The following is a 55947-nucleotide window of genomic DNA, read 5'->3' as shown; positions in this document are numbered from 1 at the left end:
TGCCCACCTCGATGGCGACCGGTCCGCCCATGGTCTTGCCGTGGCGCACACCGCCGATCATGGTGACCGCGTCGGCCTCGAACTTCATGCGCGCGCCGCGGCCGTAGCCGAGTCGGCGGCGCGCCAGCTGCGCGGCAATGTCGGCGGAGGTCACCTCGACACCGGCCACCATTCCCTCGAGAATGGTGACAAGAGCGGGACCATGGGATTCTCCGGCAGTTATCCAGCGCAACACGGCTCCTATCTTTCCATGCGAATACGGTCGCTCCGACACGCAGGTCCGGCGCAGCCCGACGCCAGCGTGTCCGCGTCAGCGCCAGCACACTGTGAAGGTCAGGGCCAGCACACTGGCCAGGCACATCGCCGGACCGTGCGCGACGGTCCGGCCCGCGTCCGGTCGCGTCGGCGAATCCCGAGGTCGCGGCGTTTGCGCGAGTATTGCCGCCACACCCGCGAGGGCCGTCGCGACGGGTGCCAGCACCGCCGCCCACACCCACGCCTGCGCCCCGCCGAGGGCGGTCGCCGCACCCAGCCCGATGGCGAGTTTCACATCCCCGGCCCCGAGCGCCGCCGGTGCGATCAGATGAATCACCAGATACGGCAGCACAAGTAGGAGCGCCCCGACCAGCGCCACCGTCAACCGCCCCGACAGCGCGCCGTAACCCAGCACCAGCCCGGCGCCGGGCAGCGTCAAGGCGTTCGGTAACCGTCGGCGGCGCAGGTCGATTCCGCTGAGCACCGCACACCAGATCGTGAGCAGAAGCAGGGGCAGCGGGTCCATGCCTCGACCCTGCCGCACCGAACCGCCTTGCGGACCACCGATTCTCGATTTGTGGACAACTCCGGCACATGTGAACAACCACCGCTCCGACCGGGCGTTTCCACGTGTTGCGTGTCGGTGTCCCGACACGTCGGCTGTAGCTTGGACGCATGGCTGATCACGACCCGGGCCCACGTCCGAACTTCGCACTACGGCGAGCCGCGCTGCGCGACCTGCTGGTGGAGAACCGTGTCGACGCCCTGTTGGTGACGGATCTGATCAATATCCGCTACCTCACCGGATTCACCGGATCCAATGCGGCGCTGCTGGTCTACGCCTGGGACACCACCGAGGACCGCACCGTCATCTGCACCGACGGCCGCTACCGCACCCAGGTCGGCGAACAGGTGCCGGATCTGCGCGCCGAGATCAATCGCGCCAGCGCCCGACGGGTGGTGGAGATCGCGGGCGAATGGCAAACCGGCCGAGTCGGATTCGAGAGCCACGTCCTCACCGTCGAGCAGCACCGCGGCTTCCAGGCCCTCGGCACCGGCCTCGAGTTCGTGCCCACCCCGGGCCTGGTCGAGCAATTGCGCATGGTCAAGGACGAATTCGAGGTGGGCCGCCTGCGCGCCGCCTGCGACGCCGCCGATGCCGCGCTGGCCACCCTGCTCGAGCGCGGCGGCCTGCGCCCCGGCCGCACCGAACGCCAGGTGGCGCGCGAACTCGAATGGCTCATGTTCGAACACGGCGCGGACGGCATCGCCTTCGAGACCATTGTCGCCGCGGGCGTGAATTCGGCTGTCCCGCACCACCGTCCCACCGAGGCGGTGCTGGCCACCGGCGACTTCGTGAAAATGGACTTCGGGGCCATGATCGGCGGCTACCACTCGGATATGACCCGCACCTTCGTCCTCGGCAAGGCCTCGGACTGGCAGCGCGAGATCTACGACCTGGTCCACGCCTCCCAGCGGGCCGGTCGCGAAGCCCTGAAGCCAGGCGTTTCGACCAAATCGGTGGACGCGGCCTCCCGCTCGGTCATCGAGGCGGCGGGCTACGGCGAGCTGTTCGTGCACGGCCTCGGCCACGGTGTCGGACTACAGATCCACGAAGCGCCCGGAATCGCCAAAACGGGCACGGGTACACTGCTCAATGGCGTGGCGGTGACCGTCGAGCCAGGCGTGTATTTCCCCGGCCGCGGTGGCGTCCGGATCGAGGATACGCTCGTGGTTCGCAAGGGGGGCCCGGAACTGCTCACCCGCACCAGCAAAGACCTGACCGTCGTCGACTGACGCGGTTGCCCGACTAGAGGAGATCCGAGGACAGTGGCGGACACCAGCGACTTCAAGAACGGCCTCGTGCTGAAGATCGACAATCAGCTTCAGCAGATTGTCGAGTTCCAGCATGTCAAGCCGGGTAAGGGTCCCGCCTTCGTGCGCACCAAGCTGAAGAACGTCATGTCCGGCAAGGTCGTCGACAAGACCTTCAACGCGGGCGTCAAGGTCGAGACCGCGACCGTCGACCGTCGCGATATGACCTACCTGTACCACGACGGCTCGGACTACATCTTCATGGACGGCGAGACCTACGACCAGATTCACCTGGGCGAGTCCACCGTCGGCAAGGCGGGTGGCTTCCTGCTGGAGAACATGGGCGTGCAGATCGCCATGCACGAGGGCGAGGCGCTGTTCATCGAGCTCCCGGTCGCCATCGAGGTCGAGGTCACCCACACCGAGCCGGGCCTGCAGGGCGACCGCTCGAGCGCCGGTACCAAGCCCGCCACCATCGAGACCGGCGCCGAGGTGCAGGTGCCGCTGTTCATCAATGTCGGCGACAAGCTCAAGATCGACACCCGCGACGGCAGCTACATCAGCCGCGTCAACTCCTGACCGGATAATGGTGACCGTGGCCGATCAGCCGGTGGACAAGAAGTCGAACTACAAGAAGCTCGGTGCGCGGCACAAGGCGCGCCGACGCGCGGTGGACCTGCTGTTCGAAGCCGAGGCGCGTGATATCGATCCGGCGGAACTGCTCGCCGAACGCGTGACATTGGCGCTGCGCGACGATGCCGTCGCGCCGGTGAACCCCTACACCCGGGTCCTGGTCGAGGGCGTCGCCGACGACCTGGACCGGGTCGACGGCACCATCGAGTCGTACCTGCAGGATTGGGCGCTGTCGCGGCTGCCCGCCGTGGACCGCGCCATTCTGCGGGTGGCGGTGTGGGAGTTGTTCCACGCCAACGACGTTCCGCCCGTGGTGGCGGTGGACGAGGCGGTGGAGCTGGCCAAGGAGCTCTCCACCGACGACTCCCCGTCCTTCGTCAACGGCGTGCTCGGCCGCGTGGTGGAGGTGGCCCCGCAGGTGCGCGCCGCCGCCGCGGCCACCCGCGCCACCGTCGCCCCGGTCGACGCCGACGACGAGGCGTAAGTGCGCAAATATCTCGTGCTGGCGATGCGCACCGAGCGCTTCGACCAGACCGTCGTCGAACCGCATCGAGCCTGGCTCGATGCGGTTCGTTCGCGTGGGCAGCTGGTGGAGACCGGCAAATTCACCGACGGCAGCGGCGGAGCCTATGTCATTCGCGCCGAAAACCTCGCCGCTGCCCGCGAACTCGTCTACACCGACCCGATCCACACCACCGGTGCCTCGGAGCTGACCGTGTACGAGTGGGAAATCACGGGCTGAGCCCCATTATTCGCAGGTGGCGTCGAGGCTGACCCCTCGACCGTCATCGCCACCAGCGGTGCCTACTCGGCGATTCCGTCGGGGCGCAGCACGACGGTGCCCATGGTGAGGCGCTCGCCGATCACCCGGTGTGCCTCGCTCGCCTGCGCGAGCGGTAGGACCCGATCGGTCAGTACGGTCACCGAACCCGTTGCGGCACGGTCGAGAACGGCCCCGCGCGCCCGCGCCACCCCGGCAAGCCACTCCGGCCCGGCGCAGCCGATGAGCGTGAGGCCGCGGCCGATGAGGTCCATGGCGGTCACCTGGGCGGGTGCGCCGGAGAGCCAGCCGTAACTGAGCATGCGGCCGCGCAGCGGGGTCATGAGATCCAGCAGCGCGCTGGCGGATTCGCCGCCGAGGGAGTCGAACACCACGTCGACCGTTGTGCCGCCGAGGATCTCGCGCAGACGTTGCGGCCAGGCCGCATCGCTGTGGTCGACGACCTCGTCCGCACCGAGCTCCCGCGCCCGCCGCATTTTGGCCGTACCGCCCGCCGTGGCGATCACCCGCGCCGCCCCGAACTCCTTCGCGAGCTGGGTGAGATACCCACCGACACCCGTTGCGCCGACCTCGATTACGACCGTTTCGGTCCCGGTGAGCCGAGCGGTCTCCAGCAGCGGCAGTGCGACCGAACCACTCATGGCGACCGCCGCCGCCTCCACCGACGACAGTCCCTCCGGAACGGCCACGGCGGACTCGGCTGGGGCGCAGACGAATTCGGCATAGGTGCCGAAACTGTCGCTGGCCACCAACACCCGCTGCCCGATCAGCCCGGCGTCGACCCCGTCGCCGACCTCGACCACCACACCCACCGCTTGGGTGCCGAAGACGAGCGGCCCTTCCACAGGCAACGGAAACGCTCCCGACCGCAGCAGTGTCTCCGGAAACAACACCGGAACAGCCGCACTGCGAATCAGCACCTCACCGACCCGCGGCCGCGGCTCGGGCACCTCCCGCGCCACCAGTACCTCGGGCCCGCCGGTCCCGGTCATTACGATTGCCTGCATCGAGAACTCCATAACTTGACTGCCGGTCCAATTCGCCGCAACGATATGGACCGCCGGTCAAGTTTGTCAATGAAAGCGGAGGAAATGGCTGGTCACGAGCGCAAAGAACGGGCCGATGCCGCGCGTAATCGGAGCGCGATCCTGGAGGCGACCCGGGCGCTGCTGACCGAGCACGGCGCCGAGGCGCTCACCATGGACCGCGTCGCCGCGGCCGCCGGAGTCGGCAAGGGCACCATCTTCCACCGCTTCGGCAGCCGCGCCGGATTGCTCTACGCACTGGTCGCCGAACCGGCCGAAACGCTCATGGCCCAAATCTCCGACGGCCCACCGCCATTGGGGCCGGGCGCACCCGCGGCGGAGCGACTCGTGGCCTTCTTCGATGCCATGACCCTCATGATGGCCGACAATGTCGAACTCATGGCCGCCTATCGCGGCGCACCCATGGACCCACATCCGCGCACCGCCGAATTCCACGGCACCTGGGATCGCCACATCACCACCCTGCTCCACGAGGTCCGCCCCGACCTCGACGCGGCGGTCGTCGGCCGCCTACTGCTGAGCACCGTCGGCAGTGAACTTGCCTCCGCCATGGTCCGCGCGGGCCAGACCGACGCGTTGCGCGCGAGCGTGCGCGCGGTCGTGGAATCAGTCCTGCGCCAGCGGTAGGCGAATGTGCGGCAGGTGATCCACGTGGCTGGTGTCATTCGGGACGCGATCCCGCTCAGCTGCGTAGGGGTGTAGTCCCCGAGGCGGGCGGCGACCCGTGCGGGTCATGCCGATGGTTCGAAGGCCCACACCGCGGCAGGACGACCGGTGGCTTTGACCCGCATTCTTTCTCCGGTGCGGGTCAGCCCGGGGAGCGTGGCGAGGGTGCGGTTGAGATTGCCGGGGTCCGGCCGCGCGCCCTCGAGTGCGGTGGTGAGCTCCACCGCGCGGGTGGCGGGGAACTCCTCACCCACCAGTGGCCGGGTGAAGCGCAGGTTCTTCCACAGCATTCCGGCCAGCAGCCCGCGCGCGGTCTCCACGATCCGGTTGTGGTCGAAGGCCAGTGTCGGCACCTTGTCGAAGGGCACCCAGGTGGCGTGGTCGGTGTCGTGCTCGGTGACCACGGCCCACATGGCGATGGACAGGGTCGGCCCGCGCGGGTCGCGGGTGGGCTCGTCGAAGGTGGCGAGCTGCCCGACCGCCGCGATGGCCGCTTCGGGCACACCGAGTTTGGTGTGCACCGCGCGGCGCGCGGCGGCGTCGAGGCGCTCACCGCGGCCGAGTAGGACGCCGGGTAGCGCGAGTTCACCGGCGAACGGCTCCCACGCCCGGGCCGCGATACCGAGGGTGACGGTGGGGTCGTCGCGCCCGTAGCGCAGCGCGACGACATCGAGTGATACGGCCGATTGCTGCTCCACGGCGAACCATCATGCCGCAGCGGCGACCCGGACCGTGCGAGCGGACCGGTCGGGACCGTCGGCGGTGAGTACCACCGGCACGCCGAGCGTCTCCTCGAGGTAGCGGGGGATATCGCGCGGCAGGTCCGCGAGCACCGGCGTGGCCCCGGCCAACAGCTCGGTGAGGCGCCGCTGATGGTCGAGATCGCGCCACGGCCCACACTCGATGCTGTCGAGGAAGCCGTCGGCGGTCATGTATCCGGTGGTGGTGCGCACGTCGGCGAGCGCGTCGAGATGGTTCACCGCGAGCCCGTCGATGCCGCCGCAGGCCGCGATGGCATAGCGCAGCAGGATCGGGTCGAGATGACCGAGCCGGAAAGCGCCCTGATAGCGGCCGGTGTCATTGTGCGGCTCGGGAATCGACAGCGCCGGGTCTTCACTGGGAAACGGTCCCGCGCCGTGCCGCGTGAGATAGCCGCGCGTCACGCCCAGTACCGACGCCGGTTCTCCGATGCGCGACAACATGTTCCGCGCATGGCGCGGTTCCACCGTCGACCATGTGGTGTGCGGGTGCAGGCCGCGCCATTCGTCCAAGAGCACCCCCTGCGCGCCCTCGAACACCAGTCGCCCCGCCGCCGCGAATCCGGCGAGCCGATCATCGGGCAGAATCGCTACGGCACCGGCGAATTCGCGGTACATGTCCACGAGATCGTCGATGGCGTCGTACTCGTGCGACCCCTGCGCGAGCAGCGCGCCGTAGTGCTCCTCCAGTGCTATCAGCTTGCGCCGCAACACCTCCGGCCGACGGCAATCCGCTACCCTCGGCGCATCGTGGGTGAGCGCGTACGCCGCGGTCTCCCCGATGCCGATGCCGCACGAACCGTGCCGGGAGGTACCCCTCGCATCCTCCCGGCAGCGGTTGGCCGCCCCGTGAATCGGGGTGGTGAGCAGGGCCCGCTCGTCCACCGACAGCAGCGAGAGCGGTTCGGCGACACCGAGTTCGGACAACGCCCTGGCCTCGGCGGCCAGCGCGAGCGGTTCCACCAGCATGTGTCGAGACAGCAGCGTCGGAACACCGGAGAGCGTCCCGGACCCGAACTGCCGGAAGGTGTGGTGTCTGCCCCGCGCGACCACATTGTGCGCGGCCTGCGCCCCGCCGTTGAACCGCACCACGGCCGAGACGTCGAGCGCGGCCTCGGCCGAGCACAGCCAATCCACGGTCGCGCCCTTACCCGCGTCGCCGAAGCCCAGGTCCACCACGATGAGGTGGCGGTCGCCGAACATCCTCGCCCCCTTCAGTTCCCGAAGACGACGTCGTCGTCGCCGGTCGCGGCGGGCAGCGAGCCGACGCTGCGGCCGCGCGCCAGTCCGCCCAGCGGAGCCAGGGCCTTGCCCACCGCCTCGGCCTCGCTGACCGATCCGATATCGCGCAGATCCGCCAGCCCGGCCCCGAGATCGACACGGTCCTCGATGATTCCGATGGTCAACGCGATGAGTTCGCACACCGCCGCCGGATCGTCCAGTCGCAACAACCGCTCACCGAGCAGGCCCCGCCAATGCTCGGCGATCTCGGGATCGTCGTAGTAGCTGGACTGATTCGGCAGGATGTAGTGCACATGCCAGCGATCGGCCAATTCCCGGTAGATCGACTCCACCGAAATATCCGACGGCACATCGTCTCCGATGACCTCGCGCACATGCCGCGCCGCCAACCGCTTCTTGTTGAGCTCGTCGCCGACGATGAACAGGTAACCCTTGCGTCCCCGCTTGTCCCACGCGTCGGTCGCGGTGTGCCGGGCCATGAAATACGCGGCCAGCTCATAGCTTTCGGACTTCTGGCCGCCGCCACCGCCTTCCAGCAGGATCAGCCGCAGCTGCTCGTCCATCCGGTTGTCGGATTCGAACTGTCCGACCTGCAAGGGAACTCGATCGCAGTCGGCGTCCCCGATACCGCCGAACAGAATCTGCGGGTCCTCGGCGTACCCCTTGCGCCGCAACAGTCCGTGCAGCTTCCCGAGCTTCTCCTGCATGATGCGCGGCACCACACCCATCGACCCGGTCACGTCGAACAGCACCGCGATGGGCAGCGACCGGCCGTGCTCCTCGGAGTCCCGCGATTCGCGCACCGCGACATGTTTCGGATCGAGCGACGGATGCGCGGTCCACTCGTTCCACGGTTTGGCCCGCATCTCGGCGGTGTAACCGAAATCGTCGAGGCCGCGGGCGGCCCGGAAGGTGCGGGCGGCATCGTAGGCGCGGTCGTCCCAATTGCCGTAACCCATTGTGATCACTGTCCTTTCGGCAGCGCGAACGGCCGGAAGCGGCGCTTCCCGTAGAGCCGATCGAGCAGGTCGTCGAATTCCTGGAGGAGTCCGGCCGCGTCCGGGCGCAGCCGGGGGTCGGATTGCAGGCAGCCCTCGGCGAAGGCCCGCAGGGGAGCGGTGGCACGCTCACCGAGCATGGTGAGCAGGAGCCGGTGCGCGAGAAAGACATCCGTCTCCGGGGCCACGGCCTTGTGAATCTCCGGCGGATAGTCGAGGGAGCCGATCGTGGCGGCGGCGGGCCTACCCGCACGCGTCGCGAACGACCACCCGACCAGCACCACACCGTGCAGCCGGGGATGAATCAGCACATTGGCGGGCGCGATCGCGGTGTGCACCCACCCGGCCAGCGCCGCACCCGCGAGGCAGCGCAGCAGACGGCGGTGCATCCAGGCGTAGTCGCGCGGATCGAGACCGTGCGGATAGGCCGCGCGCACCTCCTCGAGGCTGACGAACTCGTCGGTGGGCGCGCCGAGCACATTGACGGTGCGCGTCTCACCGGAGACGGTGTCAACGTGGTCGACCGTATCGACCAGTTCGGGAAAGTACGGGCGCAGCCAGGCGTGGTCCTCGGTGAGCTCCGCGAGGTCGCGCAGGGCGTTTCGCTCGGCGGCGAGCAGTCGATTGGCACTCGCGCGCCGCGGAATCTTCACCACCCGATCGCCGCCGCTGCGGTGCACGTCGGCGACCGAACCGCGCGCGTGCACCGCGCCGACGGAGTAGGTCCGACCGCTCGCGCCCGTCGCCTCGAACGCGGTGTCTCCCAGCGACTGCCACTGCCGATACAGCCCGGCGAGCCGTGCGAAGGCCGCCACTGTCGTCGCGTCGCCGCGATCGGGATGTACCAGCGCGGCCAACTGGTGATAGCGCCGCCGCGCGGCCCGCCGAGTGGCGGAATCGGTTGCGGCAGTGCCGAAGAGCTCTTCGGGATGACGGGCCGCGGCAATGGCCTCGGTCGCGTCGCGCACTGTCGACATGCGTTTTAGGTTAGGTGACTAAAACGAGGAGCGCCAGCTGTTTCCGAAAGTTTTTGCCGAAATGACGAAAAGGCCCCGGCCGGGGGTGTACGAAACCGGCCGGGGCCTGCCGGGGCCGTTACTCGGCCCGCGGGATCAGGGTGTTCTGCCGCGCCACGATCCACCAGCGGCCGTTCTCCTTGGCCAGCACGTACAGGGCGACCATGGCGGGCTCGGCATCGATCAGCTCACCATCGGCGGTGGTGGCCCGGGCGGTCTTGTGTGCCAGTGCGATATCCGGGCGCGGGAACACGATGTCGCGCACGTCGTAGCGCACGTACTCGTTCTTCAGGAATCCGGCCAACCCCACGCGACTCGCCTCGAGTACGACCTCGCGGCCCTCCTGGAGCATGCCGACCGCATTGCCCACCACCGCGTTTCGCGCCAGATCCGACACCATGAGGTCCGCGTCATTGGTGTTGTACGCGGTCTCCACGGTGGCGATGATCCGCGTGATGGCTTCCCGGTCCGCCGCGTGATCGACGGTGTCGTCCTCGATGACCGGCGCTTCGACGTTCACTGTGCTCATGCGTTCGAGCATCGGTCCTCAACCTTGGTTCAGGTCAATGCTCCCGGGTGAGGCGGTGGTCACAGCGGTACTGCGAGAGTGCTGAGATATTGTGAGATGAAGTATTTCATCCACTCGGGCAAGGAGGCTGGGGATGGTCGCCGGACAATCGACGGTGGACGGGGCGGCGCGGCTGCGCGAACTGCGCTCCGGGGGCTGCACCCCCGAGCAGGCGTGGCAGCTGTTCGACACCCTGCCGACGGTGAGCGTCGCGGAGATCACCACCGGCCGCTGGCGCGGCGACGAACTCGACACCGGCCATCCGTGGAAGGGCGTGCTGGTCGAATCCGGTTGGTACGGCAAGCAGTTCGACGGTGCCGACGCCGTGCAGCCACTGCTGTTCGCGGCGCCCGACGGCGATATCTTCCCGGTGGACCCGCGCCGGGTGCCGCTGTTCCTCGCCGGACGCGTCCCCGTCGCCGCCCTGCGCCCGGTCCGCCGCTCGCTCGGCGCGCTGCGCCCGATGTTGCGCGCGACCACCCCGCGTGCCCGGCTGCGTGATCTGGAATTTCGTGGAAAGTCCAGTGCCGCAATGATCTACGACCATCTGCCGATCGTCGACATCTTTCGCCGGGTGGACGCCGACACCCTGCTCGGCGTCATGGATATGCGCGGCCTGGCCGACCCCTATTTCTTCCTGCTGTTCCGCGACTGAGCCGTGCGGTGCCCGACTACCATCGAAATCAGCGGTGGTAGTCGATTCGGGAGGGATGCCCGATGGAACGCACGACCTGTCTGATCGCCGGTGGCGGCCCGGCCGGAATGGTCTTGGGGCTCTTGCTCGCTCGTGGCGGAGTCGAGGTCACGGTGCTGGAGAAGCACGGTGACTTCCTGCGAGATTTCCGCGGGGATACCGTACATCCGACCACCCTCGACCTGCTCGATGAACTCGGCCTGATGGACGAATTCACGAAACTGCCGCAGCGGCGGTTGAATTCGGTGCAGGTGCCGATCGGTGGGCAGATGCAGACCGTCGCCACCTTCGAGCACATACCGGGGCGGCGGCGGTATATCGCCATGGTGCCGCAGTGGGATCTGCTCGATCTGCTGGCGCGCGCCGCGGATGCCGAGCCGACCTTCCGGCTGCGGATGAACACCGAGGCCACCGACGTGCTGTGCGAGGACGGCCGGGTGGTCGGGGTGCGCTATCGCGGGAAAGACGGTGCGGCGGGCGAGATTCGCGCGGACCTGACGGTCGCCTGCGACGGTCGCTCGTCGACGTTGCGGCAGGCACTCGGGCTCGGTGCGCACCGGTGGTCCACACCGTTCGACGTGTGGTGGTTCCGGCTGCCGCGCAACTCGACCGATCCGGCGGGCGCGGTGCCGGTGCTCACCTCCAACCGCGCCGCCATCATGCTTGACCGAGGCGACTACTGGCAGGTGGCCACCCTCATCGCCAAGGGCTCCGATCCGGCGCTGCGGCAACGGCCCGTGGGCGAGATCGTGGGCAGTATGGCCGAGGTCGTACCGTGGCTGGCCGACCGCGTGGACGCCGTGAATGGTTGGGACGAGGTGAAACTCCTCGATGTGAAGCTCGACCGCCTCGACCGTTGGTACGCCGACGGCCTGCTGTGTATCGGGGATGCGGCGCACGCCATGTCGCCGGTCGGCGGCGTCGGCATCAACCTGGCGGTACAGGACGCGGTGGCCGCCGCGCGCATTCTCGCCCCGAAACTGTTGACGCACACCGTCACCACGAAGGATCTGGCGAAGGTGCAGCGCCGCCGCACGGTGCCGACCGTCGTCACCCAGACCATTCAGCGGGCCGCGCACGCCAACTTCATCGGACCGGCGGTGTCGGGCAAGGTCAATGTGTCGAATATGTCGCGAACGCCGCTGCCGCTGAGGGTATTTCGCCGAATACCGATCCTCCGCAGCCTGCCGCCGTTCCTGATCGCCCGAGGCGTGCTCCCCGAACACGCCCCGGACTTCGCCCGACGGCCCTGAACGCCGATCTCGGCGGCCACCTGCGCGACCGGACCCCCGGTCAGCGTGTGCGCGCCACCGCCGCGCCACGCGAACCGCTAGCGCACGCCGCGCGGCCGGAACTGGATGCTGATTCGCGGCCCCACCGCGCGGCGGGTTTTCAGCACCGCGTGCTCCCATGTCCGCTGGCACGAGCCGCCCATCACGATCAGATCCCCGTGGCCGAGTGGATACCGAATGCTCGCCCCACCCGCCCGCGGCCGCAGCGACAGCGCTCGCGCCGCGCCCACCGACACGATCGCCACCATGGTGTCATGCTTCGCGCCGCGCCCGATGCGGTCCCCGTGCCAGGCGACACTGTCGTCGCCGTCGCGGTAGTAGCAGAGTCCGGCGGTCCGGAACGGTTCCCCGAGTTCGGCGCGATAGTGCTCGCTCAGCGCGTCGCGCGCCACGTCCAGGACCGGATCCGGCAGTGGCTGCCCCTCGTCGTAGAAGCATTGCAGCCGAGGCACGTCCACCATCCGGTCGTACATCTGCCGCCGATCCGCCCGCCACGGCACGTCGCTCGCCAAGCGCTCGAACATCTCGTCGGCTCCCCGCAGCCAGCCAGGCAGCACATCCACCCAGGCTCCGGAGCCGAGCACGGTCCGCCGCAGCTCGGTCAGCGGCCCTACCTCGACGGATCCGAATCCATCGAGCAGCGATCCCTGTAGTGGTGTGGACATGTCGCCGAATCTACGACGGTTCGAACATATGTTCAAGTGGCCCGGTTCGCGGGAATCAGACCTCGTAATCGACCAGGTGGGGATGCACCGCGATGCCGTAGACCTCCTGGCCGTAGCACCGTGCCATATCCGCGGCGAAAGCGGCCGTGCGCGACAGGGTCTCGCTCAGACCGGGCAGCGCGGCGGTCGCGCCCCGCAGGAATTCGCGCGGACCGGGCTCGAGTTCGGAGGTCTCCAGCAGTGTCGAACGCAACGCGCGCAGCGCCTGCCCGAGGCGGTGCGCGCGGACCGGCGCGCAGCGCTCCAAGCGGGTCTGGAGGTAGGCGCGCCGGTCGTGGACCGACCGGTCGTCGGCGTAGATCAGGGCGTCGACATAGGTGTCGAAGGTGACGGGCTGTCCGCGCCCATCGGCGGCGACCACGCCGATACGCGGAGCGGCGGCCACGGCCTCGGCGCGCGTGGGCAGTCCGAGTTCGGTGTGCAACGCACTACCCAGCTGACGCAGTTGCTGGTGCACGGTGTCGAGAATCGTCTCCTGGGTGCGCAGCGCGTGTTTGATGGCGACCTGATTGTCCAGCGCGGCCAGCATGCACACATCGTCGAGTGCCTCGCGAAATCGGTACAGCGCCAATCCGATTCCGGACAGGCTCGACTCGACGGGAGCGGGTACGGCGACGGGCGTGCGGGCGATGCGGGCATTCGCGGCATCGAGCGCCGCGCCTATTCCGCGCACGCCGAGGTCGACGATCCGGTCGGGGGAGTTGTACGCCGCCAGCCGCCAACCGGTCGGATGGCCGGGGCGGGTGTCGAGCCACAGCAACCACACGCCGTCGGCGCCGATGCCCCGATAGACGAAGGGCCCTCGGTTGTGCGGATCTTTCACCGGCATCCAGTGCACGGCCGCCGACGCGGCGCAGATATGCGGGGTGTTCACGAACCACCACCTCGACTTCGCTTGGAAGAGAGTGCGATTGGTACACCCCCTGCTTCCAGGGTGCCATGCCGGACCGTCGGCGGGCGGTCACTCCCAGGTGGCCGAGTCCGGATCGATGCCGTTGGCCTGCGCGTTCGCGAAGATCACATCTCGGAACCAGACGGTGAGGCCGGGTTCGAGGGCGTCGTAGTACTCGGCGTAGCCGGGTTCCTCGATGAAGCGGCGGGCCAGGCACACCTGCATCGAATGGGTGCAGTCGAAATAGTGGGACATCAGGGCGCGGTGCCGTTCGGCGAGGGCGTTGGCGGCGGGGGAGTCGGCAGCGCGGCCGCTGCGCTTGGCGGCGGCCAGATCCGCGTGGAAAGCGTCTGTCGCCGTGGCGATTTCGGTCCACTCGTCCGCTGTCCGGTCCATCGCGCGTTCGGCGTACTGGGCCCATTGCGGGCTGTTGCCCCACCGCTCCTCCGCCTCGCTCACCCACGCCGGATTCCAGTCGTCGCCGAAGATCGCGACCTGCTCCTCGGGGGTGAGCCGCATACCGGCGCGAGTGGCGGCCAGCATGCGATCCACCGCGCCGACCATGTCCTGTAGTCGGGAGATGCGCTCGACCAGTTCCGCGCGTTGCCGCCGCAGCTGCCGCTGGGCGTCGACCTCGGGATCATCGAGCAGTCGTGCGATCTCGGCGAGCGGAAAACCCAGCTCCCGATAGACGAGTACGCGATGGATGCGGGCGATGTCGTCGGCCGAGTACAGGCGATAACCCGACCAGGTGCGCCCGCTCGGCCGCACCACGCCGATGACATCCCAGTGATGCAGGGTTCGCACGCTGATGCCGACGAGCGCGGCCGCCCGCCCGACGGTGAGCTCCTCGGGTCGCGAGGTCTCGTCGTCGTGTCCGGTGTCGGCCGCGCTCGTCATCACCTCAGTATCGATCATGCGGGATCGGGCACCGGGAACCCCGCCGCCCGCAGGTAGTCGGCCTGCTCACTGTTCGGATCGAGCGGGCGCGCGGCGGTCATGACGACCCGGGTGTTCTCCGGCGTCACGACGGTGACCTCGGTGCAGTTCCACGGCATCTCCTCCGGGCCGCTCACGCATCCCGGCACGAGTTCGGTACAGCGGCTGACGATTTCGTCGTTCTGACTCAGCACACAGGAGAAGTTGACCCGCAGCGCGGACGGTTCGGCGGCCGGTTCCCCGGCGACCAGCAAGACGTCCTGGAAGGCCCAGCGCCGCAGGTGGACCAGGACACCGGGAATGGAGAAGATGTCGATGAACCCGAGCCCGCGCATCCAGAAGTCCCGGGACTCGTCGATATCGGCGGTCGGGACGGTGACGAATTGCGGCATGCCGTAGTAGTTCCGGTAGACCTCGGGGGCCACCGCGTCCAGCGCGGGGATGGGGACGGGGCTGATGTAGTCGTTCATGCCCCCGAGGTTCGACCCTCACGTCGCGTGAGGGTCAAATCCGCTCGGCCGCGGCGTCAGCGCGCGTGCACGTGGGCCCGCACGAAATCGACCACCGCATCGGTGAATTCGTCATTGGCGTCACTGGCGGCGGTATGCGCGGCCGCGCCGATCTCGGCGTAGTCGGCGTGGGGGACCAGTTCCCGGAAGGCGGCGACGCCCTCCTCGCTCACCACATCCGAGAGCGCGCCGCGCACCAACAGCACCGGAATGGTGAGCTCGCGCGCCGCCGCCTCCAGGACCTCGGTGTGCAGTTCGATGTCCTCGCCCGCGCCGCGCCGCGACATCATGGCCGGATCCCAGTGCCAGTACCAGCGGCCGTCGTCGCGCTGGCGCAGATTGCGCAGCAGCCCTTCGGGATTGCGCGGCCGTCGCCGATGCGGCAGATATTCGGCCACGGCATCGGCGGCCTCCTCCAGCGAGGCGAAGCCGTCCTGATGGCCGCCGAGGAAATTCAGCACCCGCTCCACGCCCGCCTTCTCCGGCCGGGGCACCACATCGACCAACACCAGACCGGTGATGCGCTCACGCTGAGGATGTGCGGTGGCGAGCAGCCCGGTGAGCCCGCCCATACTCGCGCCCACCACGAAGGCCGGTTTGTCGAGCTGTGCTAGCACGCCCATGAGGTCTTCCACCATGGCGTCGCGCCGGTAGTCGCCGTCGGCCGCCCAGTCGCTGTCGCCGTGTCCGCGGGCATCGAGCAGCACCGCGTGCAGCCCGGCCTTGGCCAGCGCCAGCCCGGAATCCTTCCAGGAGTGCCGGGTCTGCCCGCCGCCGTGTAGGAACACCACGAGCGGGCCGTCGGTGGGGCCCCAACCGTCACCGGCCAGGTCGATACCGCCGTGGCCGCGGAAGGTGAGGCGGGTGGGTTCGGTGAAGTCAGCTTCATTGCTCACCCCACGAGCATCGCACATAGCGATATACAGCGTATGAATCCAGTTCGCCAACCGGGATTCACGCTGGTCGCTCCCTCCGCAGGGGAGATGGAACATACCTACACGTAAATATGCGCATCTAAACATGTGAGCCGTGCGATTCTCGGTGTCGCTCCGGTCGAACCGTGAACCTCACCACAGCCTCAATCGGCCCGTAACTGCGCGATTGCCGCTGGAACCGGCGGTTTTCGAATTCACGCAGGTGAAAACGGGGGAGGAGGCTCGCCGCGGTGGCGGTTGCCGAGGGGGTGCGGCGGTTTCGACCTGCGACGGCGCTGTTAGGCTCTCTCCCCGGAAAGACATCCTTTAACGGACCGTCCAGTGAGGCGGGGAAGGAGGTCGACATGGTCGTGCCCGAAGACCGGGCCGCCAAGTCGAGCGCTGGCGAGCACTCGCAGCGGCATGACCCCGAGCGGGTGCAGGTCGGGCGCGAATTGCTGTCGGATTCGGATGTCGGCCGCACCATCGCGCGCATGGCGCATCAGATTATCGAGAAGACCGCCCTCGATTCCAACGATCCGGCCGCGCCCCGCGTAGTGCTGATCGGAATCCCCACGCGCGGAACGACTCTCGCCAATCGACTGGCGCTCAAGATCGAGGAGTTCGCCGGGGTGCGCCCCGCCGTCGGCTCCCTCGACATCACCCTCTACCGCGATGATCTGCGCAGCCGCCCGCACCGTCCCCTGGAGCGCACCTCGGTGCCCGAGGGCGGTATCGAGGACGCGCTGGTCGTGCTCGTCGACGATGTGCTCTTCTCCGGCCGGACCGTGCGCTCCGCCCTCGACGGGCTGCGCGATCTGGGCCGTCCCCGCGCCGTGCAGCTGGCGGTGCTCATCGATCGCGGGCACCGCGAACTCCCCATTCGCGCCGACTACGTCGGCAAGAACGTGCCCACCGCGCGCTCCGAGGACATCGGGGTGCTGCTGCGCGAGCACGACGGACGTGACGGTGTCTACCTGGGCCAGGAGGGGGAGAAGTGAAGCATCTGCTGTCGGTCACCGACCTGGACCGCGACGCCGCCAGCGGTTTGCTGGACGAGGCCGAGCGCTTCGAACAGGCCCTGCTGGGCCGCGAGGTCAAGAAGCTGCCGACGCTGCGCGGGCGCACCGTCATGACGGTGTTCTTCGAGAACTCCACCCGCACCCGCGTCTCCTTCGAGGTCGCCGGTAAGTGGATGAGCGCTGACGTCATCAATGTGAGCGCGTCGAGTTCTTCTGTCTCCAAGGGTGAATCGCTGCGCGATACCGCGCTGACCCTGCACGCGGCGGGCGCGGACGCGCTCATCGTGCGCCACCCGGCCTCCGGCGCGGCCCATCAGATCGCGCGCTGGTTCGCCGAGATGCAGGAGGGCGCAAGCGGTTACGACGGCCCCGGCCCGGCCATCATCAACGCCGGTGACGGTATGCACGAGCACCCCACCCAGGCGCTGCTGGACGCGCTGACGCTGCGTCAGCGCCTCGGTGACCTGGACGGCAAGCGCGTCGTACTGGTCGGCGACATTCTGCACAGCCGGGTCGCGCGCTCGAATGCCTTCCTGCTCAGCACCCTTGGGGCCGAGGTGGTGCTGGTCGCGCCGCGCACGCTGCTGCCGGTGGGCGTGGAGTCCTGGCCGGTGCGGGTCTCGCACTCCCTGGACGCGGAGCTGCCCGGTGCGGACGCGGTGATGATGCTGCGGGTGCAGGCCGAGCGCATGAACGGCGGATTCTTCCCCTCGGCGCGGGAGTACTCGATCAACTACGGCCTCAACCAGCGTCGGTTGAACATGCTCGACGAGCACGCGGTGGTGCTGCACCCGGGCCCGATGCTGCGCGGTATGGAGATCGCCGCCTCGGTCGCGGATTCCCCGAAAGCGGCTGTGCTGCAACAGGTCAACAACGGAGTTCATATGCGCATGGCGGTGCTGTTCCGCCTGCTGGTCGGAACGGATGAGGTGGTGGCGTGAGCGAGGCGACCGGAAACCCGGGCAATGTGCTGATCAAGAACGCCCGCCTGTACGGCGAGGGCGAGCCGGTGGACGTGCTGCTCGCCGACGGCGAGATCCGGGCCATCGCCACGGATCTGGGCCAGCCGTCCGATGCCGAGATCGTGGACGGCACCGGCCAGTACCTGCTGCCCGGCTTCGTGGACCTGCACACGCATCTGCGCGAGCCGGGCCGCGAGGACACCGAGACCATCGAAACGGGTTCCGCCGCAGCCGCTCTCGGCGGCTACACGGCGGTGTTCGCCATGGCCAACACCAGCCCGGTCGCCGACTCGCAGGTCATCACCGACCATGTGTGGCGGCGCGGCCAGGAGGTCGGCCTGGTGGATGTGCACCCGGTGGGCGCGGTCACGGTCGGTCTGCAGGGCAAGCAGCTCGCCGAGATGGGCACCATGGCCGCCGGTGAGGCCAAGGTGCGCATGTTCTCCGACGACGGGCACTGCGTCTACGACCCGCTGATCATGCGTCGCGCGCTGGAGTACGCGAACTCCCTGGGCGTGCTCATCGCCCAGCACGCCGAGGAGCCGCGGCTCACCAATGGCGCTGTGGCGCACGAGGGTCCGAACGCCGCCCGCCTGGGTCTGGCCGGGTGGCCGCGCGCCGCCGAGGAGTCCATCGTGGCCCGTGACGCGCTGCTGGCCCGCGATGCCGGTGCGCGCGTGCACATCTGCCACGCCTCCACCGCGGGCACCGTGGAACTGCTGAAATGGGCCAAGGCGCAAGGGATCTCGATCACCGCCGAGGTGACCCCGCACCACCTGTACCTGGACGACTCCCGCCTCGAGACCTATGACGCGGTGAACCGGGTGAACCCGCCGCTGCGCGAGGTCTCCGATGTGCGGGCGCTGCGCGAGGCGCTGGCCGACGGCATCATCGACTGCGTCGCCACCGATCACGCCCCGCATGCCGAACAGGACAAGTGCTGCGAGTTCGCCGCCGCGCGTCCGGGCATGCTCGGCTTGGAGACGGCGCTGTCGATCGTGGTCGCGACCATGGTGCGCGGTGGCCTGCTGGACTGGCGCGGCGTCGCCCGGGTGATGAGCGAGAACCCGGCGCGGATCGCGGGACTCGACGATCAGGGTCGGCCGATCGAGGTGGGCGAACCGGCCAACCTGGTGCTGATCGACCCGGATACCGCGTGGACGGTGCGGTCCAAGGATCTCGCCAGTATCGCGGAGAACACCCCGTACGAGGCGTTGACGCTGCCCGGTTTGGTGATGGCCACCTTCCTGCGCGGGCGCAACACCGCACGCGAGGCGGCGAAGATCGCCGGGGGAGCCCGGCGGGCGGGGAATCGAGGAGGACCGTAAATGGAGCGCACGCTGTGGGTGGTCGGAATGTTCGCCCTGTTCGTACTGGCCGTGTGGCTGATGTACCGGGCATGGACGGGCAGGGCGCGCAAGCAGGCGTCGTCCATCGGTGACCTCCCGACCGTGCCCGCCGACTGCGGCGCGCAGGTGTTGGAGCCGACCACGGGCCTGTACTTGGGCAGCACGCTCGCCCCGAGCTGGATTCAGCGAATCACGGTGGGCGATCTGGGTTTCCGGGCCACGGCGGAGATGACTCGCTTCGAGCGCGGCATTCTGCTCGAGCGCGACGGCACCGCGCCGATCTGGATTCCCAACGAATCCATCACCGCGGTGCGCACCGAGCGCGGACATGCGGGGAAAGTAATGACGGAAGATGGTGTGCTGGTAATTCGCTGGACGCTGCCGACCGGAACCGAGGTGGATACCGGATTCCGGGGTGACGACAAAACGGTGTACCCGTCCTGGACGGGTGCTATGAACGGAGACGAGGCATGAGCGGCGATACCGCGGTAATGGTGCTGGAGGACGGCCGGGTATTCCGGGGCTCGACCTTCGGCGCCGTCGGACAGACTTTGGGCGAGGCGGTGTTCTGCACCGCGATGACGGGGTACCAGGAGACGCTCACCGACCCCTCCTACGACCGCCAGATCGTGGTGGCCACCGCGCCCCAGATCGGCAATACGGGCTGGAACGACGAGGACGACGAGTCGCAGCGCATCTGGGTGGCCGGATACGCCGTGCGCGACCCCTCGCGCCGCGCCTCCAACTGGCGCGCCAACCGCACCCTGCAGAGCGAGCTGGAGAACCAGAACGTGGTGGGCATCGCGGGCATCGACACCCGAGCCCTGGTGCGGCACTTGCGCACTCGCGGTTCCATGAAGGCGGGCATCTTCTCCGGCGCGGCCCTGGCCGACTACGAGGAGCTGCTCGACCGCGTCAACGGCCAGCCCTCCATGCTGGGCGCGGATCTGGCCGGTGAGGTCTCCACCGACGAGATGTACACGGTGGAGCCCGAGGGCGAGCACCGGTTCACGGTGGTCGCGGTGGACCTGGGCATCAAGTCCAATACCCCGCGCATGTTCGCCCAGCGCGGGATGCGGGTGCACGTGGTGCCCTCGAACGTGACCATCGACCAGATCAAGGAACTGAACCCGAACGGTGTGTTCCTGTCCAACGGCCCGGGCGACCCGGCCACCCAGGACGACGCGGTCGCGCTCACCCAGGGTGTGCTGAGCGAGGGGCTGCCGCTGTTCGGCATCTGCTTCGGCAACCAGATCCTGGGTCGGGCGCTGGGCCGCAAGACCTACAAGATGAAGTTCGGCCACCGCGGCATCAACATCCCGGTCGTCGAACACCACAGCGGGCGCATCTCGATCACCGCGCAGAACCACGGCTTCGCCCTGGAGGGCGAGCGCGGCGAGGTGTTCGACACCCCGTTCGGCAAGGCCGAGGTCAGCCACGTGTGCGCCAACGACGGCACCGTCGAGGGCCTGAACCTCATCGACGGCAAAGCCTTCTCCGTCCAGTACCACCCGGAAGCGGCCGCCGGTCCCCATGACGCCGCGTACCTGTTCGACCGCTTCGCAATGCTGATGGAAGGAGCCTGATGCCTCGCCGCACCGATCTCAACCACATCCTGGTGATCGGCTCGGGCCCGATCGTCATCGGCCAGGCATGCGAGTTCGACTACTCGGGTACGCAGGCGTGCCGGGTGCTGCGCTCCGAGGGCCTGCGGGTGTCGCTGGTGAACTCCAACCCGGCGACCATCATGACCGACCCGGAATTCGCCGACTCCACCTACGTGGAGCCGATCACCTGGGAATTCGTCGAGAAGGTCATCGCCAAGGAGCGTCCGGACGCGATCCTGGCGACCCTGGGCGGTCAGACGGCGCTCAATTGCGCTGTGGCGCTGCATGAGAACGGCATTCTGGAGAAGTACAACGTCGAGCTCATCGGCGCGGACTTCGAGGCCATTCAGCGCGGTGAGGACCGGCAGAAGTTCAAGGACATCGTCGCCAAGGTCGGCGGCGAATCCGCGCGCTCCAAGGTCTGCTACACCATGGACGAAGTCCGCGAAACCGTTGCGGAGCTTGGTTATCCGGTGGTCGTGCGCCCGTCGTTCACCATGGGCGGCCTGGGTTCGGGTATGGCCTACAACGAAGAGGATCTCGATCGCATTGCCGGTGGCGGCCTGGCCGCCTCGCCGACCGCGAACGTGCTCATCGAGGAATCCATCCTGGGCTGGAAGGAATTCGAGCTCGAGCTCATGCGTGACCGCAACGACAATGTGGTCATCGTCTGCTCGATCGAGAATGTCGACCCGATGGGCGTGCACACCGGCGACTCGATGACGGTCGCCCCGGCCATGACCCTCACCGACCGCGAATACCAGAAGATGCGCGATCTCGGCATCGCCATTCTGCGCGAGGTCGGAGTCGACACCGGCGGCTGCAATATCCAGTTCGCGGTGAACCCGGTGGACGGCCGCCTGATCGTCATCGAGATGAACCCGCGCGTCTCGCGGTCGTCGGCGTTGGCTTCCAAGGCAACGGGTTTCCCGATCGCCAAGATCGCCGCCAAGCTGGCCATCGGCTACACCCTCGACGAGATCGTCAACGACATCACCAAGGAGACCCCGGCCTGTTTCGAGCCCACGCTCGACTACGTGGTCGTCAAGGCTCCGCGCTTCGCCTTCGAGAAGTTCCCCGGTGCCGACCCGACGCTGACCACCACCATGAAGTCGGTGGGTGAGGCGATGTCGTTGGGCCGCAACTTCTCCGAGGCTCTGGGCAAGGTGCTGCGCTCGCTGGAGACCAAGGCCGTGGGCTTCTGGACCCAGTCCGATGGCGACTGGACCGATGTGGAGCGGATTCTCGAGGATCTGCGCACTCCGGTCGAGGGCCGCATCTACCAGGTGGAGCGCGCGCTGCGCCTGGGCGCGAGCGTCGAAACCGTCGCCGCCGCTTCGGGAATCGACCCGTGGTTCGTCGACGAGGTCGCCGGACTGGTGGAGCTGCGTCAGGAGATCATCGACGCGCCCGTGCTCGACGAGCCGCTGCTGCGCCGGGCCAAGCACCATGGCCTCTCCGATCGCCAGATCGCCGCGCTGCGACCGGAACTCGCGGGTGAGGACGGGGTGCGCGAGCTGCGCCACCGCTTGAACATCCGCCCGGTGTTCAAGACCGTCGACACCTGTGCCGCCGAATTCGAGGCCAAGACCCCGTACCACTACTCGGCCTACGAACTCGATCCGGCCGCGGAGTCCGAGGTCGCGCCGCAGCGCGAGCGCGACAAGGTCATCATCCTGGGTTCGGGCCCCAACCGCATCGGTCAGGGCATCGAATTCGACTACAGCTGTGTGCATGCCGCGCAGACGCTGTCGGAGGCCGGGTACGAGACGGTCATGGTCAACTGCAACCCGGAGACCGTGTCGACCGACTACGACACCGCCGACCGCCTCTACTTCGAGCCGCTGACCTTCGAGGACGTGCTCGAGGTGTATCACGCGGAGACCGAGTCGGGCACCGTCGCGGGTGTGATCTGCCAGCTCGGCGGCCAGACGCCGCTGGGTCTGGCGCAGCGCCTCACCGATGCGGGCGTCCCGGTGGTCGGCACCTCCGCCGCCGCCATCGACCTCGCCGAGGATCGCGCCGAATTCGGCGATGTGCTTGTCGCGGCGGGACTTCCGGCTCCCAAGTACGGCACCGCCACCACCTTCACCCAGGCCAAGAAGATCGCCGCCGAGATCGGCTACCCGGTGCTGGTGCGCCCGTCCTACGTGCTCGGCGGCCGCGGTATGGAGATCGTGTACGACGAGCCGACACTCGAGGGCTACATCTCCCGCGCCACCGATATCTCCCCGAACCGCCCGGTGCTCATCGACCGGTTCCTGGAGGACGCCATCGAGATCGACGTCGACGCGCTGTGCGACGGCGACGAGGTCTACCTGGGCGGGGTCATGGAGCACATCGAGGAGGCCGGTATCCACTCCGGTGACTCGGCGTGCGCGCTGCCCCCGATCACCTTGGGCCGCAGCGATATCGAGGCCGTGCGGCGCTCCACCGCGGCGCTGGCCAAGGGTATCGGCGTCAAGGGTCTGCTGAATGTGCAGTACGCGCTCAAGGACGATGTGCTCTACGTCCTCGAGGCCAACCCGCGCGCCAGCCGCACCGTGCCGTTCGTCTCCAAGGCCACCGCGGTGTCGCTGGCCAAGGCCGCGGCGCGAATCGCGTTGGGGGCCACCATCGCCGACCTGCGCAAGGAAGGCATCCTGCCCGCCGAGGGCGATGGCGGTCACGCGCCGTTCGACGCCCCCGTGGCGGTGAAGGAGGCCGTGCTGCAGTTCCACCGCTTCCGCCGCAAGGACGGCACCGGTATCGATTCGCTGCTCTCGCCGGAGATGAAGTCCACCGGTGAGGTCATGGGCATCGACGCCGATTTCGGTACCGCCTTCGCCAAATCGCAGACCGCCGCCTACGGTTCGCTGCCGACCGAGGGCACCGCGTTCGTGTCGATCGCCAACCGCGACAAGCGCGCCATGGTGTTCCCGGTCAAGCGCCTGCACGATCTCGGATTCCGCATCATCGCCACCGAGGGCACCGCGGAGATGCTGCGCCGCAACGGCATTCCCTGCGATCCGGTGCGCAAGCACTCCGATGAGGCCACCGATCAGCCCAGCATCGTGGACATGATCAAGGACGGGGACGTCGACATCGTCTTCAACACCCCGTACGGCAACAACGGTCCGCGCGTGGACGGCTACGAGATCCGCACCGCGGCAGTGGGTGCGAACATCCCGTGCATCACCACCGTGCAGGGCGCGGCCGCGGCGGTGCAGGGCATCGAAGCCACCATCAACGGCGGTATCGGTGTGCGATCGTTGCAGGAACTCCACGCCACCCTGCGAGGCTGACCAGATGACGAGTTTCGGTGTGCGGCTGCGGGATGCGATGCGCGAGCACGGACCGCTGTGCGTGGGTATCGACCCGCATCCGCCGCTGTTGCGGGCCTGGGGCCTGACCGAGGATGTGACCGGGCTGAAGTCCTTCACCAATGCGTGTGTGGAGGCCTTCGCCGGTCGGGTCGCCCTGGTCAAACCCCAGGTGGCGTTCTTCGAAACCTATGGTTCGGCCGGAATCATGGTGCTGGAGGAGGCCATCGACGAACTGCGTGACGCGGGCACCCTGGTGCTCGCCGACGCCAAGCGCGGCGATATCGGCTCCACCATGGACGCCTACGCGCACGCCTGGCTCGGCGACGGTCCGCTGGCCAGCGACGCGCTGACGGTCTCGCCGTATCTCGGATTCGGTTCGCTGACACCGGCTCTGGAGCTGGCGCAGGCCAATGGGCGCGGCGTGTTCGTGTTGGCGGCCACCTCCAATCCGGAAGCGGCCGAGCTGCAACGCATCACCGGCACCGACGGTCGGTCCATCGCCCAGCGCATGGTCGACGACGCGGCCGCGCAGAACGCGGGCGCGGAATTCGGTTCGGTCGGCGTCGTCATCGGGGCCACCCTCACCGAGGCCCCGGACCTGAGCTCGCTCAACGGCCCCATCCTCATGCCCGGCGTGGGCGCGCAGGGCGGGGGAGCGGAGTCCATCCGAAACCTGGTGTCGGACAGCGATCTGCGCGCGGTGGTGCCCAATGTGTCACGCGAGGTGTTGAAGGCGGGTCCGTCGGTCGCCGCCCTCCAGGCCTCGGTGGGCGCGCTCAGCGACGAATTCGCTTTCCTGCAAGGCTGATAGCGGCGTTCGCGCCCGCTCCGGCAGGATTGTGGCCGGGATTCCCGCTCGTCGACGTATGGATGCGCGGGGCTCCCGGCCACAAGCACGCCGGGGGCCGGTGTGAAGGTCTGGATACCGAGGCCGTAGGGCGGCCGGGTCTCGTAATCTGGTCGAATGTTGTCCACCGCACAAGTGCTCGCACTCGCCGGGGTCATGCTGCTCGGATCCATCTCTCCCGGACCGGATTTCGTCATAGTCGTCCGCAATGCGGCGGTCTCCGGACGCCGCGCGGGGATCGCCACCGCCGCCGGAATCGCCGTCGGCGTGCTGGTGTGGTCGCTGATCACCGCCGTCGGCATCGCCGGACTGCTCGCCGCGTCGGCCATGGCCTACACGGTGGTGAAGCTGGTCGGCGCGGTCTACCTGGCCTACCTCGGTATTCGCGCCCTGCTGGCGGCGCGGCGCGGCGACTACGAGATCGAGGCCGATCTCGGTCCCAAGCGCCACGGCATCGCCGCCTCGTTTCGCCAGGGCGTGCTGACGAACCTGCTGAACCCCAAGTGCGCGGTGTTCTTCATCGCCCTCATCCCGCAGTTCCTGCCCGCCGACCCGTCCCCGCTGAGCGCGCTGGAACTGGCCGTGGTCTGCTGCGTGGTGAATCTCGCGTGGTTCACCACCCTCGCCGTCGCCATCGGCGCGCTGCGCCACGTCTTCACCCGCCAGCGGGTGCGCCGCGCCATCGACGCCGCCATGGGCACCCTCATGGTCGCCCTCGGCATTCGAATCGCCGTGCAGAGCAACTGATTCCCGTTCGACGGTCGCGGCGCTCGCCCCGCCCGGCCCGCGGCCCGGGCGGTCTCGGGTTGCCCGCGGTGTGATCGAAAAGCGCTCAGTGCGCTTCTGCGCGCTGTGAGGCCAGATCCGGCACTGGGAACTACACCGCTGTGGTTTAAAGCGCGTACGGCCGCTCAGGAGGCTGTTTCACACCCTTCAGGGCCTTCCTCACCAGGCCCGCTGTGATTTCGACGGACCGACTGTGAGCCGCGACACGCGGTACGCTTTTTAGGCGACACGCCGAGAAATCCGAGAAACTTCCAGGTCGGCTGATTACAGCTCGGTCACGGTTTGTACAGGTCCCAACTCACGCCGTTCACGCGGTCGCAAGAAAACCGAAAAAGCCCTGGCAGCAAGGTAGTTCGAGATTTCGCCAGGACGATGGCCGGAGCCGCCCGACGCGGCCCCGCGAAGACGGCCGTTCCACCTACCCGTGCCCGGAATCACGCGCTGACCTGGGGGGTGGGTTCGCAATCGCCAGGCGTCGTGGGTACGGTCGCTGAGACCGCCGGGTTCACCCGGCGGGAGTAGATGCAATGAACGATGAGACGGAGGAACCGTGGCCCTTCCCCAGCTGACTGACGAGCAGCGCGCCGCTGCTTTGGAGAAGGCGGCTGCCGCTCGCCGCGCTCGGGCGGAGCTCAAGGAGCGCTTGAAGCGTGGCGGTACCGATCTGAAGACGGTCCTTGCCGATGCCGAGAAGGACGAAGTTCTCGGCAAGATGAAGGTGTCGGCTCTGCTGGAGGCGCTGCCGAAGGTGGGCAAGGTCAAGGCGGCCGAGATCATGAGCGAACTGGAGATCGCTCCTACCCGCCGCCTGCGCGGACTGGGCGACCGGCAGCGTAAGGCGCTGCTGGCCCGGTTCGACTTCAGCGCCGAATAATCCGAGGGTGGTCGAACACACTCGGAAGGGTCGACTGGTAGTCCTGGTCGGCCCCTCGGCCGTAGGAAAGTCAACCGTCGTGCGCTGTGTGCGCGAACGGTTGCCGGAATTGGTATTCAGTGTTTCGGCCACCACCCGGGCTCCCCGGCCCGGCGAGGTCGACGGTCGTGACTACCGGTTCGTCACCAGGGAAGAGTTCGACGCCATGATCGCGGCGGGCGACCTCCTGGAATGGGCCGATATCCACGGCGGACTACAGCGGTCGGGCACCCCGGCCGCACCCGTGCGGGAGGCCCTCGCGGCCGGTCGTTCGGTGTTGGTCGAAGTCGACCTCGAAGGGGCGCGCTCGGTACGCCGGGCGATGCCCGAGGCCACCCTGGTCTTTCTGGCCCCGCCCAGCTGGGACGAGTTGGTGTCCCGGCTCACCTCCCGGGGTACCGAATCGCCCGAGGTCATCGAGCGGCGACTGCAGACCGCGAAGACCGAATTGGCGGCCTGTGACGAGTTCGACATCGTCATAGTGAACGACGAGGTGACAGCCGCCTGTGAGCGGTTGGTATCGTTGTTCGTTAGCACAAATTCGAGGTCTGCCTCGAATCCCGGCACTTCCTAGCCGGACGCCCACCCGAACGACAACCCCGCAGGAGCCTCCCTAGTGAGTACGGACATGAAGACCGCGCCCGCCTACGACACTCCGGTCGGCCTCACCAACCCGCCGATCGACGAGCTGCTGGAGCGCACCTCGTCCAAGTACGCGCTGGTTATCTACGCGGCCAAGCGGGCGCGGCAGATCAACGACTACTACAACCAGCTCGGCGACGGCATTCTCGAATACGTCGGCCCGCTGGTCGAGCCGGGTCTGCAGGAGAAGCCGCTGTCGGTGGCCATGCGCGAGATCCACGCCGATCTGCTCGAGCACTCCGAAGGCGAGTAAGACCGAGTCATTCGGATAACCCGTTATTCGGACAGCTCAGAGAACAACGACGGCGCTGGAGGCCACACAGTGACCACTCCCTTCGCGCGATGCGGCGCGACCAACCTCCGGGGCGTGCGGTGACCCGGATCGTCGTCGGAGTCGGCGGCGGCATCGCCGCCTACAAGAGTTGCGCCCTCGTGCGCCGGTTCACCGAGACCGGCCACGAGGTTCGCGTCATTCCCACCGAGGCCGCGCTGCGGTTCATCGGTAAGGCCACCTTCGAGGCGCTCTCGGGCAACCCGGTCAACACCGGTGTGTTCGCCGATGTGCCCGAGGTGCCGCACGTGCGGCTCGGCCAGGAGGCCGAACTGGTCGTCATCGCGCCCGCCACCGCCGACCTCATGGCGCGGGCCGCGCAGGGACGCGCCGACGACCTGCTCACCGCCACCCTGCTCACCGCACGATGTCCCGTGCTCTTCGCCCCGGCCATGCACACCGAGATGTGGGAGCATCCGGCCACCCAGGCGAATGTCGCGACCCTGCGCGCGCACGGCGCGATCGTCATGGAACCCGCGCACGGCCGGTTGACCGGCGCGGATACCGGCGCCGGTCGACTGCCCGAGCCGGAGGAGATCTTCGCGCTCGCCTCACTGCTGCTCGAACGCGCCGACGCCATTCCTCGGGATCTGGAAGGCCGACGCCTGGTGATCTCGGCGGGCGGCACCCGTGAACCCCTGGATCCGGTGCGCTTCCTGGGCAATCGCAGCTCCGGCAAACAGGGCTACGCCTTGGCCCGGGTGGCCGCGCAACGCGGTGCGCAGGTGACGCTCATCGCGGGCAACACCATCGGCATGCCCGCCCCGGCGGCGGTCGAGGTCGTGAACATCACCACCGCCGAACAGCTCAAGACCGCGGTCGACAAGCACGCGCTGGGCGCGGACGCGGTGATCATGGCGGCGGCGGTGGCCGATTTCCGGCCGGTGAACGTGGCGGCGGCGAAAATCAAAAAAGGTGCGGGCGAACCGAATTCGATCGAACTCGCCAAGACCACCGATATTCTCGCCGGTCTGGTGCAGGCCCGAAGAGACGGGCAGCTGCCCGGCACCGCGATCGTCGGCTTCGCCGCCGAGACCGGGGACGAACACGGCGACGTGCTCACCCACGCGCGCTCCAAACTGGCTCGCAAGGGCTGTGACCTGCTGGTGGTGAACGCCGTCGGCGAGGGCAAGGCCTTCGAGGTGGACCACAACGACGGCTGGCTGCTCGGGGCCGACGGCACCGAGATCGCGTTGGACCACGGGTCCAAGGCGCTGCTGGCCAGTCGGGTGTTGGACGCGCTCGGGCCGCTGTTGCGTTGAGAAGGAACACAGCCGCGGTGACGGGAATACCGTCGCGTTGACCAGCGCTGACGAATGTCGTACCGCTCAGGGCGCAGACTGTCTGAGTCGGTATGGATTCGTCACCTGGACGCGGCGTGCCGGGCACCCCGTCGTGGCCCCCGTGGCCGATGCTTTGGAATAGTCTGAGACAAAGGGTTGTGCAGTCGGGGGAGCCCGCTACTGTCGCAAGCCGTTACGAGAAACCCGTTGAGGGAGAGGGAAGAACTGTGCGCACGTCTGGCAGCCGCCTATTCACCAGTGAGTCCGTGACCGAGGGTCATCCGGACAAGATCTGTGACGCCATCAGCGATTCCATCCTCGACGCGTTGCTCGCGGCCGATCCGCGCAGCCGTGTCGCCGTGGAGACCCTGGTGACCACCGGTCAGGTGCACGTGGCCGGTGAGGTCACCACCACCGCCTACGCCGATATCCCGACCATCGTGCGGGAGAAGGTCCTCGAGATCGGATACGACTCCTCCGCAAAGGGATTCGACGGCGCCTCCTGCGGCGTGAACGTCGCCATCGGCGCGCAGTCGCCCGATATCGCCCAGGGCGTGGACACCTCGCACGAGGCCCGCGTGGGCGGCGAGGACGACGCCATCGCGCGCCAGGGCGCGGGCGACCAGGGCCTGATGTTCGGCTACGCCACCATCGAGACCCCCGAGCTCATGCCGCTGCCGATCTCGCTGGCGCACAAGCTTTCCCGTCGCCTCACCGAGGTGCGCAAGTCCGGCGTGCTGCCGTACCTGCGGCCCGACGGCAAGACCCAGGTCACCATCGAATACGACGGCGCGGTGCCCAAGCGCCTCGACACCGTGGTCATCTCGACCCAGCACGCCGCCGATATCGACCTCGACAACCTGCTCGCGCCCGATATCCGCGAGAAGGTCGTCGACGCGGTGCTGGCCGACCTGGAGCTGCCCACGCCGCTGGACACCTCCGATGTGCGGCTGCTGGTCAACCCGACCGGCAAGTTCGTGCTGGGCGGCCCGATGGGTGACGCGGGCCTGACCGGTCGCAAGATCATCGTCGACACCTACGGCGGCATGGCCCGTCACGGTGGCGGCGCCTTCTCCGGCAAGGATCCGTCGAAGGTGGACCGCTCGGCCGCCTACGCCATGCGCTGGGTCGCCAAGAACGTCGTCGCCGCCGGACTCTCCGAGCGCGTCGAGGTCCAGGTCGCCTACGCCATCGGCAAGGCCGCGCCCGTGGGCCTGTTCGTGGAGACCTTCGGCACCGAGCAGATCGACCCGACCAAGATCTCCGCGGCCATCGGCGAGGTCTTCGACCTGCGTCCCGGCGCGATCATTCGCGATCTGGACCTGCTGCGCCCCATCTACGCGCCGACCGCCGCGTACGGCCACTTCGGCCGCACCGACGTCGATCTGCCGTGGGAGCGCACCGACCGCGCCGAGAAGCTGCGCGCCGCCGCCGGACTCTAATTGGCCGACACCGACATGGCGGCGGGAGCGCCGGGCCCGGAGGACGTATCGCACGTCGCCACACCGGGTGCCGCTCCCGCCGCCGTCGTCGTTCCCGGGTCGCGCCCCATCGCCCGGGTCCTGCCCTTGCTCGAACCCGCCCATCTGGACCGGGATTTCGACTACCTGGTCCCGCCCGAGATGGACGGACTCGCCCAGCCCGGCGTGCGGGTGCGAGTCCGCTTCTCCGGCCGTCTCGTCGACGGGTTCGTGCTCGAGCGCCTCGAAAAGACCGAGCACACCGGCAAACTCGTGAAGCTGGACCGCGTCGTCTCCGGCGAGCGGGTACTGACCCCCGAGATCCTGCGACTGGTGGAAGCCGTCGCCGCCCGCTATGCGGGCACCCGAGCCGACGTCCTCCGCCTGGCCATCCCGCCCCGGCATGCCCGCACCGAAGCCGAGCAGGCGAAACCGGCGAAACCGGCGCGCGGTACTGGTGGTAAGGCGAAGGCCGTGCTCATGGCAGGCAACACCGGCCCCGTGTCAGGAGTGGCCGAGGCTGAGAAATATTCGGGCTCGAGCGATTCCGACCCCTCGGACGAATCAGCGAAGCCGGTGACGACGGCAGCCGCGGGCTCGACCGCATCGGCTGCCGTGGCCGCTGACCCCGCCTGCGCTCACGACGGCGGAGCAGTAGAAACCACTGCGCCCTCCCGCGCGGACGAATCGGGACTGGCGGAAACACCCATCGTCGCCTCAGGTGCCGAGCGTGGCGAGGCCGAAGCGGCGAATCCGGCTGCGGCGGACATCGATTCGGGTGGGAACGCCCGTCGTGGCTCGGGCCCGGCGGGGAATGCCGAGGAGGCAGCGCCGGTCGATCGCACGGCGGGTGTGGATGTGGATCCTGCGGTGGTCGGCGACTGCGACGCCGCCGATCCGGCGGTTGTTGTTGCGCCCGCCGAGGACCGTGGACAGTCGGCGGCGTCCGCGGTGGGGGTGACGGACGCTACCGCCGATAGTGCGAGTGCCGAGACGGAAGGCGTCGAGTCAGCGGATTCGGACGCACCGGCGGACGATCGCACGGCCGTTGCGGCGGGCGGGCCGCCGAGTGTCGGCGTCGCGGACCCTGTTGCGGCGATTGTCGATTCGGACGAGTTCGAGGAGTGGTCGCGGTATGTGCACGCGCGGTCGTTCCTGACGGCGGTGGCGGCGGGGCGGGGGCCGCGGGCGGCGTGGCAGGCGGTGCCGGGGGAGGACTGGGCGCGGCGGCTGGCGGAGTTGGCGGCCGTGACGGTGCGCAGTGGGCGGTCGGCGATCCTCATGGTGCCCGATCAGCGGGATTTGGATCGCGTGCTCACGGAATGTGTCGCGTTGGTGGGGGAGTCGGCGGTCGGGCTGTCGGCCGGATTGGGGCCGTCGGCGCGGTACCGGCGGTGGCTGGCGGCCCTGCGGGGGACCGCGCGGGTCGTGGTCGGTACCCGCAGCGCGGTGTTCACGCCGGTGCACGACCTGGGGCTGATCGCCCTCTGGGATGACGGCGACGATACCTACGCCGAGCCGCGCTCGCCGTACCCGCACGCGCGCGAGGTCGCGATGCTGCGCGCGCACGAGACCGGGGCGGCCTTCGTCGCGGCCGGGTTCGCCCGGACCGCCGAGGTGCAGGCCATTGTCGAATCCGGTTGGGCGCACGACCTTCTCGCCGAGCGGAGCGTGCTGCGCGCGCGGATGCCGCGTATCTACGCCCCCGGTGACAACGATGCCGCCATGGAGCGCGATCCGATCGCGCGCGCGGTGCGCATTCCGGGCCAGGCGTTCCTCGCGGCCCGCCGGGCGCTCGCGGCGGGTGACCCGGTGCTGGTGCAGGTTCCGCGCCGGGGTTACATCCCGGCGCTGGCCTGCGCCAAATGCCGCACCCCCGCGCGCTGTCGGCACTGCAACGGCCCACTTGCCCTGCCGGACACCGGCTCCGCGGCCGGAGCGACGCCGCGCTCGGGGTCACGAGAACTCGGCGTCGCGGCGGTGCGCACACCCACCGGTGAGGCCGCGCACAGCCCGAGTTGCCGGTGGTGCGGTATCACCGAGGCCGCGTTCCGTTGTGGCGCTTGCGGTTCGCGGGCGCTGCGCGCGGTGGTGATCGGTGCGGTGCGGACCGCCGAGGAGTTGGGGCGGGCGTTTCCCGGTGTGCCCATTCGCGGTTCGGGTGGCAAAGAGGTGTTGAGCTCGGTGCCGGAGGGCCCGCAGGTGGTGGTCTCCACCATCGGAGCCGAACCGCCGGTGCCGGGCGGCTACGGCGTCGCGCTGCTGCTCGACGGCTGGGCGCTGCTCGGCCGCGCCGACCTGCGCGCCGCCGAGGACGCCCTGCGCCGCTGGATGTCCGCCGCCGCGCTGGTCCGCGCGAACGGCCAGGTCATCGTCATGGCCGAACCCACCATCCCCACCGTCCAAGCCCTGGTCCGCTGGGATCCGGTGGGCCACGCCCACTTCGAGCTCTCCGGCCGCACCGAGGTCCGCTTCCCGCCCGCCGTGCGCCTGGCCGCCATCGACGGCACCACCGACACCATCGCCGAATTGCTCGGCGAGGCACAGCTTCCCGGCGACGTCGAAGTCCTCGGCCCGGTTCCGCTTCCGTTCGGCGCCCGCAAACCCTTCTCCGGCGACGCCACCCCCGCCGAGGTCGAGCGGATGATCCTGCGGACCGACCGCGCGCACGGCGCGACCCTGGCCCGAGCCCTCGCCGCCGCCTTGGCCGTCCGCAGCAGTCACCGCTCCGACGGCCCTTTGCGCGTCCAGATCGACCCCATCGACATCGGCTGACTTTCACCGATCCCGCTGCGGCCGAACGTCTTTCAGCGGAACGCGTCGATATTGCGTCGCGCCCACGCGGCGAACGGGCGAGCGGGCCGACCCAGCACGGTGTCGATATCGGGACTGATCCGCAGTTCGTCCTCGGTGGGCGCACCGAGAATCGCCAGCGTCGTCTCCACCGCGTCGGCTGGCATGAACGTCAGCATCTGCGCCCGCGCTTGCTCCGCCGTCACCTCTTCGAATCGCACACTCTCACCGAGGATTTCACCCAGTACCCGGGTGCGCTCCCGCGGCGTCTCCGCCACCGGACCGGTCAACACATACGTCCGCCCGGCATGACCGCTCTCGCGGAGCGCGGCCGCGGCCATCGCCGCGATATCCTCCGGATCCACGAACGGCACCCCGACATCACCGAACGGCGCGCTGACGGTTCGCGCGCCCCGCACCTGCTCGGCCCACGCCAGGACATTGGACTGGAAACCACTGGGCCGCAATATCGTCCACTCCATCCCGGACGCCCGCACCGCCTCCTCGATCGCCGCGCCGAGCTGCCCATGTGACGCGCTCTCCGGCCGGGTCGCGACACCCTGCGACGACAACAACACGACCTGACGCACTCCCGCCGCCCGCGCCGCCGCGAGCACGCCCGGCACATCGGCCGCGAACGATCCGGGCGCGAACAGCAGAAACAGCTTCTCGGCCCCCTCCAGCACGCCCGCGAACCCCTCGGCATCGGTGAGGTCACCCGCCACCGCCCGAACCCCCTCCGGCAGCGCCTCCGGTGCTCGCCGCGCCACCGCCGTCACCTTCTCGCCCGCCTCCGCGAGCATCCGCACCAAGGGCCGCCCGACATTGCCGGTCGCTCCGGTCACCACGATCATCTTCACTCCTGAGTTAGTGGACTGACTAACACCGAACCGTAGCCGGTGGGACGGCGGTTGTCTATAGTCAGTTGGGTGACTAACTCAGTCGAGTCCAAGCGCGCGACGCCGGGCAAACGCGAGCGTCTCGCCGCGGCGGCCGCCCAGGTCTTCCACCGGCAGGGCGTCGAGAAGACCACCATCGCCGATATCGCGCGCGCGGCCGATGTGCCGGTGGGGAATGTGTACTACTACTTCAAGACCAAGGATCAGCTCGTCCAGGCGGCGATCGGGGCGCATGCCTCCGAACTCGACGCGATCATCGCGCATCTGGAGGAGCTCGACGCTCCCGCCGAGCGGTTGAAGTCGCTGGTCCGCGGCTGGGTCGAACAACGTGACCTGGCAGCGCGATTCGGGTGTCCGTCGGGCACCCTCGCCACCGAACTCGACAAGCGCGACGATGGTTTGGAGGAGGAGCTCGCGGCTGTCATGCGCCGCCTCGTCGACTGGGCCGAACGCCAATTCGCCGCCATGGGACGCGCCGACGCTCGGGAGCTGGCCGTCGCCCTGATCGCCGCGTATCAGGGAATCTCGTTGCTCACCAATACTTTCCGGGATCCGGAACTGATGGAGATCGAGGGCCGCCGCCTGGAACGGTGGATCGACTCACTGGCCTGAGACCCTGCGGGGTCAGCCGAGCGGCGACGGCTGGGCCGGGCGCACGCTCCACCGCCGCTCGCTGCGGGTGATCCGCACCGGGTAGTCGAAGCACTCCGACACCAGCTCGGTGGTGAGGACGTCGTCGACCGGACCGGCGGCCAGGGTTCGCCCGCCGCGCAACAACATCGCGTGCGTGGTGCCCGGGGGAAGTTCTTCCAGGTGGTGCGTCACCAGGACCGATGCCAGGTCCGGATGGGTGTGCTGGAGGCGGTCGATGCGCTCGAGCAGGTGTTCGCGGCCCGACAGGTCCAGGCCGGTGGCGGGTTCGTCCAACAGGAGCAGGCGCGGGCTGGGCATGAGGGCGCGGGCGATGAGCATGCGACCGCGCTCGCCCTGGGACAGGATGGGCCACTGCGCGTTTCGCCGATGCGCCAGGCCCATCAGATCGATCAGGCGATCGGCCTCGGCGACCTGCTCGGCCGATGGCGTCCACCGAGGCAGCAGATCCGCGGAATTGGTGAGCCCGGTCAGCACGATCTCGTGCACGGTCAGCGGCACGCCCGGATTGTGGCGGGGGTCCACATGGCCGATGGCGGTGCGCAGCGCCCGCATGTCGACCCGACCCAGGCGATGGCCCAGCACCTCGACCGAACCTCGGGTGGGGTGCTCGAACGCGCCGAGCATCTTGAGCAGGGTCGTCTTGCCCGCGCCGTTGGGCCCCAGCAGTGCCCAGTGCTCACCCGCGCGGACGGTGAGGTTCACCGAGCGCAGAATCGCGTTCCCGCTGCGCACGAAGTCGACGTCTCGGACCTGGAGCAAGGCACTGTCGGACATGTCCACACGGTAGCAAACTCCTCAGACAAGCTGTGGGGTGCGGGGTGATTCCGACCGGTCGCGACGGGTGCGTTGGTAGTCTGGCCGCATGGCGATCGAGGCTGTGCTCTTCGACTTCTCCGGCACGCTGTTCCGGCTCGAGGAGTCCGAATTCCGCGCGCTGGAGCTGGCCGACGGTGACGGCCGCGCCTTCGACGCGCACGAGGTCACCGAGATCATGCAGCGCATGACCGCTCCGGTCGGGCAGGTCGTGCGCTTCGACCCCGAGGGCCAATACGCCTGGGACAACCGCGATCTCGACCCGGCGCTGCACCGGCGCGCCTATCTTCAGGTGCTCGACGCCTCCGGTGTGCCCGAGAAATCGGCCGTGCGCCTCTACGAGCGGCTCGTCGACCCCGACGCGTGGACCCCGTACCCGGATACCGGCAGCGTTCTGAAGTCCTTGCACGCCAATGGCATTCCGGTCTCGGTGGTCAGCAATATCGCCTTCGACATCCGCCCGGCCTTCGTCCATCGCGGCTGGGACCGCTACGTCGCCGACTTCACGCTCTCCTTCGAAGTCGGTGCCATGAAACCGAATCCGCTCATCTTCCGCGCGGCCCTGGACGGTCTCGGCGTCGCGCCCGATCGCGCGCTGATGATCGGCGATTCCCTGGAGGCCGACGGCGGCGCGATGGCGTTGGGCTGTGCCTTCGATCGGGTCGAGCCGGTCCCGACGGCCGAGCGTCCCGATGCGCTGACCGAGGTCATTCGACACCGCTTCCAGTAGCGACCGGACGGTTCGTGTCCCCTCTCACACTTGTCGTAGATGCATTGCCGATATATCGTCGATAGCGGAAAGAGTAACGACAAGCCTTGAAGGAGGCACACCATGGAATACATGGACAACACTCAGGGGGCCCGCGGGCCCTGGCGTCGCATGCGGCGCGAACAGCAACGCGGTCCCGAACATCCCCGGATGCGTCGCGGCCCGCACGGTGGCGAGCGCGAGCACGGCCCGCATCGCCACGGCCACGGTCGCGGTTTCGGTCCGGAATTCGGGCCCGGCGGCTTCGGTCCGGGTGGCTTCGGCCCCGGTTTCGGCGGTCCGCACTTCGGTCGCGGTCGCGGCCGCGGCGGGCGTGGTCGGCGCGGCGATGTGCGCGCGGCCATCCTGCTGCTGTTGCAGGAGCGTCCGATGCACGGCTACGAGCTGATCCAGCAGATCCGCGAGCGCAGCCAGGATGTCTGGCGGCCCAGCCCGGGCTCCATCTACCCCGCGCTCGCACAGCTCGAGGACGAGGGGCTGGTGCTCATCGAGAAGGTGTCGGGTCGCAAGACCGCCAAGCTCACCGAATCCGGTACCGCTTACGTCACTGAGCATCGCGACGAATTGGGCGATCCCTGGCAGGAAGTGAAGGACGGCGTCGGCGATCAGACGCTGGATCTGCGCGGCCATGTCGGCCAGCTCATGGGTGCTGCCGCCCAGGTCGCGGCGGTCGGAACCCCGGCGCAGGCGGCCAAGGCGGTCGAGGTGCTCACGGAGGCGCGCAAGGCGCTCTACCGCATCCTCGCCGAGGACGACACACCCGAAAAGTAATGGCGGCGAAACACACCCAACCAATGCCCGAATCGGCGGCATACCAGGGAAAATCGTGGCATGTCACAACTGGGGCCCGTGTGTCGTTGGGACGCGGGACAAACGAGGAGCCGCTGGCGCAGCATCGCCACGGCGGGGGTATTGGTGTGGGCGGTCGTCGCGAGCGCGGCCCTGACACCGCACGGCGCGACCGCCACGGCACAGCCCGTGGTCGACGGGATCTCCATACCCGTCGACCACGGACCGCCGCAGACCGATCATCTGGGCGCGGCCCGCTATCTGAAGACGCATCCGAACGCCGCACCCGCGGGCACCAACGACTTCGACTGCGAACCCGACGCCGCCCATCCGCGCCCGGTGGTGCTGGCGCACGGCACCGACTCCTCGGCCTACTCCGATTGGGCCGCCATCGGCCCGGTGTTGGCGCGGGCCGGATTCTGCGTCTTCGCGCTGAACTACGGCGGTAAGCCCGGCGAGGAATCCTTCGGCACCGAGGACATCTGGGCCAGCTCCGCGCAGATCGGCGCTTTCGTGGACGCCGTGCTGGCCGCGACCGGAGCGCGGCAGGTCGACCTGGTGGGATTCTCCCAGGGGGCCAACGTCACTCGGTACTGGATCAATAAGCTCGGCGGTGCGTCCAAGGTCGGACACTGGGTCGGGCTGGCCTCGCCCACCTACGGCGGCATCATGTACGGCATCGTGCCGGTCGCCAATTACGTGCCGGGACTGTTCACCGTCTTCGAACTCGCCACCTCGACCGCGGCCGTGCAGCAGGCGGCGGGATCGCCGTTCATCGAGGCGCTCAACGCGGGCGGCGATACCGTGCCCGGTGTGCGATACACCACCATCGGCAGCCGGGTGGATGAGATGATCCAGCCCTTCGACAACATCGCGGTGCGCGGTGCGGGCGCGACCAACCTGGCCATCCAGGATCTGTGCCCGGCCAATCTGACCGGCCATTTCCACACCGTCTACGAACCTTTCGTGCACCAGCTGTTGGTGAACACGCTCGATCCGGAACACGCGACCGCGCCGGTGTGCGCGCCGGTCGCGCTCGGCACCGGCATCGCCGAGGTCGTGTTGGCGGCGCATTCCTGATCGGGGCGCTCCCGGGCATCCGTAAAATGAGACGACCGTATTTGTCCTCGACCGGGAGCCGCCCGTGACCATCCAGCCCGTCCGCCTGTTCGGCGACCCGATCCTGCGCGCCCGCGCGGTAGAGGTGGAGACGTTCGACCAGCAGGTGCGCCAGCTGGTCACCGATCTGACCGACACCATGTACGAAAGCGGCGGGGTCGGTATCGCCGCACCGCAGATCGGGGTGGGGTTGCGCGTGTTCGTCTACGACACCGGGGACGCGCAGGGGCACTTGATCAATCCGACCTACGAGGTCATCGGTGACCAGACCCAGACCGGGCCGGAGGGCTGCCTGTCGATTCCGGGCGTGCGCGAGGATGTCACGCGGTCGTTGACCGTGCACGCGCGCGGGTTCGATATGGACGGTGCGCCAGTGGAATTCCGCGCCGAGGGGCTGCTGGCGCGGTGCGTGCAGCACGAGACCGACCATTTGGACGGGGTGCTGTTCCTGCAGCGCCTGGATCCGGCCACCCGCAAGGAGGCGATGCGCGTGATTCGCGAATCCGCGTGGTTCTCGGCGGGTGTCACGGTGTTGCGCGCCTCCGAGATCGGTGCGCGCAAGCGGGCCGCGGCACAGGGGCGGGGTCGCTGATGCGCTTGGTCTTCGCGGGGACGCCCGAACCCGCCGTGCCGTCGCTGCGGCGGCTCATCGACTCGGCGCGCCACGAGGTGGTGGCGGTGGTGACGCGGCCGGACGCGGTGGCGGGGCGCGGTCGCAAGGTGACCCGGTCGCCGATCGGTCGGCTCGCCGACGAACACGGTATTCCGGTGCTCACGCCGCGGCGGCCGTCGGAGCCCGAATTCATCGAGCAGTTGCGGGAATTGGAGCCGGATTGCTGTCCGGTGGTGGCCTATGGCGCGCTGCTGCCGCAGCCGGTGCTCGATATCCCGCGGCACGGTTGGATCAACCTGCACTTCTCGCTGCTGCCCGCCTGGCGCGGCGCGGCCCCCGTACAGTCGGCCATCCTCGCCGGTGACGAGATCACCGGCGCGTCGACCTTCCAGATCGAGGCCGGACTCGATACCGGCCCCGTCTTCGGCATGGTGACCGAGAAGATCCGCGTCACCGACACCGCCGGTGTCCTGTTGGAGCGGCTCGCCGACAGCGGCGCGCACCTGCTGGAGACCACCCTCGACGGCGTCGAGGACGGCACCGTGCACGCCGTCCCGCAATCCCTCGACGGCATCTCGTATGCCCCCAAGGTGGAGCCCGAGGCCGGTCACATCCGTTGGGACCAGCCAGCTCTCGCCATCAACCGCCGCATCCGCGCGGTCACCCCCGCCCCCGGCGCGTGGACCGTGGTGGACGGCAAACGCCTGAAAGTGGGCCCCGTGGACATGGTCGAGGAAGTCCTCCCCGAGAAAGCCATCGAAGTCCGCAAAACGGGCGTCTTCGTCGGCACCGCCACCACCGCGGTCCGCCTGGACCAGGTCCAGCCACAAGGCAAGAAGATGATGAACGCCCTCGATTGGGCCCGCGGCGCACGCCTGACCCCGGGCGCGGTGGTCGAGTGACGCGCCCGGAGCGGGGGCGAGAGGACAACAACGGCGGCAAGTCCGCCCCGCGCGGTGCCCGCAGCGGCGAAAACCGTGGCGGCGCGCCCGGTTCCGCACGCGGCGTGAGTTCCCAGCGCGGCAGCGCCAGCCGCACGGGCGGCGCGAGTCGCGGACGCGGCGAGGGTTCGGATCGACGTGACGGCTGGTCGCGCGACGCCGGTGCCGGTGGCCGCGGCGGCAACCCACTCCGCAGTGGTAGCGGTGAAAGCCGTGGCGGCGATCGGGGGCGCGGTGCGGGTGGCGAAAGCCGCAGGGGCACAAGTGGCTCCCTACGCGGCGGAGATTCAACGCGTGGAGATGGCAACCGATCTGGCGGTGCGGGTCGTGGCCGCGACGCGGGCGCGGATCGGCGCGGCGCATGGGCGGCGCGCGACGATAGTGCTAGTGGCCGAAGCCCTGGGGGGCGCGGTACGGGTGGCGAAAGCCGCAGTGGCGCAAGCAGTTCCGCGCGTGCTGGGGATTCGAGGCGCGGAGATGGCAAGCGCTCGGGTGGGGCGACTCGTGGTCGCGACGTGAGTACGGATCGACGCGGGGACTGGTCGCGTGACGACACAGTGAGCCGGGCTGAGCGGAGATCCGAGGGAGGCGGTGACCGACGTCAGGGCACGGAATCCTCGGGGTCGGCCGGGCCGCGGGGGCGCACCGGTCCGCGTAATGACAACACCGGGCGGGCATCCGGTTCGCGCAAGGGTGATATGCAAGGGCGGGACGGGGGATCGACGCGGGGTAAGGGTCAGACAGGGCGTGGGGGTGGCCAGGGTGGCGATCCCGTGCGGGCCGTCGCGCGGGATGTGTTGCGGGCCGTGCGGGAGCGGGATGCTTATGCGAACCTCGTGCTGCCGGGGATGTTGCGGGATCGGAAGATCTCCGGGCGGGATGCGGCGTTGGCTACAGAGCTCACCTATGGGGCCTGTCGGTCGCAGGGGCTTCTCGACGCGGTGATCGCCTCGTGTGCGGGGCGGCCGGTGGAGGAGATCGACGGGCCGCTGTTGGATGTTTTGCGGCTGGGCGTGTATCAGCTGTTGCGGACCCGGATCGGGGCGCATGCGGCGGTGGACACGTCGGTCGATTTGGCGCGCGCCGAATTCGGGCAGGGTAAGGCCGGGTTCGTGAATGCCGTGCTGCGGCGGGCGGCGGAGAAGAGTACCGAGGAGTGGGTGGCGGCGCTCGCGCCCAAGGATCCGTTGGGGCACTTGGCTTTCGAGTTCGCGCATCCCGCGTGGATCGCGCAGGCCTTCGCGGACGCCCTCGGGGCGCGGGCAGGGGAGCTGCGCGACGTGCTCGCGGCCGACGACGCACGGCCGCTGGTGCATCTGGTGGCGCGGCCGGGTGAGATCTCCGCCGAGGAACTGGCTTTGGTGACCGGCGGCGAGGAAGGGCGCTGGTCGCCCTATGCCGTGTATCTCGACGGCGGCGATCCGGGCAAGCTGGAGCCGGTGCGCGACCGCATGGCCGCCGTACAGGACGAGGGCAGCCAGCTGGTGGCCCTGGCCGTGACTCGCGCACCGCTCGACGGCCCGGACGGCGGCCGCTGGCTGGATCTGTGCGCCGGACCCGGCGGCAAGACCGCGCTGCTGGGCGCGCTCGCGGAGATCGACGGCTTCCACGTGGACGCCGTCGAACCGGCCGAACATCGCGCCGAACTGGTACGCCAGGCCACCAGCGATATGCCGGTCACCATTCACGTCACCGACGGCCGCGACACCGGCCTCGAACCCGGCTACGACCGCATTCTGGTCGACGCGCCCTGCACCGGCTTGGGCGCGCTGCGCCGCCGCCCGGAGGCCCGCTGGCGGCGCAAACCCTCCGACGTTCGCGAGCTGGTCACCCTGCAACGCGAATTGCTCACCGCCGCATGGGATCTGCTGCGGCCGGGCGGTGTGGTCGTGTACTCGACCTGCTCGCCGCATCTGCCGGAGACCGTGTCGGTCGTCGCCGATGTGGCCCGCCGGACCGGTGCCATCGCACTGGACACCCGTGAGCTGCTCCCGGGCGTCCCCGACACCGGCGACGGCCCCGGCGCGCAGCTGTGGCCGCACCGCCACGGCACCGACGCCATGTTCCTGGCGGCGCTGCGCAAACCGCTGTAACCCCGAAGGGGCCCGGCCGAATCGTCGGCCGGGCCTTTTCGTGTCAGCCCGATTTCGTTTCACCGAACGGCCCGCCATCGGCAATGATGGCGGAATGATCGTCGCCGCAGCACAGTTCACCGCCCGGCCGCTGGACATTCCAGCCAATGCCGACACCATGGCCACCCTCATCCGCGAGGCGGGTGCGCGCGGCGCGCGCGTCGTGATCTTCCCGGAACTCTCGCTCACCGGCTACGAACTCGACGCCATCCTGCGCGACCCGAGCCAGTACGTCCTCACGGCCGGTGACCCGCGCCTGACCGTCCTTCGCACCGCCTGCCGCGAGGCCGAGGTCGCCGCCCTCATCGGCTGCCCCGGCCGCGCCGCGCACGATACGGCCACCATCAGCGCCTTCGTCATCGGCCCCGAGGGCACTGTCCTCACCCGCTACGACAAACTCCACGTCACCGACACCGAGCGCGCCGCGGGTTTCGTCCCCGGCTTCTCCGACGGCCGATTCACCGTGGACGACACCCGATTCGGCATCGCCGTCTGCGCCGACGCCCACGCCCCGGAGCTGGCAGCCCGCGCCGCCGCCGACGGCTGCCGCGTCCTCGTCGCGAGCTCGCTCTACGGCAAAACCACCGGCGCACACGAGCGTTCGACCCTGTTCCCCACCCTCGCCAAGGAACACGACATGCACGTCGTACTGGCCAACCACAACGGCCGCGCGGGCACCTACGACGCCTGCGGCGGCAGCGCCATCTGGGCTCCGGACGGAACCTGCACGGCGGAAGCGTCTTTCGACGCCCCGGACCTGGTCCTCGCCGAACTCTGACGGTCGGCGCGACTACTCCGGATGATACGGCCGCCAGTTCACCCACACGCCCGTGCGCGGCGGCCGCACGGCGCGCAACACGATCCACCGCGCCCGTGCGGCGCCACCGCTCTCGGCCGTCTCGTAGCGCACATAGGCGCTGATGCCGTCGCCGTCGGGGGCGAGTTCGATATCCTCGCCGTTGACCGCCACCCGCGCGGGCGAGGGCACCTCGCCCTCGACTTCGATCGCCAAATCGTGGGCGTGGAAACAGCACCACCACTGTGGCCTCGGACCGCGGCGCGTCCGCCGCGTCCTCGGTACCGGAGCGCGAAATTCGCCCTCGAACGCCGATCCGGGACAGAGCACCACCGAATCGTCGGCGTGGTACCGGTACCCGGGATCCAGGGCTCCGTGCCAGCGCATCTCGGCCATGCGCGCGGTGATCGGCAGCCCGTGCCACTCCTCCCCGCACCACGGATTGGGGCACATGGGAAATCCCGGATCGCCGTAGTCGTATCCGCCGCACGGCTCACCGTCGGCCAACTGCTCATCCACCAGCCGGTCGATTGCGTCCACGATGTGTCGGTCGGGGCGATTGCTCACGGTCATACCTGTGCTGAGACGACAGCCCTACGGTAACCGATTCGGCGCCCTCGCCGCGCCGGGATTCACTCCCGAGCCGATTGCTCCCGCAGGCGCGCAAGGGTTTTCGCCAGGATGCGGGAGACGTGCATCTGCGAAATACCCATCTGCTGCGCGATCTGGGTCTGCGTCATGGATTCGAAGAAGCGCATGGTGAGAATGCGGCGCTCGCGTTCGGGCAGCCCGGCCAGCAGCGGGCGAATGGCGACGTACTCCTCGACCCGGTCGAACTGGGATTCCTCTTCGCCCAGGGTGTCCAGCAGCGATGCCTCGGTGTCGCGGCCCACCGATACGGCGTCGATGGAGCTGGGCTGGTAGGCGTTTCCGGCGATGACGGCCTGGGTCACCTCGTCCGGATCGATACCGAGTTCGGCGGCGATCTCCTTGGCGGTGGGGGAGCGGCCCAACTGTTGGGAGAGCGCGTCGATGGCCGAACCGATCCGCAGATGGGTTTCCTTGACGCGCCGGGGAACCCGCATCGCCCAGGTGTTGTCGCGGAAGTAGCGGCGCACCTCGCCCATGATGGTCGGCACCGCGAAGGACAGGAAGTTGGAGCCGCGGGTGATGTCGAAGCGATCCACCGCGTGCACCAGCCCGACGCGCGCCACCTGGGTGAGGTCGTCGAACGGCTCACCGCGCCCGCTGAATTTGCGAGCGATGTGATCGGCCAACGGAATACAGCGATTGATCAGCTCCGCGCGCACCACCGGGCGGCGCGGCGAACTCTCCGAGGTGGCGGCCAACTCCTCGAACAGCGCCGTCACATCGTCGTAGCCGGAGACGGCGCGGGTGACCTCTTCGACCTCCTCGGCCTCGAGATCCTCTGCCGCGTCGGCGGTCTCGGCCTCGGCGGCGGCATCGGCGTCGGTGGGCTCGGCATCGGCCCCCCGATCCTCGGGCGGCTCGGGGTGCGGCGATTCCTGAGATTCGAACACGGTGTCCTCGCCGATCACTACGCCTTCCCCCGGACCCGCCGGAACTCCACCGTGGTCGGGAAGCCGGAGATGGCCGGATCGAATTCGCCCTGGGTCGCCGTCACGTCATCGGAGAGGGTGCGCAGCACATGCCATCCGAAGCTGCGCTGATCCGGCATCCCCTGTGTCGCGGCCACACCGTTCACCTGCACCAGCAACTCGGAGTCGCCGACGGTGAAGCGGCATTGCAGCGTCGAATCCGGCTTCGCCAGGGCGATGAGCGTCGAGGCCGCCTCGTCCACGGCCAGCCGGATGTCGGCGACCTCGTCGAGCGTGAAATCGCTGAGCAGCACCAGTGTTTCGGCCAGTCCGCGCACGATGGGCAACTGTGAGACCGAGGCGGCGACACCTATCTCGACCGGGGTCGCGCGCAAACCTTGTTCCGCCGAAATGTTGATCACCTGTAAGAGGCTACCCATTCGCAGCCATCGCAATCAGCCCAATCGCCGTGTTCGGCCTCCGCGAGTCGACTGATACCCTGCCGCTACACTGCGCCCTGTGTGCACCTCCACCACTTCCTTCCATCGGCCCGCCCCGATGATCGCCCCGTCCATCCTCTCCGCCGACTTCGCGAACCTCGCCGCGGAGCTGAAGGCCATCGAAGGCTCCGACTGGGTGCACGTCGATGTGATGGACAACCACTTCGTGCCCAATCTCACGCTGGGATTGCCGGTGGTACAGAGCATTTTGAAGGTCACCGACATCCCGGTGGACTGCCATCTCATGATCGAGAACCCGGAACGGTGGGCCCCGGGCTACGCGGAGGCGGGCGCGTACAACGTCACCTTCCACGCCGAGACAACCGACAATCCGATCGCGGTGGCGCGGGACATCCGCGCGGCGGGGGCCAAGGCCGGGCTCTCCGTCAAGCCCAATACGCCGATCGAGCCCTACCTCGAGATCCTGAAGGAGTTCGACACGCTGCTCGTCATGAGTGTCGAGCCCGGTTTCGGCGGGCAGTCCTTCATTCCGCACGTGCTCGAAAAAGCCCGTGTGGTACGCAATCTCGTGGACGCCGGGGAATTGCGCCTGGTGGTGGAGATCGACGGCGGCATCAATATGGACACCATCGAACAGGCCGCCGAGGCGGGCGTGGATTGTTTCGTCGCCGGATCCGCGGTGTACGGAACGTCGGACCCGGCGGCGACCGTGGAGACCCTGCGTCAGAAGGTCGTCGCGGTGGAGACCGCGGCCGAGTAGCGCACGGCCTCGACCACCGCCTCCAGCGGCGGCACCGTCTTGGCGGTTCCCGGCGCGTGGACCCAGGTGCGATATCCCGTCCGTTCGTCATCGGCGGACGGGAGCACGACCTGCGCGCCCGCGCCCGCGACGGTGGCGTACAGCCGGAACAGCGCCGCCGAGACGGAGGTGGTGAGGGTGTCGGGGCGGGCGGGGCCGGTGATGAAGGTCCAGCGCCGCGCCCGGGGGTGGTCGACGACCGGCCCGGCGAGATCGGCCTGCGCCAGCCGTCGCTGGACGCGTTCGCCGAGTTCGGTGGGCATCGTGATCGCACCGTAACGGTTGCCGATTTCGAGCAGGATATGTTGCGACGTCGGGTCGATCGATGACGGCAGATGAAATTCGCGGCGGTAACGGACGCAACGAGCTTCGAGTGTCGAATCGAGGAACGTAGTCACGCCGCACTCCCAATTGTGTTGTTGTCCACCTGGATCCGGCCCGCGCGGGGCCCAACCTTTCTGAGGTTCGTCGTGCTGTGCTGATCACCGGCGGCCGTGGCGGCCGGAGGTGGTGGAAACGATTCATAACAATCTTGCGTCCATTTTCGCCGCCGCGCAACATTTTGGTGTAAGTGAGTCGCGATCGGGGTAACAACGCGCTTCTGCCGTGGGGTGGACAATTCGACCAGACGAGAAATCCTCGTATTTCAATTGAAATCCTTGGGCAATTTTGTCCAATTCCTTGCTATTGGTCCGCTTCGTCCGTTACTCGGCTACCTCCGGTCTCGAACGCTCCCGTGAACAAGGCCGCGTGTCGCCTACGACCGGCCGTCGTTACGCTGGAGGGCGACACCGCCCGCCGTTGGGAATCAGTCGGCGGCCTGGGCTGTTGGCGCAAGCGGACGGCCCGGTTCGCGGGCGACGGGTAACAGGAGAGGGAACGGCATGTTCACAGGGATCGTCGAGGAGCTCGGCGAGATCGTGGCCATCGACAAGTTGGCGGACGCGGCCCGAATCACGGTGCGCGGCCCGACGGTGACCTCCGATGCCGGGCACGGCGACTCCATCGCGGTGAACGGCGTCTGCCTGACCGTCGTGGACAAGGTCGTCGAGGGCGACACCTTCACGGTGGACGTCATGGGCGAGACGCTCGAACGTTCCAGCATCGGCGGGCTCGGCCTCGGATCCCGGGTGAACCTGGAACGCGCCGCCGCCGTCAACAGCCGCCTCGGCGGACATATCGTGCAGGGCCACGTCGACGGGACCGGCACCATCCTCTCCCGCGATCCCCAGGAGAACTGGGAGGTCGTGCGAATCTCGTTGCCCGACAGCCTCGCCCGCTACGTCGTCGAGAAGGGCTCCATCACCGTCGACGGCATCTCGCTGACCGTCTCGGCCATCGGGGTCGCGGAGACCGCCGCGGCCGATGGCAGTACCGACTGGTTCGAGGTTTCCCTCATTCCGACCACCCGCGAACTCACCACCCTCGGCACCGCCCCGGCCGGGACGACCGTGAATCTCGAGGTGGACATCATCGCCAAGTACGTCGAACGACTGGTCCAGCGCGGCTGAGCGCGACGCCGCCGAACCAGAGGCGACGCAAATCGGACACCACGGCTGCCTTACTGTTATGAGGCACCTAATCGAGATGGAGCACAGCAGACGTGACCAGGTTCGACACCATCGAGCGCGCAGTCGCCGACATCGCCGCGGGTAAGGCGGTCGTCGTCGTCGACGACGAGGGCCGGGAGAACGAGGGCGACCTCATCTTCGCGGCGGAGAAAGCCACACCGGAACTCGTGGCCTTCATGATCCGCTACACCTCCGGTTACATCTGCGTCCCGCTCACCGGCGAGGATTGCGACCGCTTGGGCCTGCCGCCCATGTACGCGGTCAACCAGGACAAGCACGGCACCGCCTACACCGTGTCCGTGGACGCCCGCGAGGGCATCAGCACCGGTATCTCGGCCGCCGACCGCGCCACCACCATGCGGGTGCTCGCCGATCCGCAGGCCACCGCCAACGACCTCACCCGCCCCGGGCACGTGGTTCCGTTGCGCGCCAAGGACGGTGGCGTGCTGCGCCGCCCCGGCCACACCGAGGCCGCGGTCGATCTGTCGCGCATGGCCGGTCTCAGCCCGGCGGGCGTCATCTGCGAGATCGTGTCGCAGAAGAACGAGGGCGATATGGCGCGCACCGAGGAGCTGCGCATCTTCGCCGACGAACACGATCTGGCGCTCATCTCCATCGCCGACATGATCGCCTGGCGGCGGCGGCACGAGAAGCATGTGGAACGCGTGGCCGAGGCCCGCATCCCCACCGAGTACGGCGACTTCCGCGCCATCGGCTACAAGAGCGAGTACGACGACACCGAACATGTGGCGCTGGTGCTCGGCGATATTCCGGGTGCCAATGGCAAGGGCGAGGACGTGCTGGTGCGCGTGCACTCCGAATGCCTCACCGGCGATGTGTTCGGTTCGCTGCGCTGCGATTGCGGACCGCAGCTGGATGCCGCCATCAAGATCGTGGCCGAGGAGGGCCGCGGCGTGGTGCTGTACATGCGCGGACACGAGGGCCGCGGCATCGGACTCATGCACAAGTTGCAGGCGTATCAGATCCAGGACGAGAAGCAGCTCGACACCGTCGACGCCAATCTCGACCAAGGCCTGCCCGCCGATGCCCGCGACTACGGCACCGGCGCGCAGATTCTCGCCGATCTCGGCATCACCTCGATGCGGCTGCTCACCAACAATCCGACCAAGCGGGCCGGGCTCGAGGGCTACGGTCTGACCATCGCCGAGCGCGTGGCCATGCCGGTGCGCCCGAATCAGCACAATCTGCGGTACCTGCGCACCAAGCGCGACCGCATGGGCCACGATCTGGTCGGCCTGGACGATCTGGATCTGGGCGAGACCGCGCAGTAGCCGTCGAAGTTCGCGATACCGAGAGGTGGAGAACCGTTGAGTGGAGCCGGGGTTCCGACATTCGAGCTGTCGGATGCCAAGGATCTGAAGCTGGCCATTGTCGCCTCGCGCTGGCACACCGAGATCTGCGACGCGTTGGTCGCGCACGCGGAGCGGACCGCGCGCGAGGCCGGGGTCGCCGAGATCACCGTGGTGCGCTGCGCGGGTGCGATGGAGCTGCCCGTGGTGGCCCAGGCGCTGGCTCGCGGACATGACGCGGTGGTCGCGCTCGGTGTCGTGATCCGTGGCGAGACACCGCATTTCGAGTACGTGTGCGATGCGGTGACCGCCGGGCTGACCCGGGTGTCGCTCGACGAGAGCACCCCGGTGACCAATGGCGTGCTCACGGTGAACACCGAACAGCAGGCCCTCGACCGTTCCGGGCTGCCGGGCTCGTCGGAGAACAAGGGCGAGCAGGCCTCGGCCGCCGCCCTGGACGCCGCGCTCACCCTGCGCGCCCTGCGTCAGACCGTCTGAGCGATGCCGGTCGTACGGATCTGGCGGCGCGGCGAGGAGTCGCCGCGCCAACAGCACAGTGCCGCTTGGGATCTCGAGGTCCGCCCCCGCCGCTCGGTGCTCATCGCCCGCGTGGTCGCCGCCGGGCTGGCCGTATTCTTCATCGTCGGCGGCATTCTCATGCGCACCGGCTCCACCGGCGTCAATTTCCGTCTCGCGGATCAGATCGCCGTGATCGGCATCGGCCTGGTCCTCGCGGGCGGCGTCCTGCTGTTGACTCGCCCCCGGGTGCGCGTCGGCCCGAATGGTGTCGTCGTCCGAAATATCTTCGGCGACAACGAATTCCAGTGGAAGGACATTCGCGGTGTGTCCTTCCTCGACAAGAAGTCCTGGGCCCGCCTGGAACTCGTCGGCGACGAATACGTCCCCATGCTCGCCTTCCGGGCCAATGACGGCCTCTACGCCGCCGAGGCCATGGACCGCTTCCGCGAACTCGGCGCGAAGTACACCGCCGCGCAGGGCGACTGACTCACTCCGGCCCGCCGTGGGCTGAATCGCGCCCGCCGTGGGCTGAATCGTCACGGCCGTAGGCGGAATCGTCGCGGCGGGCCAGCACTCGGGTGCCCGGCCCGGAGGCCGCCCCGGGGCCGCGCAGTGCCGTCACGGTGGTCGCGTCGACCGGTTTCCCGCATTCCGAACAGCAGACACGTGGGGTGAAGCTCTCCCCACACTCGTTGTGCACCAAGCGAACCGGCGGCCCGCCCGGCGGCGTCGCCCACTTGTCTCCCCACGCCATCAGCGCCATGAGCACGGGCACCAACTCCCGCCCGGCCTCGGTGAGGTGATACTCGTACCGCGGCGGCCGCTCCTGGTAGACGCGGCGCTCCACGATTCCGTCGCCGATCAGCGTCTCGAACCGGCGCGTCAGCAGATTACGGGAGATGCCGAGGTTCTCCGCGATGTCGTCGAACCGGTGCAGGCCGAGGTAGATATCCCGCACGATCAGCGGCGACCACCACTCCCCGACGCGTTCCAGGGACTGCCCGATCGAGCAGTGCATCTCCGCGAAGCTGGTCCTGTGCATGGCTCTCAGTGTAGAGGGTTGATTGATTGAACCCACCGGGCGTACGGTTCCAGAGGGAAGAGTTCAATGAAAGGACTAACCAATGCCGTTCGTAGAGTTGTTCGTCCCCAAGGGTTCGCTGAACGAGGAGGCCCGCGAGGAGATCGGTGGCCGACTGGTCTCGGAGGTCATGCTCGCCGAAGGCGCGCCGGATACCGAGATGGCCCGGTCGATCTCCTGGCTGGTGGTGAACGAGGTCGACGCCTGGTTCGTCGGCGGCCGTCGGCTACCGGTCGGTGAGAAGCCGAAATACGTTGTGCGAGTTGGCGTCCCCGCCGGGTCGATGAACGACGACAAACGTGCCGACATCGTCCGGCGGGTGACGAAGGTGCTCGCCGACGCCGACGAGGAACCGGCACGTTTCACCGACGCGGCCGCCGCGTGGGTGCACATCAATGAAGTGCCCGAGGGTAATTGGGGAGCGCGGGGGCAGGTGGTGCGGACCGAGGATATCGTGGCTCTGGTGGCTGGGGGTTGAGGATTAGGCCTGAGCGGTCGAACATCGGCCTACGACGGCGAAATCCGCCGTGAACGCGCGATTTTCGACCGCTCAGGCCAACCCGTCACCGGTTGTCACCCATCACCGCCCCTTCACGCCGGGGGTCCGCCCCTCCGATCCACCCCGTACCGTCGCGGGTGAGCGCCGACAGTCCGCTGGATTGCGGCGTCACCGACACCTGATGGCCCAACTCCTGTAGGCGTTTCACCAGGGGGTCGGTGTCGCCGCTGATGGCGGGGTGTTCGTCGCCGACATTGGTGGTGGGGTTGTTGCCCGCGCCGAAATCCACCGCGGAGACCGCTTGTTGCGGGTCCAAGCCCCAATCGAGCATGCCGACAAGGGTTTTGACGACGAACTGGATGATGAGCGAGCCGCCGGGGGAGCCGGTGACATGGGTGAGTTGGCCCAGGCTGCCATCGGGATTGCGGTCGAAGACCAGGGTGGGGCTCATCGAACTGCGGGGGCGCTTGCCGGGGTCGATGCGGTTGGCGACGGGGAGGCCGTCCTTGCCGATGGGGTTCGCGGCGAAGTCGGTGAGCTGATTGTTGAGCAGGAACCCGTCCACCAGATTGAAAGAGCCGAAAGCGGATTCGACCGTGGTGGTCATGGCCGCGGCATTGCCGTACTGATCGATGATGGAGATGTGGCTGGTGCCGTGCTCCGGCGGCTGGGGGCCGGTGCCGAGGGGCACGGGGCCGAAGTCGCCGGGTTGGGCGGTGCCCATGCTGCGGTTGGGATCGATCAGGGCCGCGCGCTGTTTGAGGTAATCGGGGTTCACCAGGGTCTGCGGTGAATTGCCGGGCAGCGGGATGAAGTCGGAGTCGGCGATGTACTTGTCGCGGTCGGCGTACGCCAGCCGCTCCGCCTCGGAGATCAGGTGTACCGCTTCGGCTTTCGGCTTGCCGCCGTCGAGGGCCGCGTCGCCCCCGCCGCCCAGATTGTCGGGCTTCATAGCGGCGAGATCGAAATTCGCGAGGATCCCCAAGGTAGCGGCGACCGTGATGCCGCCCGAGGAGGGATTGGGGAAACCGCAGATGGTGTGCTCGCGGTAGGGCGTGCACAGCACGGTCCGCTTCTTCGGCTGATAGCCCGCCAGATCGGCGAGGGACATGAGCCCGGGCGTGCGCCCGCCGGTGGTGTCGGCGGTGGCGTCGACGATATCGGCGGCGATGGCCCCGGTGTAGAAGGCGTTCGCGCCATCGGTGGCAATGGCGTTGAGCGTCTTGGACATCGCCGGGTTGGTGAGGTTCGTGCCCTCGGGTTTCGGGCTGCCGTCGGGCTGCAGGAAGTACGCCTTGGCGGCCTCGTCACGCGCGAGATCCTTGGCGGATTCCGCGATCTGGCCCGCCAGCCGCGGGCTGATGGAGAAGCCCTGGTCGGCCAGGCTGATCGCCGGACCGAACAGATCACGCCAGCCCTGCTTACCGTGTTCACGGTGCGCGAGCTCGAGCATGCGCACCACCCCGGGCGTGCCGATGGAGCGACCGCTGGCGCGCGCGTTCGGCTGCGGTTCGGTGCGGTCGGTATCGCTGACCCACTGCAGATAGTTCTGTGTCGCCGCCGCGGGTGCGGTCTCGCGGCCGTCGTAGGCGTCGACGGCCTTGGTGGCGGCGTCGTAATAGAGCAGGAACGCACCGCCGCCGATGCCCGAGGCCTGCGGCTCCACCAGACCCAACACCGTCTGCGCCACGATGAGCGCGTCGGCCGCGGTGCCGCCGTCGCGCAACACCTCGCACGCCGCGTCGGTGGCGAGCGGATTGGCGGTGGAGACGGCGAAAGTCTTGGTGCGCACCGGCGTCATACCGGTGCGGTAGCCGCTGGCGATCTCCGGACGCAGGCTCAGATTGGTGGTGGTCGGGCCGCCGCCCGGCGTGGTCGCGGCCGTGAGCGGCGTGCCGTTGTCGGCCGTCACACAGGTGCCGCCCGCCTCGTCGGAACTCGACGTACAGGCGGTGACCAATCCGAGCAGGAGCAGTGCGGCGGCGGTAGCGCCGCTCCAGGTACGCGTGCGCCTCATGATCGGACAATAGCGGCCGAGGCGGGCGGCGGGCGGGACTTTCGCGGCCCCGCGTGATCGCTTCGAGTGTGCTGTCCTCGACGCGGTCGTCGCGCGGTCGTCGCGCAGGAGATCGAACCTGTTCAGGCTTCTTTATGGCTACCTGATCGCGGGCCGTCGAACAGGCCCCTCAAATCGCCGTTCGAACGAGACATTCCCCCGGTCGGAGCGGCGATGTGTTTCTCAGCAATCTGCAAGGTATCGTCACAACGCCTCACTACACGATTGCGGAGGGTTAACCGGCGTATGACCGAGATCCGGACAAAAGCCTTGAACCTTACGGCTGAGGACTCCGGCTACCACAAGAGTCTCAAGCCACGGCAGTTGCAGATGATCGCCATCGGCGGAGCCATCGGCACCGGCCTGTTTCTCGGCGCGGGCGGTCGCCTGCACAGCGCCGGACCGTCGCTGTTCCTGGTCTACCTGGTCTGCGGCATTTTCGTCTTCTTCATTCTGCGCGCCCTCGGCGAACTGGTGCTGCACCGGCCGTCCTCCGGCTCGTTCGTCTCCTACGCTCGCGAATTCTTCGGGGAGAAGGCGGCTTTCGTCGCGGGGTGGATGTACTTCCTGAACTGGTCCATGACCGGCATCGTCGACACCACCGCCATCGCGACCTACCTGCACTACTGGGGGCCGTTCCAACCCATCGCGCAGTGGATCCTGGCGCTGGGCGCGCTGGTGATCGTGCTCGGCATCAACCTGGCCTCGGTGAAGTGGTTCGGCGAGATGGAGTTCTGGGCCGCCATGATCAAGGTGGCCGCACTGCTCACCTTCCTCATCGTGGGCACCATCTTCTTCGCGGGTCGCTTCGACGTCGCGGGCCAGGACACCGGTTTCGGCATGGTGAGCGAGGCGGGCGGCTGGTTCCCCACCGGGGTGCTGCCGTTGGTCACTGTCACCTCCGGTGTCGTATTCGCCTATGCCGCCGTGGAAATGGTCGGTATCGCCGCGGGCGAGACCGAGAATCCGGCCAAGATCATGCCGCGCGCCATCAATTCGGTGATCCTGCGCATCGCGGTGTTCTACTGCGGTTCGGTCATTCTGCTGGCGCTGCTGCTGCCCTACACCGAGTACAAGGCGGGGGAGAGCCCGTTCGTCACCTTCTTCGGCAAACTCGGTGTGGCGCATATGGGTTCGGTCATGAACTTCGTGGTGCTGACCGCCGCGCTGTCGTCGTTGAACGCCGGTCTGTACTCCACCGGACGCATTCTGCGGTCGATGGCCATGAACGGAAGTGCGCCCACCTTCACCGCGCGAATGTCGAAAGCCGGTGTGCCCTATGGCGGAATTCTGCTCACCAGCTTCATCGCGCTCTTCGGTATCTGGCTGAATTACGTGGTGCCGTCCAAGGCGTTCGAAATCGTCTTGAATGTGGCATCGCTGGGAATTCTGGCCTCCTGGGCCACCATCGTGTTGTGCCAGTTGAAATTGTGGAGCTGGTCGAAGGACGGCCGCGCCAAGCGCCCGGCCTTCCGAATGTTCGGCGCGCCCTACACCGGCGTCGTCACCCTGGTCTTCCTGGCGGGCGTGCTGGTGCTCATGGCCTTCGACTATCCGGTCGGCACCTGGACCGTCGCGAGCCTCGCGATCATCGTTCCGGCGCTTGCCATCGGGTGGTTCTTCGCCAAGAAACGCGTGCTCGCGATTGCCGAGGAGCGGGCGGGATATACCGGTGAGTTTCCGGTGATTCCGCCGATTCCGGATAAGTAATCCCCACGGCCGCACTGTGTTTCAGGCCACAGACGAGGGGATCTGTGGCCATGGTCATAACTTCGCTGTCTCGATTGTCTGGAATCCAACCATTTGGTTAGCGTCAGGTTGCGCGTTCGCAGGGGGCGCGCACCGGTTGGATACTCGACGAGGAGTAGCTGTGACTACGGTGCTGGGCTTGCTCCGTGATCGTCCCGAGATCGGCGACGCGCTGCGCGCTTCGGTGCCCGCGAAAGTGCGCGAGGCACGCTATGCGGCTTGGGCGACAGCGGGATTCGCGTTCTGTCATTTCTTGCTGGCGCTGCCCGACGGCGTGCATTCGGCCGTCGCCAGCGGCGGCCACTTCTTCGCCGCCTGGGTGACCGGCGCGGTGGCCGTGCTGTTCGGACTGCGGTCGCGGTGGGTGTGGATCGGCGCGCTGGCGGTGGCCAGCATGCAGACCTTCCTGGGTGTGTTCACGCTGTACTCGGCCGAAATGCCCACCGGGGTGGGGCCTTTCATCGTGCTGGCGGGCATCATGGCCGCGGGAACCGTCCTCGCGCTGCTGTTGCGGCGCGAGGTCTACGCCTGGTTCAACGGGAACTGAGGTCTCAGGACAGCGTGCGCCCCAGCGCGCGACCGGCGGCGCGGCCGGAGAAGATGCAGCCGCCGAGGAAGGTGCCCTCCAGCGCGTTGTAGCCGTGCACGCCGCCACCGCCGAATCCGGCTACCTCACCGGCCGCGTACAGACCCGGGAACGGGGTGCCGTCGGCGCGGACGACCTGTGAATCCAGGTTGGTCTGCAAGCCGCCCAAGGTCTTTCGGGTGAGGATGTTCAAGCGCACGGCGATGAGTGGACCGGCCTTCGGGTCGAGGATGCGGTGCGGTTTCGCCACCCGGCCCAATTTGTCGCCGAGGTAGTGGCGGGCATTGCCGATGGCCATCAGCTGCGCGTCCTTGCTGAAATTGTGCTCGACATCCCGGTCGCGGGCGACGATTTGGCGCTCCAGGTCGGCGAGATCCAGCTGCGGGCCGCGCGCGATCTTGTTCATGCCCTGGACGAGTTCGGCGAGCGTATCGGCGACCACGAAGTCCACGCCGTGCCGCTTGAACGCCTCCACCGGGCCCGGTGCGCCCTTGGCGACGCGGCTGCGGAGCGTGAGTTTCATGTCCTTGCCGGTGATATCGGGGTTCTGCTCCGAGCCCGAGAGCGCGAACTCCTTCTCGATGATCGACTGGGTGAGCACGAACCACGAGTAGTCGTAGCCCGTCGCCAGGATCTCCTTCATGGTGGAGTTGGTGTCGAAACCCGGGAAAGCCGGTGCGGGCAGGCGCTTTCCGTTCGCGTCGAACCACAGCGAGGACGGTCCGGGAATGATGCGGATGGCATGGTCGGGCCAGATCGGATCCCAGTTGTGAATGCCTTCGGTGTAGTGCCACATGCGATCTCGGTTCACGATGCGCCCGCCCGCGGCCTCGGTGATGGCGAGCATGCGCCCGTCCACATGGGCGGGGACGCCCGAGATCATGTGCTGGGGGCAGGGTCCCAGGCGCTCGGTGGGCCAATTGCGCCGAATGAGTTCGTGATTGTGGCCGATGCCGCCGGAGGTGACGATCACCGCCTTGGCGTGAAGTTCGAACTCGCCCAACACTTCCCGGGACGAGGCGACACCGCGCTCGGCGGTACTGGGTTCCAGGACGCTACCGCGCGCGCCGGTGACGGCATCGTTGTCGACCACGAGTTCGTCGACGCGATGGCGGAAGGCGAAACCCACCTGCCCGCGCTTCTCGGCCTCGAGGACCGGTTCGAGGAAGACCCGCACCACCTCGGGGCC

60 protein-coding genes (2 of these 60 only partly in view) are annotated in these 55947 nt (G+C 68.4%); 38 read left to right on the top strand and 22 right to left on the bottom strand.

Features of this window, described 5'->3' with window-relative positions:
* Window positions 1–235, bottom strand: the start of a protein-coding gene (gene aroC / locus ACIBH2_RS05815) for a chorismate synthase (RefSeq protein WP_397113889.1). Its footprint begins 971 nt before the window's first position; the window shows 235 of its 1206 coding nt (coding positions 1–235); its start codon is at window positions 233–235; its stop codon lies beyond the left edge, outside the window.
* Between the two features lie 75 nt (window positions 236–310).
* Entirely contained in the window at window positions 311–781 is a 471-nt protein-coding gene (locus tag ACIBH2_RS05810; protein ID WP_397113887.1) for a prepilin peptidase, read from the bottom strand.
* A gap of 149 nt (window positions 782–930) precedes the next feature.
* Here ACIBH2_RS05810 and ACIBH2_RS05805 point away from each other — a divergent pair, with 149 nt between their 5' ends.
* Genes ACIBH2_RS05805 through ACIBH2_RS05790 form a run of 4 tightly spaced genes read left to right on the top strand, consistent with a single transcriptional unit; the run spans window position 931 to window position 3445 of the window.
* Window positions 931–2052, top strand: a complete 1122-nt coding sequence (locus tag ACIBH2_RS05805; RefSeq protein WP_397113885.1) for a M24 family metallopeptidase — start codon at window positions 931–933, stop codon at window positions 2050–2052.
* Window positions 2053–2085: 33 nt separating this feature from the next.
* Entirely contained in the window at window positions 2086–2649 is a 564-nt protein-coding gene (efp, locus tag ACIBH2_RS05800; protein WP_397113883.1) for an elongation factor P, read from the top strand.
* Between the two features lie 16 nt (window positions 2650–2665).
* Window positions 2666–3187, top strand: a complete 522-nt coding sequence (gene nusB / locus ACIBH2_RS05795) for a transcription antitermination factor NusB (protein ID WP_397113881.1) — start codon at window positions 2666–2668, stop codon at window positions 3185–3187.
* Complete coding sequence (locus tag ACIBH2_RS05790; protein ID WP_397113879.1) at window positions 3188–3445, top strand: YciI family protein; 258 nt, start codon at window positions 3188–3190, stop codon at window positions 3443–3445.
* 62 nt (window positions 3446–3507) lie between these two features.
* On the opposite strand, the gene ACIBH2_RS05785 is transcribed toward ACIBH2_RS05790, so the two are convergent.
* On the bottom strand, window positions 3508–4491 hold the full coding sequence (locus ACIBH2_RS05785) for a zinc-binding alcohol dehydrogenase family protein (RefSeq protein WP_397113877.1): 984 nt from the start codon (window positions 4489–4491) through the stop codon (window positions 3508–3510).
* 69 nt (window positions 4492–4560) lie between these two features.
* On the opposite strand from ACIBH2_RS05785, the gene ACIBH2_RS05780 reads away from it, so the two are divergent.
* Window positions 4561–5157 carry a TetR/AcrR family transcriptional regulator gene (locus ACIBH2_RS05780; protein WP_397113875.1) on the top strand — a complete coding sequence of 199 codons (597 nt, stop codon included), beginning with the start codon at window positions 4561–4563 and terminating at the stop codon, window positions 5155–5157.
* Window positions 5158–5261: 104 nt separating this feature from the next.
* Here ACIBH2_RS05780 and ACIBH2_RS05775 read toward each other — a convergent pair whose 3' ends face one another.
* From ACIBH2_RS05775 to ACIBH2_RS05755, 5 genes are all read right to left on the bottom strand, one after another.
* On the bottom strand, window positions 5262–5894 hold the full coding sequence (locus ACIBH2_RS05775; protein ID WP_397113873.1) for an NUDIX hydrolase: 633 nt from the start codon (window positions 5892–5894) through the stop codon (window positions 5262–5264).
* Window positions 5895–5903: 9 nt separating this feature from the next.
* Window positions 5904–7157, bottom strand: coding sequence for an adenylosuccinate synthetase (locus ACIBH2_RS05770; protein ID WP_397113871.1), 1254 nt, complete (start codon window positions 7155–7157; stop codon window positions 5904–5906).
* Between the two features lie 11 nt (window positions 7158–7168).
* Window positions 7169–8155 (bottom strand): hypothetical protein, encoded by a 987-nt coding sequence (locus tag ACIBH2_RS05765; RefSeq protein WP_397113869.1) that lies wholly within the window; start codon window positions 8153–8155, stop codon window positions 7169–7171.
* A 5-nt stretch (window positions 8156–8160) separates the two neighbouring features.
* Window positions 8161–9171 carry a hypothetical protein gene (locus tag ACIBH2_RS05760; protein WP_397113867.1) on the bottom strand — a complete coding sequence of 337 codons (1011 nt, stop codon included), beginning with the start codon at window positions 9169–9171 and terminating at the stop codon, window positions 8161–8163.
* Window positions 9172–9289: 118 nt separating this feature from the next.
* Window positions 9290–9739, bottom strand: a complete 450-nt coding sequence (locus ACIBH2_RS05755) for an SgcJ/EcaC family oxidoreductase (RefSeq protein ID WP_397113865.1) — start codon at window positions 9737–9739, stop codon at window positions 9290–9292.
* A gap of 133 nt (window positions 9740–9872) precedes the next feature.
* Between ACIBH2_RS05755 and ACIBH2_RS05750 the strand changes: the two genes are divergently transcribed.
* Entirely contained in the window at window positions 9873–10433 is a 561-nt protein-coding gene (locus tag ACIBH2_RS05750; protein WP_397113863.1) for a DUF4334 domain-containing protein, read from the top strand.
* Between the two features lie 62 nt (window positions 10434–10495).
* A complete protein-coding gene (locus ACIBH2_RS05745; protein WP_397113861.1) occupies window positions 10496–11725 on the top strand; it encodes an FAD-dependent oxidoreductase in 1230 nt (409 codons plus the stop codon).
* Window positions 11726–11802: 77 nt separating this feature from the next.
* Here the strand turns inward: ACIBH2_RS05745 and ACIBH2_RS05740 are convergent, their stop codons facing one another.
* From ACIBH2_RS05740 to ACIBH2_RS05720, 5 genes are all read right to left on the bottom strand, one after another.
* Window positions 11803–12429 (bottom strand): alpha-ketoglutarate-dependent dioxygenase AlkB, encoded by a 627-nt coding sequence (locus ACIBH2_RS05740; RefSeq protein ID WP_397113859.1) that lies wholly within the window; start codon window positions 12427–12429, stop codon window positions 11803–11805.
* 55 nt (window positions 12430–12484) lie between these two features.
* Window positions 12485–13363, bottom strand: a complete 879-nt coding sequence (locus ACIBH2_RS05735; RefSeq protein WP_397113857.1) for a hypothetical protein — start codon at window positions 13361–13363, stop codon at window positions 12485–12487.
* Between the two features lie 87 nt (window positions 13364–13450).
* A complete protein-coding gene (locus ACIBH2_RS05730; protein ID WP_397113856.1) occupies window positions 13451–14281 on the bottom strand; it encodes a MerR family transcriptional regulator in 831 nt (276 codons plus the stop codon).
* Window positions 14282–14295: 14 nt separating this feature from the next.
* Complete coding sequence (locus tag ACIBH2_RS05725; RefSeq protein ID WP_397113854.1) at window positions 14296–14790, bottom strand: VOC family protein; 495 nt, start codon at window positions 14788–14790, stop codon at window positions 14296–14298.
* 56 nt (window positions 14791–14846) lie between these two features.
* Entirely contained in the window at window positions 14847–15743 is an 897-nt protein-coding gene (locus ACIBH2_RS05720; RefSeq protein ID WP_397113852.1) for an alpha/beta fold hydrolase, read from the bottom strand.
* A gap of 365 nt (window positions 15744–16108) precedes the next feature.
* Between ACIBH2_RS05720 and pyrR the strand changes: the two genes are divergently transcribed.
* The 14 genes from pyrR to ACIBH2_RS05650 all read left to right on the top strand — a co-directional run bounded on the left by pyrR (window position 16109) and on the right by ACIBH2_RS05650 (window position 33025).
* Window positions 16109–16744: a bifunctional pyr operon transcriptional regulator/uracil phosphoribosyltransferase PyrR gene (pyrR, locus tag ACIBH2_RS05715; RefSeq protein ID WP_397113849.1), complete on the top strand. Its 636-nt coding sequence runs from the start codon at window positions 16109–16111 to the stop codon at window positions 16742–16744.
* On the top strand, window positions 16741–17706 hold the full coding sequence (locus ACIBH2_RS05710; protein ID WP_397113847.1) for an aspartate carbamoyltransferase catalytic subunit: 966 nt from the start codon (window positions 16741–16743) through the stop codon (window positions 17704–17706). The genes pyrR and ACIBH2_RS05710 overlap by 4 nt, the downstream gene beginning before the upstream one ends.
* Window positions 17703–19055: a dihydroorotase gene (locus tag ACIBH2_RS05705; protein ID WP_397113845.1), complete on the top strand. Its 1353-nt coding sequence runs from the start codon at window positions 17703–17705 to the stop codon at window positions 19053–19055. Before ACIBH2_RS05710 ends, ACIBH2_RS05705 begins: the two co-directional genes overlap by 4 nt.
* Window positions 19056–19550, top strand: a complete 495-nt coding sequence (locus ACIBH2_RS05700; protein WP_397113843.1) for a transporter — start codon at window positions 19056–19058, stop codon at window positions 19548–19550.
* A complete protein-coding gene (carA, locus tag ACIBH2_RS05695; protein WP_397113841.1) occupies window positions 19547–20662 on the top strand; it encodes a glutamine-hydrolyzing carbamoyl-phosphate synthase small subunit in 1116 nt (371 codons plus the stop codon). Before ACIBH2_RS05700 ends, carA begins: the two co-directional genes overlap by 4 nt.
* The gene (carB, locus tag ACIBH2_RS05690; protein WP_397113839.1) at window positions 20662–23967 is read left to right on the top strand and encodes a carbamoyl-phosphate synthase large subunit; all 3306 of its coding nucleotides are present in this window, start codon (window positions 20662–20664) and stop codon (window positions 23965–23967) included. Before carA ends, carB begins: the two co-directional genes overlap by 1 nt.
* 4 nt (window positions 23968–23971) lie before the next feature.
* Window positions 23972–24796: an orotidine-5'-phosphate decarboxylase gene (gene pyrF, locus ACIBH2_RS05685; RefSeq protein WP_397113836.1), complete on the top strand. Its 825-nt coding sequence runs from the start codon at window positions 23972–23974 to the stop codon at window positions 24794–24796.
* A gap of 156 nt (window positions 24797–24952) precedes the next feature.
* Window positions 24953–25582 carry a LysE family translocator gene (locus ACIBH2_RS05680; protein WP_397113834.1) on the top strand — a complete coding sequence of 210 codons (630 nt, stop codon included), beginning with the start codon at window positions 24953–24955 and terminating at the stop codon, window positions 25580–25582.
* Window positions 25583–26171: 589 nt separating this feature from the next.
* Complete coding sequence (gene mihF / locus ACIBH2_RS05675; protein ID WP_033086940.1) at window positions 26172–26495, top strand: integration host factor, actinobacterial type; 324 nt, start codon at window positions 26172–26174, stop codon at window positions 26493–26495.
* A gap of 7 nt (window positions 26496–26502) precedes the next feature.
* Window positions 26503–27108 (top strand): guanylate kinase, encoded by a 606-nt coding sequence (gene gmk, locus ACIBH2_RS05670; protein WP_397113832.1) that lies wholly within the window; start codon window positions 26503–26505, stop codon window positions 27106–27108.
* Window positions 27109–27162: 54 nt separating this feature from the next.
* A complete protein-coding gene (gene rpoZ, locus ACIBH2_RS05665; protein ID WP_397116828.1) occupies window positions 27163–27429 on the top strand; it encodes a DNA-directed RNA polymerase subunit omega in 267 nt (88 codons plus the stop codon).
* Between the two features lie 89 nt (window positions 27430–27518).
* On the top strand, window positions 27519–28769 hold the full coding sequence (gene coaBC, locus ACIBH2_RS05660) for a bifunctional phosphopantothenoylcysteine decarboxylase/phosphopantothenate--cysteine ligase CoaBC (RefSeq protein ID WP_397113830.1): 1251 nt from the start codon (window positions 27519–27521) through the stop codon (window positions 28767–28769).
* A 248-nt stretch (window positions 28770–29017) separates the two neighbouring features.
* Window positions 29018–30232 (top strand): methionine adenosyltransferase, encoded by a 1215-nt coding sequence (metK, locus tag ACIBH2_RS05655; RefSeq protein ID WP_397113828.1) that lies wholly within the window; start codon window positions 29018–29020, stop codon window positions 30230–30232.
* A gap of 15 nt (window positions 30233–30247) precedes the next feature.
* Window positions 30248–33025 (top strand): hypothetical protein, encoded by a 2778-nt coding sequence (locus ACIBH2_RS05650; protein WP_397116826.1) that lies wholly within the window; start codon window positions 30248–30250, stop codon window positions 33023–33025.
* 32 nt (window positions 33026–33057) lie between these two features.
* Here the strand turns inward: ACIBH2_RS05650 and ACIBH2_RS05645 are convergent, their stop codons facing one another.
* Window positions 33058–33897, bottom strand: coding sequence for an NAD(P)H-binding protein (locus tag ACIBH2_RS05645; RefSeq protein ID WP_397113826.1), 840 nt, complete (start codon window positions 33895–33897; stop codon window positions 33058–33060).
* 75 nt (window positions 33898–33972) lie between these two features.
* On the opposite strand from ACIBH2_RS05645, the gene ACIBH2_RS05640 reads away from it, so the two are divergent.
* Window positions 33973–34554, top strand: coding sequence for a TetR/AcrR family transcriptional regulator (locus ACIBH2_RS05640; RefSeq protein ID WP_397113824.1), 582 nt, complete (start codon window positions 33973–33975; stop codon window positions 34552–34554).
* Window positions 34555–34566: 12 nt separating this feature from the next.
* Here ACIBH2_RS05640 and ACIBH2_RS05635 read toward each other — a convergent pair whose 3' ends face one another.
* The gene (locus tag ACIBH2_RS05635) at window positions 34567–35370 is read right to left on the bottom strand and encodes an ABC transporter ATP-binding protein (protein ID WP_397113822.1); all 804 of its coding nucleotides are present in this window, start codon (window positions 35368–35370) and stop codon (window positions 34567–34569) included.
* Between the two features lie 88 nt (window positions 35371–35458).
* Here ACIBH2_RS05635 and ACIBH2_RS05630 point away from each other — a divergent pair, with 88 nt between their 5' ends.
* The 8 genes from ACIBH2_RS05630 (at window position 35459) to ACIBH2_RS05595 (ending at window position 42550) form a co-directional block, all read left to right on the top strand.
* Window positions 35459–36139 (top strand): HAD family hydrolase, encoded by a 681-nt coding sequence (locus ACIBH2_RS05630; protein WP_397113820.1) that lies wholly within the window; start codon window positions 35459–35461, stop codon window positions 36137–36139.
* Between the two features lie 150 nt (window positions 36140–36289).
* The gene (locus ACIBH2_RS05625) at window positions 36290–36949 is read left to right on the top strand and encodes a PadR family transcriptional regulator (protein ID WP_397116824.1); all 660 of its coding nucleotides are present in this window, start codon (window positions 36290–36292) and stop codon (window positions 36947–36949) included.
* A gap of 60 nt (window positions 36950–37009) precedes the next feature.
* On the top strand, window positions 37010–38047 hold the full coding sequence (locus ACIBH2_RS05620; protein WP_397113818.1) for an esterase/lipase family protein: 1038 nt from the start codon (window positions 37010–37012) through the stop codon (window positions 38045–38047).
* Window positions 38048–38111: 64 nt separating this feature from the next.
* Window positions 38112–38678, top strand: a complete 567-nt coding sequence (gene def, locus ACIBH2_RS05615; RefSeq protein ID WP_397113816.1) for a peptide deformylase — start codon at window positions 38112–38114, stop codon at window positions 38676–38678.
* Window positions 38678–39601 carry a methionyl-tRNA formyltransferase gene (gene fmt / locus ACIBH2_RS05610; protein ID WP_397113814.1) on the top strand — a complete coding sequence of 308 codons (924 nt, stop codon included), beginning with the start codon at window positions 38678–38680 and terminating at the stop codon, window positions 39599–39601. The genes def and fmt overlap by 1 nt, the downstream gene beginning before the upstream one ends.
* Before the next feature lie 177 nt (window positions 39602–39778).
* Window positions 39779–40159, top strand: coding sequence for a hypothetical protein (locus ACIBH2_RS05605; RefSeq protein WP_397113812.1), 381 nt, complete (start codon window positions 39779–39781; stop codon window positions 40157–40159).
* A gap of 179 nt (window positions 40160–40338) precedes the next feature.
* Window positions 40339–41733, top strand: coding sequence for an RsmB/NOP family class I SAM-dependent RNA methyltransferase (locus tag ACIBH2_RS05600; protein ID WP_397113810.1), 1395 nt, complete (start codon window positions 40339–40341; stop codon window positions 41731–41733).
* Between the two features lie 94 nt (window positions 41734–41827).
* On the top strand, window positions 41828–42550 hold the full coding sequence (locus ACIBH2_RS05595; RefSeq protein WP_397113808.1) for a carbon-nitrogen hydrolase family protein: 723 nt from the start codon (window positions 41828–41830) through the stop codon (window positions 42548–42550).
* Window positions 42551–42562: 12 nt separating this feature from the next.
* On the opposite strand, the gene ACIBH2_RS05590 is transcribed toward ACIBH2_RS05595, so the two are convergent.
* From ACIBH2_RS05590 to ACIBH2_RS05580, 3 genes are all read right to left on the bottom strand, one after another.
* Window positions 42563–43135 carry a hypothetical protein gene (locus ACIBH2_RS05590; RefSeq protein ID WP_397113806.1) on the bottom strand — a complete coding sequence of 191 codons (573 nt, stop codon included), beginning with the start codon at window positions 43133–43135 and terminating at the stop codon, window positions 42563–42565.
* A 65-nt stretch (window positions 43136–43200) separates the two neighbouring features.
* Window positions 43201–44127, bottom strand: a complete 927-nt coding sequence (locus ACIBH2_RS05585) for a SigB/SigF/SigG family RNA polymerase sigma factor (RefSeq protein WP_397113803.1) — start codon at window positions 44125–44127, stop codon at window positions 43201–43203.
* Entirely contained in the window at window positions 44127–44549 is a 423-nt protein-coding gene (locus ACIBH2_RS05580) for an anti-sigma factor (RefSeq protein WP_397113801.1), read from the bottom strand. Before ACIBH2_RS05580 ends, ACIBH2_RS05585 begins: the two co-directional genes overlap by 1 nt.
* Window positions 44550–44685: 136 nt before the next feature.
* Between ACIBH2_RS05580 and rpe the strand changes: the two genes are divergently transcribed.
* Window positions 44686–45348 carry a ribulose-phosphate 3-epimerase gene (gene rpe, locus ACIBH2_RS05575; protein ID WP_397116822.1) on the top strand — a complete coding sequence of 221 codons (663 nt, stop codon included), beginning with the start codon at window positions 44686–44688 and terminating at the stop codon, window positions 45346–45348.
* Here the strand turns inward: rpe and ACIBH2_RS05570 are convergent.
* Complete coding sequence (locus tag ACIBH2_RS05570) at window positions 45312–45650, bottom strand: hypothetical protein (protein WP_397113799.1); 339 nt, start codon at window positions 45648–45650, stop codon at window positions 45312–45314. The two genes, rpe and ACIBH2_RS05570, sit on opposite strands and share 37 nt — an antisense overlap.
* Before the next feature lie 621 nt (window positions 45651–46271).
* Between ACIBH2_RS05570 and ACIBH2_RS05565 the strand changes: the two genes are divergently transcribed.
* From ACIBH2_RS05565 to ACIBH2_RS05550, 4 genes are all read left to right on the top strand, one after another.
* Entirely contained in the window at window positions 46272–46898 is a 627-nt protein-coding gene (locus tag ACIBH2_RS05565; RefSeq protein ID WP_397113797.1) for a riboflavin synthase, read from the top strand.
* Window positions 46899–46990: 92 nt separating this feature from the next.
* Window positions 46991–48250: a bifunctional 3,4-dihydroxy-2-butanone-4-phosphate synthase/GTP cyclohydrolase II gene (locus ACIBH2_RS05560; protein ID WP_397113795.1), complete on the top strand. Its 1260-nt coding sequence runs from the start codon at window positions 46991–46993 to the stop codon at window positions 48248–48250.
* A 36-nt stretch (window positions 48251–48286) separates the two neighbouring features.
* Entirely contained in the window at window positions 48287–48766 is a 480-nt protein-coding gene (ribH, locus tag ACIBH2_RS05555; RefSeq protein WP_397113793.1) for a 6,7-dimethyl-8-ribityllumazine synthase, read from the top strand.
* A 3-nt stretch (window positions 48767–48769) separates the two neighbouring features.
* Window positions 48770–49273 (top strand): PH domain-containing protein, encoded by a 504-nt coding sequence (locus ACIBH2_RS05550; RefSeq protein WP_397113790.1) that lies wholly within the window; start codon window positions 48770–48772, stop codon window positions 49271–49273.
* 1 nt (window position 49274) lies between these two features.
* Here ACIBH2_RS05550 and ACIBH2_RS05545 read toward each other — a convergent pair whose 3' ends face one another.
* Window positions 49275–49829, bottom strand: a complete 555-nt coding sequence (locus ACIBH2_RS05545) for a winged helix-turn-helix transcriptional regulator (RefSeq protein WP_397113788.1) — start codon at window positions 49827–49829, stop codon at window positions 49275–49277.
* 82 nt (window positions 49830–49911) lie between these two features.
* Here ACIBH2_RS05545 and ACIBH2_RS05540 point away from each other — a divergent pair, with 82 nt between their 5' ends.
* Window positions 49912–50346, top strand: coding sequence for a 4-oxalocrotonate tautomerase family protein (locus tag ACIBH2_RS05540; protein ID WP_397113785.1), 435 nt, complete (start codon window positions 49912–49914; stop codon window positions 50344–50346).
* An 85-nt stretch (window positions 50347–50431) separates the two neighbouring features.
* Here ACIBH2_RS05540 and ACIBH2_RS05535 read toward each other — a convergent pair whose 3' ends face one another.
* Window positions 50432–52384 carry a gamma-glutamyltransferase family protein gene (locus ACIBH2_RS05535; protein ID WP_397113782.1) on the bottom strand — a complete coding sequence of 651 codons (1953 nt, stop codon included), beginning with the start codon at window positions 52382–52384 and terminating at the stop codon, window positions 50432–50434.
* 285 nt (window positions 52385–52669) lie between these two features.
* On the opposite strand from ACIBH2_RS05535, the gene ACIBH2_RS05530 reads away from it, so the two are divergent.
* Together ACIBH2_RS05530 and ACIBH2_RS05525 are read left to right on the top strand one after the other, a co-directional pair.
* Window positions 52670–54133: an amino acid permease gene (locus tag ACIBH2_RS05530; protein WP_397113780.1), complete on the top strand. Its 1464-nt coding sequence runs from the start codon at window positions 52670–52672 to the stop codon at window positions 54131–54133.
* A 160-nt stretch (window positions 54134–54293) separates the two neighbouring features.
* Window positions 54294–54719: a hypothetical protein gene (locus ACIBH2_RS05525; RefSeq protein ID WP_397113777.1), complete on the top strand. Its 426-nt coding sequence runs from the start codon at window positions 54294–54296 to the stop codon at window positions 54717–54719.
* A gap of 4 nt (window positions 54720–54723) precedes the next feature.
* Here ACIBH2_RS05525 and ACIBH2_RS05520 read toward each other — a convergent pair whose 3' ends face one another.
* Window positions 54724–55947, bottom strand: the 3' portion of a protein-coding gene (locus ACIBH2_RS05520) for an FAD-binding dehydrogenase (RefSeq protein WP_397113775.1). The gene runs 441 nt beyond the window's last position; only the last 1224 of its 1665 coding nucleotides appear in the window; its start codon lies beyond the right edge, outside the window; it ends in the stop codon at window positions 54724–54726.

It is taken from the genome of Nocardia sp. NPDC050406 (assembly GCF_044459025.1).
In the GTDB taxonomy this organism is placed as follows: domain Bacteria; phylum Actinomycetota; class Actinomycetes; order Mycobacteriales; family Mycobacteriaceae; genus Nocardia.
Note: the sequence above shows the minus strand (reverse complement) of the source record. Positions and strands in the feature narration are given on the sequence as shown.

Excerpts from the sequence above, each read along its gene's own strand:
- ACIBH2_RS05540 (WP_397113785.1), top strand. The coding sequence starts at position 49,912 with ATGCCGTTCGTAGAGTTGTTCGTCCCCAAGGGTTCGCTGAACGAGGAG.
- ACIBH2_RS05780 (WP_397113875.1), top strand. The coding sequence starts at position 4,561 with ATGAAAGCGGAGGAAATGGCTGGTCACGAGCGCAAAGAACGGGCCGAT.
- ACIBH2_RS05645 (WP_397113826.1), bottom strand. The coding sequence starts at position 33,897 with ATGATCGTGGTGACCGGAGCGACCGGCAATGTCGGGCGGCCCTTGGTG.
- pyrR (WP_397113849.1), top strand. The coding sequence starts at position 16,109 with ATGGTCGTGCCCGAAGACCGGGCCGCCAAGTCGAGCGCTGGCGAGCAC.
- ACIBH2_RS05750 (WP_397113863.1), top strand. The coding sequence starts at position 9,873 with ATGGTCGCCGGACAATCGACGGTGGACGGGGCGGCGCGGCTGCGCGAA.
- ACIBH2_RS05770 (WP_397113871.1), bottom strand. The coding sequence starts at position 7,157 with ATGTTCGGCGACCGCCACCTCATCGTGGTGGACCTGGGCTTCGGCGAC.
- coaBC (WP_397113830.1), top strand. The coding sequence starts at position 27,519 with ATGCGGCGCGACCAACCTCCGGGGCGTGCGGTGACCCGGATCGTCGTC.
- ACIBH2_RS05650 (WP_397116826.1), top strand. The coding sequence starts at position 30,248 with ATGGCGGCGGGAGCGCCGGGCCCGGAGGACGTATCGCACGTCGCCACA.
- ACIBH2_RS05625 (WP_397116824.1), top strand. The coding sequence starts at position 36,290 with ATGCGGCGCGAACAGCAACGCGGTCCCGAACATCCCCGGATGCGTCGC.
- pyrF (WP_397113836.1), top strand. The coding sequence starts at position 23,972 with ATGACGAGTTTCGGTGTGCGGCTGCGGGATGCGATGCGCGAGCACGGA.
- ACIBH2_RS05745 (WP_397113861.1), top strand. The coding sequence starts at position 10,496 with ATGGAACGCACGACCTGTCTGATCGCCGGTGGCGGCCCGGCCGGAATG.
- ACIBH2_RS05550 (WP_397113790.1), top strand. The coding sequence starts at position 48,770 with ATGCCGGTCGTACGGATCTGGCGGCGCGGCGAGGAGTCGCCGCGCCAA.
- ACIBH2_RS05810 (WP_397113887.1), bottom strand. The coding sequence starts at position 781 with ATGGACCCGCTGCCCCTGCTTCTGCTCACGATCTGGTGTGCGGTGCTC.
- ACIBH2_RS05740 (WP_397113859.1), bottom strand. The coding sequence starts at position 12,429 with ATGTCCACACCACTACAGGGATCGCTGCTCGATGGATTCGGATCCGTC.
- ACIBH2_RS05620 (WP_397113818.1), top strand. The coding sequence starts at position 37,010 with ATGTCACAACTGGGGCCCGTGTGTCGTTGGGACGCGGGACAAACGAGG.
- ACIBH2_RS05570 (WP_397113799.1), bottom strand. The coding sequence starts at position 45,650 with ATGCCCACCGAACTCGGCGAACGCGTCCAGCGACGGCTGGCGCAGGCC.
- ACIBH2_RS05680 (WP_397113834.1), top strand. The coding sequence starts at position 24,953 with ATGTTGTCCACCGCACAAGTGCTCGCACTCGCCGGGGTCATGCTGCTC.
- ACIBH2_RS05595 (WP_397113808.1), top strand. The coding sequence starts at position 41,828 with ATGATCGTCGCCGCAGCACAGTTCACCGCCCGGCCGCTGGACATTCCA.
- rpe (WP_397116822.1), top strand. The coding sequence starts at position 44,686 with ATGATCGCCCCGTCCATCCTCTCCGCCGACTTCGCGAACCTCGCCGCG.
- ACIBH2_RS05760 (WP_397113867.1), bottom strand. The coding sequence starts at position 9,171 with ATGTCGACAGTGCGCGACGCGACCGAGGCCATTGCCGCGGCCCGTCAT.
- ACIBH2_RS05720 (WP_397113852.1), bottom strand. The coding sequence starts at position 15,743 with ATGTGCGATGCTCGTGGGGTGAGCAATGAAGCTGACTTCACCGAACCC.
- ACIBH2_RS05725 (WP_397113854.1), bottom strand. The coding sequence starts at position 14,790 with ATGAACGACTACATCAGCCCCGTCCCCATCCCCGCGCTGGACGCGGTG.
- ACIBH2_RS05730 (WP_397113856.1), bottom strand. The coding sequence starts at position 14,281 with ATGACGAGCGCGGCCGACACCGGACACGACGACGAGACCTCGCGACCC.
- ACIBH2_RS05545 (WP_397113788.1), bottom strand. The coding sequence starts at position 49,829 with ATGCACAGGACCAGCTTCGCGGAGATGCACTGCTCGATCGGGCAGTCC.
- ACIBH2_RS05700 (WP_397113843.1), top strand. The coding sequence starts at position 19,056 with ATGGAGCGCACGCTGTGGGTGGTCGGAATGTTCGCCCTGTTCGTACTG.
- ACIBH2_RS05755 (WP_397113865.1), bottom strand. The coding sequence starts at position 9,739 with ATGAGCACAGTGAACGTCGAAGCGCCGGTCATCGAGGACGACACCGTC.
- ACIBH2_RS05635 (WP_397113822.1), bottom strand. The coding sequence starts at position 35,370 with ATGTCCGACAGTGCCTTGCTCCAGGTCCGAGACGTCGACTTCGTGCGC.
- ACIBH2_RS05565 (WP_397113797.1), top strand. The coding sequence starts at position 46,272 with ATGTTCACAGGGATCGTCGAGGAGCTCGGCGAGATCGTGGCCATCGAC.
- ACIBH2_RS05630 (WP_397113820.1), top strand. The coding sequence starts at position 35,459 with ATGGCGATCGAGGCTGTGCTCTTCGACTTCTCCGGCACGCTGTTCCGG.
- ACIBH2_RS05805 (WP_397113885.1), top strand. The coding sequence starts at position 931 with ATGGCTGATCACGACCCGGGCCCACGTCCGAACTTCGCACTACGGCGA.
- carB (WP_397113839.1), top strand. The coding sequence starts at position 20,662 with ATGCCTCGCCGCACCGATCTCAACCACATCCTGGTGATCGGCTCGGGC.
- ACIBH2_RS05600 (WP_397113810.1), top strand. The coding sequence starts at position 40,339 with ATGCAAGGGCGGGACGGGGGATCGACGCGGGGTAAGGGTCAGACAGGG.
- ACIBH2_RS05535 (WP_397113782.1), bottom strand. The coding sequence starts at position 52,384 with ATGAGGCGCACGCGTACCTGGAGCGGCGCTACCGCCGCCGCACTGCTC.
- fmt (WP_397113814.1), top strand. The coding sequence starts at position 38,678 with ATGCGCTTGGTCTTCGCGGGGACGCCCGAACCCGCCGTGCCGTCGCTG.
- ACIBH2_RS05530 (WP_397113780.1), top strand. The coding sequence starts at position 52,670 with ATGACCGAGATCCGGACAAAAGCCTTGAACCTTACGGCTGAGGACTCC.
- carA (WP_397113841.1), top strand. The coding sequence starts at position 19,547 with ATGAGCGGCGATACCGCGGTAATGGTGCTGGAGGACGGCCGGGTATTC.
- ACIBH2_RS05765 (WP_397113869.1), bottom strand. The coding sequence starts at position 8,155 with ATGGGTTACGGCAATTGGGACGACCGCGCCTACGATGCCGCCCGCACC.
- ACIBH2_RS05785 (WP_397113877.1), bottom strand. The coding sequence starts at position 4,491 with ATGCAGGCAATCGTAATGACCGGGACCGGCGGGCCCGAGGTACTGGTG.
- rpoZ (WP_397116828.1), top strand. The coding sequence starts at position 27,163 with ATGAAGACCGCGCCCGCCTACGACACTCCGGTCGGCCTCACCAACCCG.